Consider the following 57,671-nt stretch of genomic DNA (forward strand, 5'->3'; position numbering starts at 1 on the left):
GAATTTCCCTTGCTGTATCGCCACAGCAACTTTGCTCGACAACCACCCGACGCGGGTGATCGTTCCGGTTGCGCCAGGATTCGGCAAGGCGGTCAAGGTGGCGGTCTCGCTGGATTTCGCGGTGCGATTGGAAGTCGAGCAACCCGAGCCGGCGTTGATCGAGGAGATGGCGGCGGTGCTGGAGTTCTATCTACATCAGTCCACGGTCGCTCAACCCATCGAATACTTTCATGGTTCCCTGCAAGGTTTTTCCATGATGAGCCAGTGCCGTTATGGGTGTTGCAGGACGACGATCCGCAGTATCTGCGCTACGTCACCGACGAAGGTGTCGAACGACCGTCCAGGCGGCTGGTGGATCTGAACGCCAATATGGCGTTCGATGCCGGGTTGGAGGCATGGATCGCGCAAGTGTTGGCGGCGGGTGAAGAATGCCAGGGCTGCGAGTTTCTGAAAAACTGCGGCGGCTACTTCAAATGGCCGCGGCGCGATTACGACTGCGTTGGAGTGAAGCGCCTGTTTGGCTATCTGCGGGATGCCGCCGCCGAACTGCGCCGCGATCTGGATGTGGGATCGACTTGACGAACCTTCCCGCCGGTGTTTTGCCGGCGGGAGGGGTTTTCCGGCGACCCGGCGGTCGCCTGGTTTAGTCGTTGCGGTACTGTCTCTGGTTATTGTTTTCGGCCATAAATGTTGCCGACCACGGCACCCGCCGCGCCGCCGATGATCGCCCCGGTCCCGGCACTGCCGCCGGTTAAGGAGCCCATGATCGCACCGCCCGCCGCGCCGATGGCCGCGCCGCTCAAGGTGCCCTGCTGGGTTGGTGTCATGTCGGTGCAGCCGACGCTAAGGGCGAGGGCTGGCATCGCAATTAGAAAGCTGATCTTTTTCATGGCTTGATTCCTCATTTTGCTTTGGACTGGTCGACCTTGGGCTTGACCATCTGGAACCAGATCACTTCGATGATGGGTTCCTGCTGCTTGTCGGGGTTGGCCTTGTAGTAGGCATCCACAGTTTCCACAATCTGCGGCACGGTCATGCCATCCAATGCCTTGACCAAGTGGGGGACGGTGGTGCGATGCTTGGGGTTCGGACCGGTCAACTGGTATTCGATCATCGCCAAGTTCAGGATGCCAAGCACATAAGCCCGCCTTTCGGTTTCGGTGGCGCTCGACCAGCGCTCGCCGGTGGGAATCAGCCATTCCTCCTTCTGTGATGCAGCTGACTTGACGACGGCTGATTTGGGTTGGGCGGCTTGAACGACGGGTCCGCCGATGAGGGTCAAGGCCAGGCCCGCGGACAACAGGGTAGCTTTGGCGAGATGAAATCTGGGCATAAAAATTTCCTTCAATGAGCGCGTGGAGAAGGGGTGCCGGTACTCCCGCGAAGCGGGTTGAAATCAAGCACCAGTATAAACCTCTGGAGATATAAAGAGAGCTTCAGGCGGACTTTTCTGGGGAGCGGCGTGCTTGCCAGCGGTTGTACAGCCAGTTCCAGATCAAGTAAACAATGATAATTCCAACAGCCGCATAAACCAGGATTGGTATGAGATTTTGAACCATGATCATGACGGTCGAGCTGCTACCCAGGAAGATCGCGACGACACAGAGTCGCCAATCGGAATAGATGCCGGCCAGAAAGGTGGTCAACGTGACGTTGAGCATCAGCAGGAAACTGGCCTGACGATCGTCGAAGCTACTCATGAAGCCTTGGGTCGTCGCCATGAAAACCACTTGCATAAGCAGTAACAACGTCCCCCAGTGCAGGATTTGCCGGGCGATCAGCAGGACGCGGGCTTTGGCGGTCGGTTCGACGTTGTTCCATTGGGTGGCGATGCAGATCAGACCAAAGACCGGGATCAGGTAATGCCAGTACCAACGGCTACTTTGCGCATCGGTTTGCGTATAGGCCGCGCCGATCCAGGACAGTAGAATCATCAGATAAAAGCCGATGTCCCTGGGGCGAAAGATCTGCCGCAGCAGGCTGCGTTGGGTGGGGACAGGTTCGGTCGGGCTCAGTTCGAGTTCGGACATGACGGTTTCCTTGCCTGGGTTCGATTTTCTAGAGGGTTACGGATCAATATTAGCGCATGCCCCGGCGATGAAACGCTCGGTGGCAGCCAGCACGGTTTCCCGTGCCTGATGGTGGGGGATGTGACCGCAACCGGGTAGCCACAACAGCTCCGTCGGGCCGGTGATCCCGGCGGCGATGGCGTCCACTTGGGCGCGGGTGCCGTACTCATCATCCTCGCCCTGGACGACCAGCACTGGGCAGACGATCCGGGGCAGTTCGGCTTCCATGTTCCAATCGCGATAGTCGGGTCGCAGCCAGGTGTCGCACCAGCCCCGAAACATGGCGTCGGTATTGTCGCCGTGGTAGCGCCGCAGTCCTTCCCGCAAATTCCCTTGTTGGTAAGCGTCTCGGGCACGTCGGATACCGACCAGGCATTTTTCATCGACGAAAACATGCGCCGCTTCGCTGATCGCGGCGCGCACCCGTTGGGGATAGGCGGCGGCGAACAACAGGGCGATGGAGCCGCCATCGCTGTGGCCGAACAGGATCGGCGGTTCGGCGACGCCGCAGGTTTCCAGTACTTCGGGCAGCGTGTCCCACGCCTCCCGTTGTAAATAGTCGTCGGGACGCGGCCCGACCAGCGGCTCGGAGCGGCCGTAACCCCAACGCTCGTAGACCAGTCCCGGCAAGCTGGTTTGGGCACACAATTGTTCGGGGAACCCCCTCCATTGCCCGATGCTGCCCAGCCCCTCGTGCAGAAAAACCAGGGTGGGGCCGGCGGCGGCGCGTGGGGGGAGCAGATGCTCGGCGTGCAGCCGGTGGCCAGCGGCCTCTAGAGCATGATGATGGCGGCGGACGAGTTCGGTCATGGGGAATTCAGGCGATGTTTTGTTCCTGGAAGATCGCCAGCAGGATGTCCAGCCGCTGCCGGGGTTCGTTCATCTCCAGCAGGGTGTGACGGACGTGCGGCGGTAGGGGCAGGATTTCCGCCAGGCGGTTACCGACCCAGGCGGCATTCTCCCAATCCGGCGTCAGGAACCGGCGATAGGGCGCCAGTTCCTCGCGGTCCAACAGATCGCGGAGGACACGGACCAGAGGTTCGTGGCTGGGCAAAGTCGATTGCGCCGGATCGTCCGGCAGCCACCGCACCTGAGCGATCAGCAGTTGATCGGGCCGCGCATGGTGGTCGACCACGCGCAGTCGTTGTGTGCCCAGACAGGTGATGCCGAGCAGGCCATCGTCCAATTGATCGAAATCCACGATGCGCGCCAGGGTGCCGACCGGATGGATGCGGGTCGGCGGGCTGCCCGTTTCGCGCCCCTCGTGGATCGTGACCACGCCGAAACCGCTGTCGGTGCGTAGACAAGTGCTGATCAGATCCAGATAGCGGGTTTCGAAGATCCGCAGAGGCAAGATCCCGCCGGGAAACAGCACGGTGTTCAGTGGAAACAGGGGGAGTTCCTGGGTGGCTGTCATGATCGCTCAGCTCGGTTCCAACGGTTCGCCCCAGCGTGGCAGCAGCGCGTGGGGAATGTCCAGTTGATCGAGGATTCTGGCCACGATGAAGTCCACCAGTTCCGCCGCCGTGGTCGGCCGGTAGTAAAAACCGGGGTTGGTCGGCAGGATGACCGCGCCGGCGCGGGCCAGCCGCAGCATGTTTTCCAGGTGGATGACGGACAGCGGCGTTTCCCGTAGCGCCAGAATCAGCTTGCGCCCTTCCTTGAGCGCGACGTCGGCCGCGCGTTCCAGCAGGTTGTCGCTGTTGCCGTTGGCGATGGCGGCCAATGTGCCGGTGGTGCAGGGGCAAACCACCATCGCTCGCGCCCGTGCCGAGCCGCTGGCCGGCGGCGCGGTCCATTCCTCCTGGCCGAATACCCGTAGTTGCTCGGGATCGCAGCGGTACCGTTCGACCAGTACCCGCCGGATGTCGCGCGGCCGACCGGGCAGGCGCAGCTCGGTTTCCATGTGGATCACGATCTGCGCCGCTTTCGATATCAACAGTTGCACCGGGTGGCCGGCATCCAGCAGGCATTGCAGCAAGCGCAGCCCATAATCGGCGCCGGACGCGCCGGTCATGCCAAGGATGATGGGGTGGTCAGGCATCGGCGTCCGCGCGTAGCTTTCGCAGCAGCCGCTCGTGAATGCCGCCAAAACCGCCGTTGCTCATGATCAGCACCTGTGTACCCGGTTGGGTCCGAGCGCGTATAGCGGTCAGTGTATCGTCGAGCGAATGGCAGACTTGCCCGCGCGGGCCGAGCGCCGTCGCGACCGCGCCGAGATCCCAGCCGAGATCGGGTGCTTGATACAGCACCACCGCGTCGGCCAGCGCTAGGGCGGGCGCCAGGCTATCCTTGAACACGCCCAGCTTCATGGTGTTGGAGCGTGGCTCCAGCACGGCGACGATTGGCTGGTCACCGACCCGAGCGCGCAGCCCGGCCAGCGTGGTCGCAATCGCGGTGGGGTGGTGGGCGAAATCGTCGTAGACCGTCACGCTGTTAACTGTGCCGCGTGCTTCCAGCCGTCGCTTGATGCCCTGAAAATCCGCCAGCGCGGCGAGCGCCGTCGTCGTCGCTACGCCGACATGACGGGCGGCGGCGAGGGCGGCGAGGGCGTTGTGGACGTTGTGCAGCCCCAGTTGCGGCCATTCCGCCCGGCCTTGCGGTGATCCTTGGTGGTACACCTCGAAAGCGCTGCCGTCGGGAGCAATCGCCCGCGCTTCCCAATCGCCGGTCCCGAAACGCTCCACCGGGGTCCAGCAGCCCATCGTCAATACCTCGGCCAGATTCGGGTCTTGTCCGTTGGCGACGATCAGACCGCGGCCTGGCACGGTTCGTAGCAGGTGATGGAACTGGCGCTGAATCGCCGCCAGATCGGGGAAGATGTCGGCGTGATCGAATTCCAGGTTGTTCAGAATCAGGGTGCGTGGTCGGTAGTGGACGAACTTGGAGCGTTTATCGAAAAAACGCCGTGTCGTACTCATCGGCTTCCACCACGAAAAACGGTGTGCGGCCCAATCGCGCCGACACGCCGAAATTGCTTGGAATGCCGCCGATCAGAAAGCCAGGTTCCAGACCAGCGCGCTCCAGAATCCAGGCCAGCAAACTGCTGGTGGAGGTTTTGCCATGGGTGCCGGCCACCGCCAGTACGTGACGCCCGCGCAGCACATGATCCGCCAGCCAGGCTGGGCCGGAGGTGTAGGGCAGGTCGCGATCGAGCAGTTCCTCGACGATCGGCCGGCCCCGGCTCATCACGTTGCCGACCACCACCATGTCCGGCTGGAATTCGGCGAGCTGATCGGGATCGTAGCCTTCCCGCAGGGCGATACCGGCCTCGGCCAGTTGGGTGCTCATCGGCGGATAGACGCCGGCGTCGCAACCGGACACGGTATGCCCCGCCGCGCGGGCCAGCAGGGCGACGCCGGCCATGAACGTACCGCAAATACCGAGGATATGAATATGCATGCGGGAATCTCCCCATCCGACCCGGTTACGGGTGCAAGACGGTGCAGGGTTGGAGCGTCTCAGCCGATCCAGCCGGTGAGCGTCCAGGATAAAAAGGTATAGCCCAGGGCGTAGAGCGCACCGATCCAGACCGGGGTGTTGAATGCATGGCGCAGAATGTGGGCCATGACGGCGATGCTCCAGACCATCAACGCCAGCATCAGCAGCGAGGGAAACTGGCTGTCGCCTTGCGGTCCCTGGCGCACGATCCAGAGCATGGGCGGCAACGCCAACAGGCCCATCAGGGTGCCGGAACCGGTCAGGGCGGTCAGGGTTTGTTCGAAGCGGCCGGGATGCCGGTGCAGGATCAGCATCAGATACAGCAGGCCGGCCAGTAGCACCATGTCCAGCAGTATTTGTAGGAGCGCCACCTGAACCGGTACGCTCAGGGTCAGCACCAGCAGACCGGATGCGCCATAAGCCAACAAACACATCTTCAGCAGCGCCATGGAGGCCGGTACGTCCCGCGGGCCTTTACGGAACAGGCAAATATCCAGAAACAGATCGAACAGGATGCGCATGGATTCAGTGGCGAACGACGGAGGGAGCGGGGCCGGTGGCCGCGAACAAGCCGGCGATGTCGAGCGGGTCAAAGACGTAGCGGTGGCCGCAAAACTCGCAGTCCACCTGTAGCGTGCGTCCATCGGCCAGCGCCTGGCGGAGTTCGTCCTCGCCCAGTGCGCTCAGCATGCCGGCGGTGCGTTCCCGCGAGCAGTTGCAACGGTAGCGAAAACTCCGCGGGGCGAATAGCCGGATATCCTCTTCATGAAACAACCGTCGCAGCAGGGTGGAAGCATCCAGTCGCAGCAGTTCGGTGGATTGCAGGGTGTCGGCCAGCACATTCAGACGCCGCCAAGCATCCGGTTCGGTGTCGTTGCCGGGTAGTTGCTGCAACAGCAGGCCGGCAGTGGTTTGCTCGTCGGTGGCCAGCCAGATCCGGGTTGGTAATTGCTCCGAATGGGCGAAATAGTGCTCCAGGGTTTCCGTCAGGGTATCGCCGCGCAGTTCGATCACACTTTGATAGGGCTCCTTGCCCGAGTCGGCGTCAAGGGTCAGGACGAGTGTGCCGTCGCCGCACAGCGCGCGCAGCGGCGCCGGTTCCGGGTCGCCGTTCCAGCGGGCCAGTCCGCGCAGGGTACGGTCGGCGGCGACTTGCACCACCAGCAAACGCAGTGGTCCGCGCGCCTGGATTTGCAAGGTCAACAGGCCATCGAATTTGACGGTCGCCGATAGCAGGGCAGCGGCGGCGATAGCCTCGCCCAGCACCTGGCGGATCGCTGCCGGGTAGGCGCGGCGCTCCAGCACCGTCCGCCATGTAGCGTCAAGCCACACGATTTCGCCGCGGATCGGCAGGGTTTCGAAAAGGAAGCGTTGCAGGCAGTCGCGGTCGGACATGTTCGTGGCTGGCATTGCTCGGTGGAAAGTAGGCCAAGGCGCAAAGTACCCGCTTGCCGCGACTTTAACAAGATGCGGGAACGCGCCGCGCTTGTTGCCTGGTCCGGGGAGGCGCCGACCCTCCATATTCAAATCGAATGATATAAATTAATTTTTTGTTGAAATAGCAATATATTGTTTTAATTTGCTTTTTTAAAAAAGCCGTGCGTTAGCTTTTCTTGACAGCGCTAGCTGGACCTTCCTATAGTCTGGTGGCGGAAAGTGGGAAAATGTGGGGCGTGAGGTTGGTTCGATCCCAAGGAGTGCGGCGTTGTTCCGTGGCGTCAATCCGTTATCGCTGGATGGCAAGGGGCGGCTGTCGTTGCCGGTCAAGTACCGCCAGTGCCTGCTGGATGCGGCGGCTGGGCAATTGGTGCTGACCATCGATCGCGACCGTTGCCTGCTGTTGTATCCACTCCCGGTTTGGGAAGAAGTCGAGCGCAAGCTGATCCAGCTTTCCAGTACCAACCAGCGAACCAGAGCCCTCAAGCGATTGTTGTTGGGACATGCCGAGGAATGTTGCCTGGATGCCAGCGGCCGGATTTTGCTTCCGGCACCCCTGCGCGAATTCGCGAACCTGGAGAAGCGAGTGGTGCTGGTGGGGCAGGGGAATAAATTCGAAATCTGGAATGAGCCGTCCTGGTACGCATGGCGCGAGTCGCTGTTGGCCGGCGGCGAAGAGCAGGCCGGCAAGCCGTCGCCCGACCTGGATGCGCTGGCGTTCTAGCGCATGACGAGCACCGCTCCGTTGTCACATCAGCCGGTCTTGTTGACCGAGGTATTGACTGCGTTGCATCTTCATCCGAGCGGTCGTTACGTGGACGCCACGTTTGGCCGGGGCGGGCACGCGGCGGCGCTGCTGGCGGCGCTTGGGCCGGAAGGGCGGGTGCTGGCGCTCGATCGAGACCCGGCGGCGGCGCGCTGCGCGGCCGAGCGTTTCGGCGGCGATGCTCGCTTTAGCTTCGTGCGGGCGGCATTCGGTCGCTTGGCCGAGGTGGTTGCCGAGCGGGGATGGTCTGGCCAGGTTGACGGGATTTTGCTGGATTTGGGGGTATCGTCGCCGCAGTTGGACGATCCGGCCCGCGGTTTCAGCTTCAATCGGGACGGTCCGCTGGATATGCGCATGGACCCGACGGCGGGGATCAGCGCGGCCGAGTGGCTGGATCGGGTCGACGAAGTCGAGCTGGGGCGGGTGCTGGCGGAATACAGCGAGGAGCGTTTTTATCGGCGGGTGGCGCGTGCCGTGGTCGCCGCGCGGCGGCAGGCGCCGGTCGCCACCACCCAGCAATTGGCCGCTATCGTCGCCGCGACCGTTCCCACCCGCGAACTGGGAAAGCATCCCGCCACCCGTACATTCCAAGCCATTCGGATCGCGGTCAACGATGAACTGGGCGAGTTGCGGTCGGTGTTGCCGCAGGCGGTGCGCATGTTGGCGCCCGGTGGTCGGCTGGCGGTCATCAGTTTTCATTCCCTGGAGGATCGGGTGGTCAAGCGGTTTATGCGGGAACAGGCGCGCGGAAGGGAACTGCCGCTGGATCTGCCGGTGGCGGGCGCCCCAATGGGGATGACGCTGCGATTGATCGGGCGGGCGGCGCGGCCCGGTGCCGCGGAGATTGCCGCCAATCTGCGGGCACGCAGCGCGCTGCTGCGGGTGGCGGAGCGATTGGCATGAAAAACCAAGTCCTGCTGGTGGCGTTGTTGACCGTCACCGTGCTCGGCTCCGGGGTGGGCGTGGTTTATACCCAGCACGCCAACCGACAACTTTTCATCGAGCTCCAGAAACTACAGGCGAAGCGAGACGATCTCGAAGTCGAGTGGGAATTGCTGCAACTGGAACAAAGCACGCTGGTCACGGACGCCGTGATCGAGCAGACAGCGCGGCTGCGTTTGAACATGCTGATCCCGGATCCGGGTGAAGTCCTTTACGTTACCCCTCATGAATCCAATGCTCGGTAAGACCTTATCCAGAAATAGGAAAAGACCTGCGGGCGCGATGCAAGCGCTGCGTACCATGACGCGCCGGGGATTGGTGCTGAGCCTGTTGTGCGTGGCAGCGGGAGGCATGGTGGCGCGCGCGGCTTATCTGCAACTGGTGCATACCGATTTCCTGCAGGGGCAGGGCGACGAACGTTTCCTGCGAGTGGTCGAGGTACCGGCGCACCGCGGGATGATCCTCGATCGCAACGGCGAGCCATTGGCGGTCAGCTCACCGGTGGATTCGATCTGGGCGCAGCCGATGGAATTGAAGCAACAGCGCGATCGCTGGCCGGCGCTCGCGTCGCTGCTCGGGCTGACGATGGCGGAGTTGGAGCAAAAACTGGCGGTGCCCGAGAGCCGTCAGTTCGTTTATCTGCGTCGGCATCTGGCCCCGAGCGTGGCCCAGCGGATTCTCCAGCTTGGGGTTCCCGGGGTGTACTCGCGGCGCGAATACCGTCGTTACTATCCGGATGCCGAGGTGACTTCGCACCTGCTGGGTTTTACCGACATCGACGATTTCGGTCAGGAAGGGCTGGAAAAAAGCCTCGATGCTCAGTTGCGCGGCATCCCCGGTAGCAAGCGGGTTATCAAGGATCGATTGGGCCAGATCGTCGAGGACGTGGAAAGTATCCGGGTACCGCAGGCGGGCCAATCCGTGGTGTTGAGCATCGACCGGCGACTGCAATATTTCGCCTACCGCGCGCTCAAGACGGCGGTGCTGGAGAACAAGGCCAGCGCTGGCGCGGCGGTGATCGCTGACGCACTGACCGGCGAGATCCTGGCCATGGTGGATCAGCCGGCGGGCAATCCGAACAATCGCACCGAGCTGAAAAGCGATTTGTTGCGCAACCGGGCGATCACCGATGTTTACGAACCAGGCTCGACTGTGAAGCCCTTCACGATCGCCATGGCGCTGGAAAGCGGTCGTTGGACACCGAACACTCGGGTCAACACCGCGCCGGGTTGGCTCAAGGTGGGCCGCTATCGAGTGCGTGACGTGCACAACTACGGCTTGATCGACGTAACGCATGTGCTCAGCAAGTCCAGCAACGTCGGTACCAGCAAGATCGCGCTGTCCTTGCCGATGGAGAGCTTGTGGCAGGTATACAAGAGTCTCGGCTTCGGAGCGTCGACCGGCGTGGGTCTGGTGGGCGAGCAGATCGGCATGCTGCGGCACTTCAGCAAATGGGGCGGCGAAATCGGCCACGCCAACCATGCCTTCGGATACGGTTTTTCGGTCAACATGTTGCAGTTGGCCCAGGCCTATGTCGTGCTCGCGGCGGATGGCGTTCGACGGCCGTTGACCCTCCTCAAGCGTGAACAGCCACTTGATCCCGCCGACGAGCAGCGCGTGTTGTCGGCGCGGGCGGTGCGGCAAGTACGAGCGATGATGGAAGAAGCCGTGAGCCAGAAGGGAACCGGCTTCAAGGCCAGCGTGCCCGGCTATCGGGTGGCGGGTAAGACCGGCACAGTGCATAAGATCATCCATGGCCGCTATGCCAGCAACCGCTATTTTTCCCTGTTCGCCGGTATGGTGCCGGCTAGCAATCCTCGATTGGTGATGGTGATCATCATCGACGAACCGAAAGGCAAGGCTTATTACGGTGGCACGGTGGCGGCGCCGGTGTTCGGCAAAACCATGGGCGAGGTGCTGCGGATTCTGAACGTGACGCCGGACGACCTGCCCAGCATGAAGATCGCTGGCGTCACTCCGGCGATGGAGAAAAAACCATGAGGGGCGCGGCGTGGCCTACCCTGGGCTCGCTGCTGGCGGGCTTTGCCGAGGTGCCGGCGCATCTGGCGGATCGGTCGGTTACCGGGCTGGCGAGCGACAGTCGCGCGGTTCAGCCTGGCGATCTGTTTTTCGCGGTGCGCGGCGGGCGCCGGCATGGTCTGGAATTCATCGACGCGGTGCGCGCGGCGGGAGCGCTGGCGGTGGTTTGGGAACCACCCCATGCGGGTGTGTTGCCGGTTGGCGAAGCAGCGCCGCCTTTGCTGGCGGTACCGGAATTACGTCAGCGCATGGGGTTGATCGCCAGTCGTTTTCATGACGCGCCGTCCGAGCGGCTGCGGGTGGTTGGCATCACCGGCACCGATGGCAAGACCTCCTGCGCCCATTTCATTGCCCAGGCGTTGAGCGACGTGGAGCATGGACCGTGCGGCATTCTCGGCACCCTGGGCGTCGGCGAATACGGTCGAACCGAACCGTCGCCGCACACCACGCCGGACCCGCTGGCCGTGCAAGGCTGGTTGGCTCAACTGGCCGCCGCCGGCCGGCGTTACGCCGTCATGGAAGTGTCCTCGCACGCCCTGGATCAGGGGCGGGTGAACGGCGTCGAATTCGCGGTCGCGGGGCTGACTCATCTGACCCGCGATCATCTGGATTATCACGGTACGCCGGAAGCCTACGCGGCGGCCAAGCGCCGGTTGTTCCACGACCACCAGCCCGGCCGGGCGGTGCTGAATCTGAACGATGCCTTCGGCCGTGCTCTCGCCGCCGAGCGGCGCGGTTCGACGGAAGTGATCGCTTACGGCCTGGGCGAGCGTCCGGTGCATGCGGATCGGTTCGTTTGGGGAGAGGATTTGGCGTTGACCCCAGCGGGACTGCGACTGCGAATCCGCTCCTCCTGGGGCGACGGCGAGCTATCGGCCGGCTTGCTGGGCCGGTTCAACGCCAGCAATCTGTTGGCCGCCTTGGCGACCCTGCTGGCGCTGGATCTACCTTTGCCCGAGGCACTGGCGCGGCTGACGCGAACCGCGACGGTGCCGGGACGGATGGAACGACTGGCCGGCGGGCCGAGCCGGCCGCTGGCGGTGGTCGATTACGCGCACACGCCCCACGCCTTGGAGCAGGCTTTGCGCGCCCTGCGCGAACACGGTGGCGGGCGCTTATGGTGCGTGTTCGGCTGTGGTGGCGATCGCGATGCCGGCAAACGGCCGCTGATGGGCGCGGCGGCCGAGCGTTGGGCCGACCGGGTCACGATCACCGACGATAATCCGCGCGGCGAGGACCCGCAACGCATCGTGCGCGACATTCAGGCCGGGATGCGTCATCCCGAGATGGCGGCGGTGATCCGCGACCGGCGGACCGCCATCGCCCACACCCTGGCCGAAGCCGCGCCCGGCGACATCGTGCTGATCGCCGGCAAGGGCCATGAGGATGTCCAGATCGTCGGCGCCGAAAAACGACCCTTCAGTGACCGCGACGTGGCGCGCGAGTGCTTGTCGTCAGCCGGTCAGATGGAAACCGCATAGATGAGTGATCCCTTTTCTCCCCTGAGCCTGCGCGAAGCCGCCCGATTGCTGGAGGCTGAAGTGTCGCCTGGCGTCGATGGGGTTTTTGCGACGGTCGGCACCGATAGCCGCCGCCTGCCGGCGGATGCATTGTTCGTGGCGTTGAGCGGACCCAATTTCGACGGTCACGAGTTCATCGCCGCCGCTCGCCAGCAAGGCGCCCGCGCGGCCTTGGTCAGCCGCTGGGTGGCCGATCCGCTGCCGCAGTTGCGAGTGGCCGATACCCGGCTGGCGCTGGGCCGGCTGGCGGCGAGCTGGCGGACGCGTTTCACCGGTCCCCTGATCGCCCTGACCGGTAGCAACGGCAAGACCACGCTCAAGGAAATGCTGGCCGCCATCCTGCGACGGCGTGGATCGACCCTGGCCACCGAGGGCAACCTCAACAACGATATCGGCGTGCCGCTGACCCTGTTGCGCTTGAACGCGGAACACGGCTACGCGGTGATCGAGATGGGCGCCAACCATCATGGCGAGATCGCCTATCTGACCGGATTGGCGCGGCCGGACGTGGCGATCGTCAACAATGCCGGTCCCTGTCATCTGGAAGGGTTTGGCGACGTGGCCGGCGTGGCGCGCGCCAAGGGCGAGATTTTTCAGGGGCTGAGCGCGACCGGGGTGGCCATCGTCAACCGCGACGATCCCCATGCCGACGATTGGATCGGGCTGAATCCAGGTCGACGGATCGTCGATTTCGGTTTGGATCGACCGGCGGCGGTCAGCGCGCGGGTTTTGGATGCGGCCATCAATCGTTTCCACTTGATCGTTCCCGCCGGGGAGACGGAGATTTGCCTGCCGCTACCTGGCCGGCACAACATCCGCAATGCACTGGCGGCGGCGGCTGGCGCGTTGGCGGCTGGCGCGACCCTGGACGATATCCGACAGGGCTTGGAGTCCCTGCATGACGTTGGCGGGCGGCTGCAGCGGCTGCGCGGTCGGCACGGCGGCACGGTGATTCACGACGCCTACAATGCTAATCCTGCCTCGCTGGCGGCGGCGCTGCACACGGTTGGCGCCGGGCCGGGTCGCAAATGGCTGGTGCTGGGCGACATGCGCGAACTGGGGCCGGTGGCCAGTGAACTACACGCACAATCCGGCCAAGAGGCCAGGACCACGGGATTCGAACGGCTGTACGCTTTGGGCGAACACAGCCGGGCGGCGGCGGCGGCGTTTGGGGAGGGTGGCCAGCATTTCACCGACCTGGAAGCGCTGATGGACGCACTGAGCCGCGACCTCAAGCGCAGTGCCGAATCACCGACGATCCTGATCAAGGGCTCGCGCGGCATGCGGATGGAACGAGTGGTGGCGGTTTTGGCCGAGCCCGAGGAAACGGGCGCGAAACCGGAGGGGCAAGGCTGATGCTGGTGCTGCTGGCCGAATGGCTAACCGAATATTTCTACACGGGTTTCAATGTCTTTCAATATCTGACGCTGCGAGGCATTTTGGGTGTTCTGACCGCGCTGCTCATTTCCCTGATCGTGGGTCCAGGCATGATCCGTCGGCTGAGCCGCTATCAGATCGGCCAGCAGATCCGCGAGGATGGTCCGCAGAGCCATTTTTCCAAGGCCGGTACCCCGACCATGGGCGGCGCCTTGATCCTGGTCGCCATCGCCATCGCGACCCTGCTATGGGCCGACCTGCGCAATCGCTACGTCTGGATCGTGCTACTGACGACGCTGGCTTTCGGGGCCATCGGTTGGATGGACGACTACAAGAAACTGATCCTGCGCAACTCCAAGGGCTTGCCGGCGCGGAGCAAATATTTCTGGCAGTCCTGCGTCGGACTGACGGCGGCGCTGCTGCTGTATTTCACCGCCCAGTCGGCCACGGAAACCCAGATCATCGTGCCGTTTTTCAAAAATGTGGCCTTGCACTTGGGCTGGCTGTTCGTGCCGCTGACCTACTTCGTCATCGTCGGTACCAGCAACGCCGTCAATCTGACCGATGGCCTGGATGGGCTGGCGATCGTGCCGACCGCCATGGTGGCCGGCGCCTTGGCGGTGTTCTGTTATGCCTCGGGCAATCGAATCTTCGCCGATTATCTGGGTATTCCGCATGTACCGGGCGTGGGGGGAGATTACGGTGTTCTGCGGCGCGATGGTCGGTGCCGGCCTCGGTTTTCTCTGGTTCAACGCCTACCCGGCCCAAGTCTTCATGGGTGATGTCGGCGCGCTGGCCCTGGGTGCCGCGCTGGGTGTCGTTGCCGTGGCGGTACGCCAGGAACTGGTGCTGTTCGTGATGGGCGGGGTGTTCGTGATGGAAACGGTATCGGTGATTCTGCAGGTGGCCTCGTTCAAGCTGACCGGCCGGCGGATCTTTCGCATGGCGCCGCTGCACCATCATTTCGAACTCAAGGGTTGGCCGGAACCGCGAGTGATCGTTCGTTTCTGGATCATCACCATCATCCTGGTGTTGATCGGTCTGGCAACGCTAAAGATCCGTTAGGAGCAAGGCGCGGATGCTGCGATTGACGGGAACCACGTTGGTGGTCGGATTGGGCAAGAGCGGTTTGTCCACCGTGCGGGCGCTGAAGGCGCTGGGCGCGACGGTCGCCGTAACCGATAGCCGCGTCGATCCGCCGGGATTGCCGGTCTTACGCGAGGCGTTCCCGGATGTGCCGTGCCATCTGGGCGGTTTCGCGCCCGAGGCATTCGCCGGCGCGGCCCGACTGCTGGTCAGCCCGGGTGTGGCGATCGCGACCCCGGTCATCGCGGCGGCAGCGGCGCGAGGTGTGCCGGTCTGGGGTGACATCGAGTTGCTGGCGCGACTGACGCGAGCGCCGATCGCGGCCATCACCGGTTCCAACGGCAAGAGCACGGTGACGACTCTGTTGGGGGCGATGACCGAACGCGCTGGTGTTCGGGCGGCGGTCGGCGGCAATCTCGGTACGCCGGCGTTGGAGCTGTGGCTGCGGGACGAAGCGGGAGCGGAGGAAGATCTTGCACCTGAGCTGTACGTATTGGAACTGTCCAGCTTCCAGTTGGAAACCACCCATAGCCTGAACGCACGGGTGGCGACGGTGTTGAATATCAGCCCCGACCACATGGACCGCTACCCGACCCTGGACGATTACATCGCCGCCAAGCGGCGCGTTTTTTCACGGCGATGGCGTCATGGTGCTGAACGCCGACGATCCGGTGGTTATGGCGATGGCCGAGCCGGGGCGGAACGTGCTGCGGTTTACCCTGGACGAGCCGGACGAGCGCGGATTTGGCCTGTGGCGGGATGGTGGGGAAACCTGGCTGGCGCGGGGTCGGGAACGCTGGATCGCGGCATCGGAATTGCGGATCGGCGGCGATCACAATCTGGCCAACGCGCTGGCGGCGCTGGCCATGGGTTACGCGCTTGGCCTGTGGCGGGAAGCGATGCTGGCAACGCTGCGGGAGTTTCCTGGGTTGGCGCATCGTACCACGCTGGTGCTGGAACAAGCCGGCGTGCGCTGGTTCGACGATTCCAAGGGCACCAATGTCGGCGCGACGGTGGCGGCGGTGCGTGGCTTGTCGGGTCCGGTGGTGTTGATCGCCGGTGGCGATGGCAAGGGTCAGGATTTTGCGCCGTTGCGCGCGGCGCTGACCGACAAGGCGCGGGCGGTGGTGCTGATCGGTCGCGACGCACCGTTGATCGCCGCCGCGCTGGGCGACAGCGTGCCGCTCCACCTGGCGGCCGATATGGATCAGGCCGTGGCGCGGGCGGCGCAACTGACCCAGCCGGGCGATAGCGTTTTGTTGTCGCCAGCCTGCGCCAGCTTCGACATGTTCAGCGGCTACGAAGAGCGCGGCGCGGTCTTCGCGGCGGCGGTGCGGAGGTTGACCGAATGCTAAGCGCCACCGCCGATGGCAAGATCAGGGAAGGGGGCAAGCAACCACGCGCCGGCGAGAGCCGGCCAGCCCTGCCGTTTCCTGATCCCTGGATACTGGTTGCGAGCGTGTTGCTGTTGGCGCTGGGCTTGCTCATGGTGACTTCAGCTTCGATACCGCTGGCCGATTCCAAGATGGGCCAGCCATTCTATTTTCTGATCCGGCAGAGTGCATTCGTCGTGGTCGGGTTGTTGGCGGCCGGCGTGGGTCTTGCAGGTTCCGCTGACGCGCTGGCGCCGAGCGGGTCCGCTGCTCCTGCTGGCGGCGATGGGTTTGCTGGGGTTGGTGCTGGTGCCGGGAGTCGGTCGGGAAGTCAACGGCAGCATGCGCTGGATCGCCGCTGGCCCCGTCAATATCCAGGTCTCGGAAATCGCCAAGCTGTTCGTCTTGATCTATGTCGCCGATTATCTCAAACGCCACGGCGCGGATTTGCGGACAGGCGATCTTCGAACCTCGGTGCTGGCGCTGCTGAGACCGATGGCGGTGCTGGCGGTGTTGGCGGTGCTGCTGTTGCTGGAACCGGACTTCGGCAGCGTGGTGGTGCTGATGGCGACCGCGCTGGGCATGGTGTTCCTGGCCGGCGTCAACCTCTGGCAGTTCGGTACCTTGCAGGTGGGGACCGCGGCGGCCATGGCGGTGCTGATTCTGTCCTCGCCCTACCGCCGCGAGCGCTTGTTCAGCTTCGTCAATCCTTGGGAAGATCCTTTCGGTGGTGGCTTCCAATTGGTGCAATCGCTGATCGCCATCGGCCGCGGCGAGCTGTTCGGCGTCGGCCTGGGAGGGAGCGTGCAGAAGCTGTTCTATCTGCCGGAGGCCCATACCGATTTCCTGTTCGCGGTGTTGGCCGAGGAGTTGGGGTTGGCCGGCATCCTGACGGTGCTGGCGTTGTTCATGATCCTGGTCTGGCGCGCTTTCGTGATCGCGCGGCGGGCCGAGCGGCTGGATATGCCGTTTTCAGCCTATCTGGCCTACGGTATCGGGCTGTGGTTCGGCATTCAAGCCTTGTTCAACATGGGGGTGAATATGGGCGTGTTGCCGACCAAGGGACTGACCCTGCCGCTGATGAGTTATGGTGGCAGCAGCGTGGTGGTGATGTGCATGGCGCTGGCGCTGTTGCTGCGAATCGATATAGAGATCCGAGCCATGAGGATACGCAAGGAATGAATGGCGCGCGGCCAGTGCTGATCATGGCCGGCGGGACCGGCGGGCATGTGTTTCCGGCCCTGGCGGTGGCCGAGCGGCTGCGTGCGCGCGGTGTGCCGGTGGCCTGGATGGGAACCCGGCAAGGTCTGGAGGCAGTGCTGGTGCCCAAGGCCGGCATTCCGATCGAATGGATCGGCGTGGCCGGTTTGCGCGGCAAGGGCGTGCGTCGTCTGCTGGCGCTGCCGTTCATGCTCGGGCGTGCCTTGTGGCAGGCCGGTGCCATCCTGCGGCGGTTGCGGCCACCGGTGGTGTTAGGCATGGGCGGCTTCGCCAGCGGACCGGGCGGTCTGGCGGCGCGGGCGTTGGGTATTCCGCTGGTGGTGCACGAGCAAAACGCCGTCGCCGGCTTGACCAACACTTGGCTGGCGCGTCTCGCCAATCAGGTGTTGGAGGCGTTTCCAGGCACGTTTCCGCCGGCGCGGCACGCCATGAGCGTCGGCAATCCGGTCCGGGAAGCCATCGCCGCCCTGCCGCCGCCGACCGAGCGCTTCGCCGGGCGCGTCGGTCCGTCGCGATTACTGGTGCTGGGCGGCAGCCAAGGGGCATTGGCGCTGAATCGATTGGTGCCGCAAGCCTTGGCGTTATGGGACGGTGCGGAGCGGCCGGAAGTCTGGCATCAGGCCGGCGGCCAGTTGCACGAGGCGGCGGTGGGAGCCTACCAGGAAGCTGGAGTGGCGGTGCGGCTGACCCCGTTCATCGAGGACATGGCCACTGCCTACGGTTGGGCCGATTTGGTATTGTGCCGCGCCGGGGCGCTGACCGTGGCCGAATTGGCGGCGGTTGGCATCGGCGCGATCCTGGTGCCGTTTCCCTTTGCGGTGGACGACCATCAGACCGCCAACGCCCGGTTTCTGGAACAAGGTGGCGCGGCGCAAGTGGTCCAGCAGGCGGAACTGAGCGCCGAGCGTCTGGCGGTATTGCTGCGCGAGTTACTCGATGATCGCCAGCGCCTGTTGGCCATGGCCGAGGCGGCGCGGCGCTTGGCCAAGACGGAAGCCGCCGAGCAGGTGGCGCAAGTCTGCCTGGAGCGGACACGCTCCTGAAAAATACAACGAGAGTCGAAGACATGGAAAACCCGGCATTGATGACCATTCCCGAAGCGTGGCGCGACATGCGCCGGATCCGCCATGTCCATTTCGTGGGCATCGGTGGGGCCGGTATGAGCGGTATCGCCGAGGTGCTGTTGAATCTGGGTTATGACGTGTCCGGTTCCGACCTGCGCGCCAGCACGGTCACCGCACGCTTGGAACGCTTGGGCGCGACTGTGCATCTGGGTCATGCCGCCGCGCACATCACGGGTTGCGACGCGGTGGTGATTTCCAGTGCGGTGGCCGAGGATAACCCGGAGGTAATGGCGGCGCGGGCGGCGCGCATTCCCGTGGTGCCGCGTGCCGAGATGCTGGCTGAACTGATGCGTTTCCGCTACGGCATCGCCGTGGCCGGGACCCACGGCAAGACCACCACCACCAGCCTGATCACCAGTCTGCTGGCCGAGGGTGGGTTGGACCCGACCTTCGTGATCGGTGGGCGGCTGAACAGCGCCGGGGCTAACGCTCGACTCGGCGCTGGACGCTACCTGGTGGCCGAGGCTGACGAGAGCGACGCTTCGTTCCTGTTCTTGCAGCCGATGCTGGCGGTGGTGACCAATATCGACGCCGATCACTTGGCGACCTACGGCGGCGATTTCGAGCGGCTGTGCGAAGCCTTCGTCGAGTTCCTGCAGCACCTGCCGTTTTACGGGTTGGCGGTGTTGTGCACCGACGATCCGCAGGTGCGCTCGATCCTGCCGCGCTTGAGCCGACCGGCCCTGACCTACGGTACCGGCGAGGATTGCGACGCCCGCGCCAGCGATATCGTGCAGGAAGGGTTGCGCACCCGCTTCCTGGCGCACCTGCCCGGTTTGAGCGCGCCGCTGCCGGTCACTTTGAACCTGCCTGGCCGGCATAGCGTATTGAACGCGCTGGCGGCGATCGCGGTGGCGCGCGAGCTGGGGGTGGCGGAAACCGCCATCCGTCGCGCGCTACTGAATTTCCAGGGCATTGGTCGGCGTTTCCAGCAGCACGGCGAACTGGCCTTGCCCGGTGGCGGGCATGCGACGCTGATGGACGATTACGGTCATCATCCGAGGGAGATTCAAGCGGTGCTGGAAGCGGTGCGCGGTGCTTGGCCGCAACGGCGGCTGGTGCTGGCCTTCCAGCCGCATCGCTTCAGCCGCACCCGCGATCTGTTCGACGATTTCGCCCAGGTGTTGTCCGGGGTAGATACGCTGATTCTGTTGGACGTGTATCCCGCCGGTGAGAAACCGGTCGCTGGCGCCGATGGCCGCAGCCTGAGCCGGGCGATCCGGGTACGCGGCAAAGTCGATCCGGTCTTCGTCGAGCAAACCGCCGATTTGCCGGCGGTGCTGCCCGGCCTGTTGGGCGACGGCGACCTGCTGCTGATGATGGGGGCCGGCGATATCGGCGCCATGGCGGCGCAACTGGGTCGCGACGGCCTACCGGTTTAAGGTCAAGGTTCAGCGGTCGGTACCGATCACCAATCACGAACCATTTCGAAGTGGAGGGCGCGGATGCAACGGATACGACAACGAACGGCGAGCGGTCCGACGGAGTTCGGTAAGGTCGCGGTGTTGATGGGCGGCTGGTCGGCGGAACGGGCCGTGTCGCTCAGGAGCGGTCAGGCGGTGTTGACGGCGCTGCTGGCGCGCGGCGTGGACGCTCACGGTATCGATGCCGACCGCCAGATCTTGCGGGTGTTGTCCGGCGGCGGTTTCGACCGGGTTTTTATCGTCCTGCACGGGCGCGGTGGCGAGGATGGCGTCATTCAGGGGGCGTTGGAAATTTTGGGCCTACCCTATACCGGCAGCGGCGTGCTGGCCTCGGCGCTGGGGATGGACAAGCTGCGCACCAAGCAGGTCTGGCGGGGCGCGGGCCTGCCGACGCCGCCCTGGCGGTTGGCCGAGAGCGCGGCGGAACTGGCGGATGCCGCGCGGGAACTGGGTTTGCCGTTGGCGGTGAAGCCGGCTCGCGAGGGTTCCAGCATCGGGATCAGCCGGGTCGAGGCCCCGGAGCAGTTCCAGGCCGCTTGGGAACAGGCCGCCGCCTGCGATTCGCCGGTGCTGGTGGAGCCGTGGATTCAAGGCCAGGAGTATACCGGCGCGCTGCTGGGCGGGGCGGCGTTGCCGCTGATCCGGTTGGAGACGCCCCGCACCTTCTACGACTACGAAGCCAAGTACCACGCCAACGACACCCGCTATCTCTGTCCCTGCGGCCTCCCCGAATCGCGGGAAGCGGAATTGCAAGCCTTGGTGCGGCAGGCTTTCGCCGCGGTGGACGGTGCCGGCTGGGGCCGGGTCGATTTGATGGTGGATGCCGAGGGTCAACCCTGGTTGTTGGAAGTCAACACCGTGCCCGGCATGACCGATCACAGCCTGGTGCCCATGGCGGCGCGGGTGGCTGGATTCGGTTTCGAGGATTTGGTCTGGCAGATTTTGGAGACCAGTCTGGCGCGGCCGGACTGAGCGGGGGGCGGAATGCGGTTCGGATATCGCCAGCGCCGGCGGGGGGCGACGGCGCGCAGGCAGCACGACACCCCGGGTTCCTCGGGGGCATGGAAAGCGGTTTGGCGGTTGCCGCTGCGCTGGTTGGGCGTGGCGCTGGCGCTGGCGGCGGTGGGTTTCGGCGCGCGGTTCGCGAACGAGAAATTGCGTGAACCCGGCGCGTTTCCGCTACGCCAGGTCCGCATTGAGGGCGAGCTGCGCAACCTGGCCGAAGAGGATTTGCAACCCGTCGTGCGCGGCTATCTGGGCCAGAACTTTTTCAACGCCGATCTGGATGCCTTGCACGCGGCGTTGGCGACCAATCCCTGGGTCGAGGAAATTGCGGTGCGGCGCGGCTGGCCCGACACCATCGAAATCGAACTACGCGAGCGCATCGCCTTCGGGTATTGGGGTGAGCGGGAAATGGTGGACGTGAATGGTCACCGATTCCAGCCGACGGAACTTCGTCAACCGGGTCCTTGGCCGCGGCTGGCCGGGCCGGACGGGCATGAAAAGGACTTGATCGGGACATACCAGCAGGTACATGCCCTGCTCGACCCGGTCGGACTGAAGCTGGTGAAGCTGGTGCAGGACGAACGGCGGGCTTGGTGGTTGACCTTCGACTCCGGCCTGGAGGTGTATGTGGGGCGCGAGCAATTCGAGCGGCGATTGCAGCGGCTGGCGCGGGTCTATCCGCGTCTACTGGCCGCCCAGGCCGAGCGGATCGCGGTGGTGGATTTGCGTTATGTCAATGGCTTTGCCGTGCGCTGGAAGACCGGATCGCCGAATCCGACGGCGGGCTAGATCTATTGTGGGAGAGGACCAGGATATGTCCAGGAAAGAAGACAAGAATTTGATTGTCGGGCTCGATATCGGCACCTCGAAAGTGGTGGTCATCGTCGGCGAAGTCGGCCTGGATGGGGCCATCGAGGTGGTCGGCATCGGCATGCATCCCTCGCGGGGCCTGAAGAAAGGCGTGGTCGTCAACATCGAGTCGACCGTTCGATCGATCCAGCATGCGGTGGATGAAGCCGAGCGAATGGCGGGTTGCCAGATTCATTCGGTCTATACCGGCATTTCCGGTAGTCACATCCGTGGGCTCAACTCGCACGGCGTGACCGCCATCAAGAACCGGGAGGCCACGCCGGAAGATGTCGAGCGGGTGATGGAGGCGGCGCGGGTGGTGGCGATTCCTGCCGACCAGAAGATCCTGCACATCCTGCCACAGGAGTTCATCATCGACGGCCAAGAAGGCATTCAGGACCCGGTCGGGATGTCTGGGGTGCGGTTGGAGGCGCGGGTGCATATCGTCACCGGCGCGGTCAGCGCTGCCCAGAATATCGTCAAGTGCGTGCAGCGCTGCGGCTTGGAGGTGGACGATGTCATCCTGCAGCAGATGGCTTCCAGCCGGGCGGTACTGAACCCGGACGAAAAGGAACTGGGGGTCTGCCTGATCGATATCGGCGGTGGTACCACCGACCTGGCGGTGTTCACCCACGGCGCGATCAGCCACACCAGCGTGATTCCGATCGCCGGCGATCAGGTTACCAACGATATCGCCGTCGCGTTCCGCACGCCGACCCAGTCGGCCGAGGAGATCAAGCTCGGACATGCCTGCTGCCTCAAGCAATTGACGCGACCCGAGCAGCAGATCGATGTGGCCAGTGTCGGCGACCGGGCGGCGCGGACCCTATCGCGCCGTGCCCTTGCCGAAGTGGTCGAGCCGCGTTACGAGGAGTTTTTCGAGCTGGCGCGGGAAGAACTGCAACGCAGCGGTTTCGAGAATCTGATCGCCGCCGGCGTGGTGCTGAGCGGCGGCAGTTCCAAGATGGAAGCGTCGTGGAACTCGCCGAGGAAGTCTTTCACATGCCGGTACGCCTGGGCCTGCCGCATGACGTGACCGGTCTGGAGGATGTGCTTTGCAACCCTATTTACTCCACGGCGGTGGGGTTGTTGTTATTCGGTAATGAGAACCGCCGGCTGACCCGTCTGGGTCCGACATCGCGAGTGGGCCACAATGGGTTGTGGACCCGCATGAAAAATTGGTTTCAGGGAAATTTCTAAGTTGTTTGGTCATTGCTTGCTGGGTCGAAAACCATTGATCGAGGAGATGCCGTTATGTTCGAACTGATGGAAACCAAGTCGGAAAGCGCCGTCATTAAAGTGATTGGGGTAGGCGGTGGCGGCAGCAATGCCGTGCATCACATGCTGAGCGCCAACATCGAGGGGGTGGATTTCATCTGTGCCAATACCGACGCGCAGGCGCTCAAGACCTGCTCGGTGCCGGTGACTTTGCAGATGGGCGTCAATATCACCAAAGGCTTGGGTGCGGGCGCCAACCCGGAGGTCGGCCGGCAGGCCGCGCAGGAAGATTGCGAACGGATTAAAGAGGTGCTGCAGGGGGCCGATATGGTGTTCATCACTGCCGGCATGGGCGGTGGTACCGGCACCGGGGCCGCGCCGGTGGTGGCGCAACTGGCCCGGGAGATGGGTGTGTTGACGGTGGCGGTGGTGACCAAGCCCTTTCCCTTCGAAGGCAAGAAACGCATGGAAGTGGCCATGCGCGGGATCCGCGAACTGAGCGAGAGCGTGGACTCGCTCATTACCATCCCCAACGAAAAGCTGCTAACGGTTCTGGGCAAGAGCGCCAGCCTGCTCGATGCGTTCAAGGCGGCCAACGATGTCTTGTTGGGCGCGGTGCAGGGCATCGCCGAACTGATCACCCGGCCGGGCATGATCAACGTGGATTTTGCCGACGTACGCACCGTCATGTCCGAGATGGGCATGGCCATGATGGGTACCGGTCGGGCGGTCGGCGACGGCCGCGCCCGCGAAGCGGCCGAGGCGGCAATCGCCAGCCCCTTGCTGGAGAACGTCAATCTGGCCGGCGCCAAGGGCCTGCTGGTCAATATCACCTCGGGCATGGATGTGACCATCGGCGAGTTCGACGAGGTTGGCAACACCATCAAGGAGTTGGCGTCCGAGGATGCCAACGTGGTGGTCGGTATGGCGGTCGATCCAGAGATGCATAACGAACTACGGGTCACCATTGTCGCCACCGGTATCGGCCAGGGCATTCCGGCCAAGCAGGCCGGCAGCTCCCGCGAGCCACGAGAATCGGCGATTCCACCCTTCAAGCTCGTGCAGCGCATGGGGGGATGGCGGCGACCCGCTTTCTTCTCGTCACGATCGGTCCGGTAGCCGACAGAAAGCGGTCGGTGACGGTCTGAGCGAGGGCGGGCGGATCGACTCCGATCATCTGGATTATCTGGACATTCCCGCATTTTTGCGCCGGCAAGCCGATTGAGTGGAGCGCGGGTTTGTGGCCCCAAGTGCCGGATCGCCACCCAGTAGCAGCCTATTTGGTGGCGGTTTTGGCCGAACTAGTCGATCTGAGTGCTGGAGCGCGGCCTTTCGCAACTTAACAACAAGGCTAGTTGCGATTTGGAAACAAAAGTTGCAGGATCGCTACGAGTTGCGGTATCTTTACCGCAATGCATGTTGACGGTGATGGCCGATGGTGTCGATGGACCCATCGGCGGAGCATTGGATGCGCGATCCGCGCCCACTCCGACCGTCATGCCATGCTCCAGTTCAATCGATGTGTTGGGGGACCTAACGTGATTAGGCAGCGAACCTTGAAGAATGTCATTCGGGCGACCGGCGTCGGTCTGCATACCGGCGATAAGGTCTATTTGACGTTGCGGCCCGCAGCCCCCGATGCTGGCATTGTGTTTCGGCGGGTCGACCTGCCCGAACCGATTGAAATCAAGGCCTGCCCGCAAAATGTCGGTGACACCCAACTATCCACTTCGCTGGTCAGGGGCAAAGCCCGTATTGCCACGGTCGAGCATCTGCTGTCGGCGTTCGCGGGTTTGGGCATCGACAATGCCTATGTGGATGTCAGCGCCGCCGAGGTGCCAATCATGGACGGCAGCGCCGGCCCCTTCGTGTTCCTGATCCAGTCGGCGGGCATCCAGGAGCAGAATGCGCCCAAGCGTTTCATCCGCATCAAGAGGCCGGTGGTGATCGAGGAAGGCGACAAATGGGCGCGCTTCGATCCTTTCGACGGCTTCAAGGTCGAGTTCACCATCGCTTTCGACCACCCGCTGTTCAAGGGTCGCAACCAGCACGCCGTGGTGGATTTCTCCACCACCTCTTTCGTGAAGGAAGTCAGCCGGGCCCGCACCTTCGGGTTCATGCGCGATCTGGAGTACCTGCGCGAGCGGCGGTTGGCGCTGGGCGGCACGCTGGATAACGCCATCGTGGTGGACGATTACCGTATCCTCAACGAAGACGGCCTTCGCTACGAGGATGAGTTCGTCAAGCACAAGATTCTGGACGCCATCGGCGACTTGTATCTGTTGGGCCGCAGTCTGATTGGCGCCTTTACCGGTTACAAATCTGGGCACGCGCTGAACAATCGCTTGTTGCGCACGTTGCTGGCCGACAGCGCCGCCTGGGAAGAGGTTACCTTCAGCGACGAGCGGCAGTCGCCGATTTGCTACCTGCAGCCGGCGCAAGTGACCCGCTGATTTTCGCCCGATTTTCCGCCGATTCCCCTCATCCGTTTCCCCGCTGCGGCTTTCCGGCTTGATCCCGGAAGGCCGCGCTTGCATTTTTGGTGGACCTGTCAGCCGAGCAAATCCACCGCCGCTGGGGTATCATTCGACCCTCTTTTGGCATTGAGCGACGTAGTAAGGGCGCCCGATCGATGAACATTCTGAAAAGCATTTTTGGTAGTCGTAACGACCGTGTGATCCGCCGCATGCGCAAAGAGGTGGAACGCATCAACGCCTTGGAATCGGGCATCGCGGCGTTGAGCGACGCGGACTTGCGCGCCAAGACCGACGAATTCAAGAACCGTTTGGCTCAGGGCGAAAAACTCGATGCGTTGCTGCCGGAGGCCTTCGCGGTGGTGCGCGAGGCCAGCCGGCGCACTTTGGACATGCGGCATTTCGACGTACAGTTGATCGGCGGCATGGTGCTGCACGAGGGTAAGATTGCCGAAATGCGCACCGGCGAGGGCAAGACCCTGGTCGCGACCCTGCCGGTGTACCTGAACGCCCTGACCGGCAAGGGCGTGCATGTGGTCACGGTCAACGACTACCTGGCTCGTCGCGACGCCGACTGGATGGGGCAGATTTACCGCTTTCTGGGCATGAGCGTCGATGTCGTCGTCGCCGGCATGAGCCCGGAGGAGAAACGTATCGCCTACGGCGCCGATATCACTTACGGCACCAATAACGAATACGGCTTCGATTATCTGCGCGACAACATGGCCTTCGGGTTGGAGCAGAAGGTGCAACGGGATCTGCACTACGCGTTGGTGGACGAAGTGGACTCGATCCTGATCGACGAGGCGCGCACGCCGCTGATCATCTCCGGTCCGGCCGAGGAAAGCTCCGAACTGTACCGTCGGGTCAACGAGATCGTGCCGCGCCTGACCCGCCAGAAGGAAGAAGAGGGTCCGGGTCACTACTGGGTGGACGAAAAAGCCAAGCAGGTCTACTTGACCGAGGACGGCCACCAGCGGGTCGAGGATCTACTGCTGGAGGCGGGGCTGCTGCACGGCGGCGAGAGCTTGTACGATGCCGCCAACCTTGGGGTATTCCACCACATGAACGCCTGTCTGCGCGCGCACGCCCTGTTTCATCGGGACGTCGAATACATCGTGCGCGGCGGCGAAGTCATCATCGTCGATGAATTCACCGGTCGTACCATGCCCGGACGGCGTTGGTCGGACGGCCTGCACCAGGCCATCGAGGCCAAGGAAGGGGTGCCGATTCAGGCCGAAAATCAGACCTTGGCCTCGATCACCTTTCAGAATTACTTCCGCCTGTACCAGAAGCTGGCCGGCATGACCGGCACCGCCGATACCGAAGCCTTCGAATTCCAGCAGATTTACGGCTTGGAAGTCATCGTGGTGCCCACCCATCTGCGGATGGTGCGCAAGGACATGGGCGATTTGGTGTTCCTGACCCCTCAAGAGAAGTTCGAGGCGGTGTTGGAAGACATCCGCGATTGCCGCAAGCGTGGCCAGCCGGCCTTGGTCGGCACCACCTCCATCGAAGTTTCGGAACTGCTGGCCACGCTGCTGGACAAGGAAAAGATTCCCCATCAGGTCCTGAATGCCAAGCAGCACGAGCGGGAAGCGGAAATCATCGTTCAGGCCGGCCAGCCGGGCACGGTGACGATCGCGACCAACATGGCCGGCCGCGGCACCGACATCGTGCTGGGCGGTAATCTGCAGGCGGAGCTGAAGGCGCTGGGTCTGGACGCCGACGCGGCAGCTCGCGAGGAGGTCCGCAATGCCTGGCGGCAACGGCACGAACAAGTGGTGGCCGCCGGCGGCTTGCACGTGATCGGTACCGAACGCCACGAATCGCGGCGTATCGACAACCAGTTGCGCGGCCGCTCCGGTCGTCAGGGCGACCCTGGTTCCAGCCGTTTCTACCTGTCGCTGGAAGACAATCTGCTGCGCATTTTCGCTTCCGACCGGGTGGCGGGGTTGATGCAAAAGCTGGGTATGGAAAAGAACGAGGCCATCGAACATCCTTGGGTGACCAAGGCCATTGAAAACGCCCAGCGCAAGGTCGAGGCCCACAACTTTGACATCCGCAAGAACCTGCTGGAATTCGACGACGTCGCCAACGACCAACGCAAGGTCATGTACGGCTGGCGCAACGAGTTGATGGCGGCGGAGGACGTGTCGGCCACGTTGAAGGACATGAGCGCCGAAGCGCTTGAGCAGACGATCAACCAGCACATCCCGCCGCAAAGTTTGGAAGAACAGTGGGATGTGGCCGGGTTGGAACAGACGCTGGAGAAGGAATTCGGACTGCAACTGCCGATCGGCGCCTGGCTGGAGGCCGATCACGAGCTGCACGAAGAACCGCTGCGCGCGCGGATTCACGCCGAACTGGAACGGGTGTATGCCGATAAGGAGGCCCTGGTCGGCGCGCCTTGGATGCGGCAATTCGAGAAAGCGGTGTTGTTGCAGGTGCTGGACGCCCACTGGCGCGAGCATCTGGCGGCGATGGACTACCTGCGCCAAGGTATCCACCTGCGCGGCTACGCCCAGAAGAACCCCAAGCAGGAGTACAAGCGCGAAGCCTTCGAGATGTTCCAGGCGTTGGTACAGCGCATCCATCACGAGGCGGTCGGTTTCCTGGCGCGAGCCCAGTTTCAGGCCGAACCGGAGCCGATCCCCGAACCGCGCCGACCGGCGCCGTCCGCCATGCGGTTCGAGCACGCCGAAGCGTCGGCGCTGGCGGCGGGAGAGGCCGAGGAAGACGATTCCGGCATCGAAATCCGCCGGCGGCAACAAGAGGATACTGCGGCGCATACCCCATTCGTGCGCGAAGGCCGTAAAGTAGGGCGCAACGAGCCCTGTCCCTGCGGTTCGGGTAAGAAGTACAAACACTGCCACGGTCAGTTGGATTGAGAGGGAAGGTACGATGGAACCGCTGACCGTCGCCGGCGTCCGGTTGGGAACCGCCCGCGCCGGCATCAAATATCCCGATCGCCGCGATTTGGTGGTGGTCGAATTGGCGGCGGAGACTCAGGCCGCCGCCGTGTTTACCCGCAACGCCTTTTGCGCCGCCCCGGTCACGGTGGCGCGGACGCATCTGGCCGCCGCCAGCCCGCGCTACCTGGTGATTAACACCGGCAACGCCAACGCCGGCACCGGCCGGCAGGGGCTGGCCGACGCCGAGGCCAGTTGCCGAAGCCTGGCGGAGCGGACCGGCTGCCGTTCGGAAGAAGTGCTGCCGTTTTCCACCGGGGTGATCGGCGAGTCGCTGCCGTTGTTTCGGTTGGTCACCGGCCTGCCGGAGGCGCTGGCGACGCTGCGGCCCGACGGTTGGGCGGAAGCCGCCGCCGGCATCATGACCACCGACACCCGACCGAAGTGGGCGTCGCGGCGCCTGACACTGGCCGGGCGGGAGGTGACGATCACCGGTATCGCCAAGGGCGCCGGCATGATCCGGCCGGATATGGCCACGATGCTGGCTTTCGTCGCCACCGATGCCGCCGTGGATCCAGCACTGTTGCGGGAGATCCTGCACGAAGCGGTTGCCGATTCCTTCAATGCCATCACCGTGGACGGCGATACCTCGACCAACGATGCCTGCCTGTTGCTGGCCACCGGCCGGTCCGGGGCGAACGTTCCGGCCACGGGTGGCGACCGCGCCCGTTTCGCCACGGCGGTGGGCGAGGTATGCGTCGATCTGGCGCAGGCCATCGTCCGCGACGGCGAGGGTGCCACCAAATTCATCACCGTGCGGGTCGAGGGTGGCCGGGACGTGGCCGAGTGCCGACAGGTTGCCTACACGATCGCCCACTCGCCACTGGTCAAAACCGCCTTCTTCGCCTCCGATCCCAATTGGGGTCGTATCCTGGCGGCAGTGGGACGATCCGGCCTGGATGCGCTCGACCTGGAGCGGGTAACCATCCATCTCGACGAGGTTTGCATCGTCCGCGACGGTGGTCGCGCCCCGGATTACACCGAGGAACAGGGGCAGCGCGTCATGGCTCGGCCCGAGATCGCCATTCGGGTCGAACTCGGACGAGGTGGGGCGGCGGCGCGAATCTGGACCACCGATCTGTCCTTCGACTATGTGCGCATCAACGCTGAGTATCGGACGTGAGCGACCCCGGAGAGCGCGGTTTCGTGCATGTGGCGGTGGGCATTGTCGCCGGAGCCGATGGGGCGGTGCTGATCACCCGCCGGCCCGACCACGTCCATCAAGGTGGATTGTGGGAGTTTCCCGGCGGTAAGGTGGAGCACGGCGAATCGGTCATCGCCGCGCTGGGCCGCGAACTGCACGAGGAATTGGGTATCGCGGTGCGAGCCGCCGAGCCGCTGCTTCAGACCGGGCACGCCTATCCCGACGATCGACGCGTATTGCTGGATGTCTGGCGGGTGACGGATTTCGAGGGTGAACCGCACGGTCGGGAAGGGCAGCCCTTGGTTTGGGCATCGCCCGGCGAGATGGAGCGATACACATTCCCGGCCGCCGATGCGCCGATTATCGCCGCGTTGCTCGGCGAGGTTGGCAAAGCTGACTGAGCCGTGGACCGCCGATGGTATGTCGAAGCCAGGTTCAAATGGCGCAGCAGACCAGTTCGAAGGCGACATTGGCCGAGCTTTGGACGGCGCGGCGGTTGGGATCGGGCTGTTCGAGAAAGTGAATCGAGAAGCGATGCCGGCCGCCGCTGATTTCCGGGAACAGGGCGTTGCCGGCTGGCAGCAGGACTCGGACGAGCTGATGGGGTGCGCCGCTGTCGAGGCCGCGCTGGAAAAAACCCTGCACGGCGATTTCCGGCCTGGGCGAAGCGCTCTCGCGAATCAGCCGAAGAAGTAGCGTGGTGGCCTGTTGCAAGGGCAGTAGAGGGGCCAGCCATTCCCGTAGATGGTCGGCGCGGATCAAGGCATCCTGCTGTAGCCAGTGATAAAACGCCGGGAGATCGAACCGGCAGGTGCCACCGGGAACCTGGTTCCGCTTGTGGATGGCGCTGAGGAAGTCGGTTTGCCGCACCGACTCCAGCGCCAGACTGTCCAGACCATGAACTTGCCCGATGACCGAATCGATTTCCGCCAGCACGCTGTCTAGGGTGGCGGCGTGTACGCCGGGGACTTGCCGCAGGCGATTCAGAGTGGTGCCGTGCCGTTCCAGTTCCTTGAGCAAGTCTCCTTTGAATTCGTTCCGTCCGGTCAGCGCCAGCAGGTCGAACAAACCCTGCAGTGCGGCGCGGCTGTCCCAGCTTGAGTGCCCGGCGACCGCGTGGGTTACCTGCTGAAACAGGAATTCCAGGCGCAGCAACGAACGGACGCGTTCGTTCAGAGGGTGTTCGTAGCAAACGACTTGGTACAAGAGCGACCTCGCAGGCACGGCAATGGTCTATGCGGCCCAGGCGCGAAAACACGAATACGCCGGTTTTAACCAGGGTCGTCGGTCTTAATCTGGTGGGTGGCCAGTGCCGAATAGCGTCGATGCAGGGCGGCGACTTGGCGGTCCAGCGCCATAAAGTCACCATCGTTTTCCAGAATATCGTCCGCCAGAGCGAGCCGCGCATCGCGCCGGGCCTGGGCGGCCAGAATGGCCCGCGCTTGAACGGCGTCGATCCGGTCGCGTGCCATGACTCGGCGGATTTGCTCGGCTTCAGGCGCGTCCACCACCAACACCCGATCCAGCAGAGCGGTCATTCCGGTCTCCGCCAGCAGCGGGATGACCACTAGGCAATAGGAGATGGCGGTCAGGGCGGCGACGCGTTCCCGCGTCACGGCGCGGATGCGGGGATGCAGGATGGCTTCAAGCCGTCGTCGTCCGGCGGGATCGGCGAAAACCCGCTCGCGCAGGCGCGCGCGATGCAGTCGGCCGTCGTCGTCGAGGCAGTTCGATCCAAATTCGGTCACGATATCGACCAGCGCGGGTTGGCCGGGCTCGACCAGCTCACGGGCGATCAGGTCGGTATCGATGACCGGTACGCCGTGCTGCGCAAAACGGTCACTGACCGCCGTCTTGCCGCTGCCGATGCCGCCCGTTAGCCCGACAACCAGCATCAAAAGCCCAGCCAATGTAGATAGGCGTGGTTGATCGTTTCTCCCCACAGTAACACGATCCAGCCTGCGGCGGCCAGAAAAGGGCCGAAGGGCAACGGCGCGCTACGCGCTCGGCCTCGCAGCAGGATCAGCGCCACTCCGCAAATCGCACCCACCAGCGAGGACAACAGCACGATAGCGACTAGGTGTTGCCAACCGGTCCAGGCGCCGAGCGCCGCCAGAAGCTTGAAATCGCCATGGCCCATGCCTTCCTTGCCGGTCAGCAGCCGGAAACCCTGATAGACCAGCCAAAGCGACAGATAGCCGGCCATGGCGCCGATCACGGCACTGTGCAGATCGGTTCCCAGCCCGAACAATGCCGCCAGCAATCCCAGCCACAGCAGCGGCAGGGTCAGATCGTCGGGCAATAACTGGTGGTGGAGATCGATGACGCTGGCCGCCAGCAGGGTCCAGGTGAACAGCAACACCGCCAACACCGGCCAGCCGAAGCCGAACTTCCAGGCCACGACACCGGCCAGTAGCCCGCTCGCCGCTTCCACCAGCGGATACTGGGCGCCGATCGCAACGCCGCAGTGGGCGCAGCGACCGCGCTGCCAGATGTAGCTCAACAGCGGGATATTCTCCGTGGCGCCGATCAGGTGATGGCAGTGCGGACACTGCGAGCGCGGTCCCCACAGGCTCAGCCGAGGTGTGTCGTCCGGGGTTGCTTGGTCAAGCAGTTCCGCGCATTGCGCCCGCCACTCCCGCTGCATCATGAGCGGTAAGCGGTAAATGACCACGTTGAGAAAGCTGCCGATCATCAGACCGAACAGCGCGGTCAGGATGACAAACAGCGCGGGCGAACCGGCCAGCAGCTCCAGCAGGGCCATTGTGGGGCGCCTCGTCAGACCGCCGCAGCCAGCTTGAAGATCGGCAGATACATGGCTATCACCAGCGTGCCAACCACGCCGGCCAAGAAAGCCATCAGCAGCGGTTCGATCATGGTGGTCAGGGTATCGACCTTCTGATCGACCTCCGCTTCGTAGAAATCGGCGACCTTGGCCAGCATGTCGCCCAGCGAACCGGCTTCCTCGCCGATGGCCACCATCTGGACCACCATGTCGGGAAACAGACTGCTCTGGCGCATGGCGAAATTGAGTTGTTGGCCGATGGAAACCGCGTCGCGCATCTCCAGTACCGCTTTTTCGTAGACGTAGTTGCCGGTGGCGCCGGCCACGCTGAGCATGGCGTCCACCAATGGCACGCCACCACTGAACAAGGTGGACAGGGTGCGGGCGAAGCGGGCATTGGCCGAGGTGGCGACCAAGTCGCCGATCAGCGGCATTTGCAGCACCATGCGGTCCAGCCATTGGTAGAAGGTGCGCGAGCGCTTGCGCGCTTCCAGAAAGCCGACCACGGCCACTACTGGTGTCCCTAGGATGAGGTACCAGTATTCTTGAAATACGTTGGAAACTTCGATGACGAATCGAGTCAAGGCGGGTAATTCCGCGCCGAAACCCTTGAACAGATCTTCGAAGGTTGGAATGACGAAGATCAGCAGAATGGCGGTGACGACAAAGGCGAACACCAGGACGATCGCTGGATAGGTGAGCGCTTTCTTGACCTTGGCCTTCAGCGCCTCGGATTTTTCCAGATAGGTCGCGATCTTGTCGAGCAGCACCTCAAGCACCCCGGCTTCCTCGCCGGCATGCACCAGGCTGCAGTACAGATCGTTGAAGTACAGATGATGCTTGGCGAATGCCTTGGAAAGCGCGGTGCCGCTTTCCACATTGGCCTTGATGTCCAGGATGAGTTCCTTGACTTTGGTCTTTCTGCTGCTGTGTCCGACCATGTCCAGTGCCTGTACCACGGCGATGCCGGAGCCCAGCATGGTGCACAGTTGGCGAGTGAACAGCATGATGTCCTTGGGAACGATATTGTCGCCAACAGTGAACAGCGGTTTGGCCTTTTTCTTGACGCTGAGGGGAATGATTCCCTGCCGGCGCAGTTCGGCCTTGATCAGGTTCTGGTGGACACCCCGCAGCTCACCCTTGACCCGGACGCCGCGTTTATCGGTGCCTTCCCATTTGAAAGTCAGCTCTTCATCTTTTTTCTTGGCTTTCGCCAGCGTTGGTTGTTTGGCCACACCGTTATTCCGTCGTTACTCGGTTGATTTCTTCGAGGCTGGTCAGTCCGACGCGGACTTTGTTGAGCCCCGATCGGCGCAAGTCGTTGATGCCTTCCCGGCGTGCCTGTTCGGCGATCTGCAGGGCGTTGCCGCTCTCCATGATGATCCTGCCGGTTTCCTCGGAAATTGGCATCACCTCGTAAATTCCGACCCGGCCCTTGTAACCGTGATTGCACTGATCGCAACCGGCGGCTTTGTAGATCGTCAGCTCGTTCAGTTCGTTCTCACGAAAGCCCTGATTGATCAGCTCCTCGGGTGGAATCTTGATTGCTTCCTTGCAATGCGGGCACAGCCGGCGCGCCAGTCGCTGGGCAATGATCAGGGTCACGCTGGAGGCGATGTTGTAGGGCGCGACACCCATGTTCATGAGTCGGGTGAGGGTTTGCGGCGCGCTGTTGGTATGGAGGGTCGAAAGCACCATGTGGCCGGTTTGCGCGGCCTTGATGGCGATTTCGGCGGTTTCCAGGTCGCGGATTTCACCCACCATGATGATGTCTGGGTCCTGTCGCAGGAAGGCGCGTAGAGCATTGGCGAAAGTCATGCCGACCTTGGGATTGACATTGACCTGATTGATGCCAGCCAGGTTGATTTCCACCGGGTCCTCGGCGGTGGAGATGTTGACTTCGGGAGTGTTCAGGATGTTGAGCCCGGTGTACAGCGACACGGTCTTGCCGCTACCGGTGGGGCCCGTGACCAGCACCATCCCCTGTGGTTTGTGGATGGCTTTGAGAAACAATTCTTTTTGGTGTTCCTCGTAGCCCAGCGCCTCGATGCCCATCTGGGCGCTGGAGGGATCGAGCAGACGCAACACCACCTTTTCGCCCCAGAGAGTGGGCATGGTGTTGACGCGGAAATCAATGGCCCGTTGTTTGGTCAGATACAGTTTGAGCCGTCCGTCCTGCGGTACCCGGCGCTCGGCGATGTCGAGCTGAGCCATGATCTTCAGGCGCGCGGCCAAGCGTGGCGCCATGGAGACCGGCGGTTTGTAGAGTTCGTCCAGGATACCGTCCTGGCGCAGGCGCACCCGGTAGGTTTTTTCGTAGGGTTCGAAGTGGATGTCGGAAGCGCCGCGGTTGATGGCTTGAATAATGACTTGGTTGACAAACCGCACCACCGGTGCGTCGTCGGCATCGGCCTGAGTCAGCGTTTCTACCTTGGCGGAATCGCTTTCGCTGCTGTAGTCGAGATCGCCGATTTCCTGATCGACCATGGATGCCGCCGATGTCTCGACGGCGGCATCCAGCAGCTTGACCAGATGCAGCCCACTCACGACCACGGGTTCGACGTCCAGCCGGGTTTGGAATTTGATGTCTTCCAGCACTCGCTGGTTGGTGGGATCGCTCAGACCCACGAACAGTCGCCGGCCTCGCTTGTGCAGCGGCAGGGCGTGGTGTTGGCGAAGCAGTTTTTCATCGACCAACTGTACGACGGTTTTATCGATCTCCAGCGCTTCGATATCGAACAGCGGTAGGTTGAAACTGCGTGCGGCAACGCGGGCGATATCCTTGTCGCGGGCCAGTTTGTTGTCGATCAAGTAGGCGACGAACGGGGTATTTTGCTTGCGTGCCTGCTCGAAAGCCTTCAGCGCGTCGGCCTCGTCGAGCAGATGATGCATGACGAGTTGTCTGGCCAGCCCGATCAGCTGGCCGCTGGGTTGGGTGACGGCATTTTGGGGAATGCTAACCATGGCTTGATCTTATTTCCTCCAGCGATTCAGCAGTGCTGATCGCTTGACAACCCAACTTTAGACCATGCGTGGAACCTTGGAAAGAGATGCAAGGAGTCAATGGTCTTTTGCGAAATACAGGTTACATCGACATGCGTCGGCAGAGGTCGTTCCCCTGATTGTCGGTTGCGGGTGGATACGTGTGCTTGGCGATGTGCCGCGCTTGCGAGTCATTGAGATGTCTTATGTTTGTCATATTCAGGCAATCTTTTTGGATTATCATCTTGATTTCAATGGAGTTAGGGGGTTGCGTGATGAAAATGAAACTGCTCACGGTGGCGGTGCTGTCCGCCCTGGGTCTAACTGCTTGCGGTAATGATGACAACGATACGCCAACGCCGTCATCGACGTCCGTGGTGAAGTCGGTCGAGTTCACCGGAACCGCCGCGCCCACGACCGATGAGGAGTTCGCCACGACGTACACCACGTCGGTTGCCAAGGTGACTTATGAGGACGGTCAGGTGAAGGAGACTCCTCTAAGTTACAATGTATTATTCAGTGTTAGCGATAAAGTGGCCGAAGTGAACGGTAGCCTGTCTCCAGCCGGTCAACTTTACAATTACAAGATGGAACCGCTGCTCGATCCGATGGGTAATCCGGTGGTGGCCGAAACCCCGGATGCCAATAGCTTGCTCAATATCGATGGCAAGCCGTTTCTGGTCACACATTACGAATATGACTGGATTTTGAGCGATGGTTCGGTCGCTTATACGACACCGGGTTGGTACACCCGCATGCCGATGTCGATGACCCTAAGCGAGATCACCCAAGCCAGCGACGGCAAGTTGACCGCGACCAAGGTCAGGCCCATCGATTTTTCCGGGGTCAATGGTCTCTGGATTCCCTGCGCGGGTTCGCAGACGCCTTGGAACACCCATCTGGGTTCGGAGGAAGACTACGATCTGATTTACAATCCACTCGATTCCGCCGACTACGAAACAACCGCCGCTGGTCTCAAGGCATTGACTGACCTTTACTTTGGCGGAACGCAGCAGGCCACTCCCTATCATTACGGCATCATTCCCGAAGTGACGATCAAGTCCGACGGTACCACCAGCGTGGTTAAGCATCATGCCATGGGACGTGGAACCTGGGAGTTGTCGCGTTTGATGCCGGATGGGCGTACCGCCTACATGGGCGACGACGGCGCCTACGGGCTCATGGCGATGTTCGTGGCCGATCAATACGGCGATCTATCCACCGGTACCTTGTATTCCGCCAAATGGCATCAAGTCAGCGATCAGGATGGTGGTCGCGCAACGCTCACCTGGAATCGACTCGGTCATGCCACCGACGCCGAAATTGATCCGATGGCCGACAGCCTGACCTTCGCCGATATCTTCGATGCGGTCGAGCCGGTCGATGGGCAGTGCGCGGCGGGTTACACGCGGGTGCGGGCGGGTTCCTCCGCCGACGAATGTCTCAGCCTCAAGCCGGGCATGGAAAAGGCCGCCGCCTTTCTGGAAACCCGCCGCTACACGGCCCTGCTCGGCGGTACCACCGAATTTACCAAGATGGAAGGTGTGACGGTCAATGCCAAGGACAAGAAATTGTACATGGCCATGTCGAGTGTCAGGGACAGCATGACCTCCGATTCGACCGAACCGGTGGATGACATCCGTTTGCCGAAGAACAGTGCCGGCGCGACGTATACCTTAACCCTGGAATCCGGTGTCAAGGATAGCGCGGGGAACGCCATCGATTCCGAGTGGGTGGCCACCACCATGTACGTGGAACCGGCCTTGCTCGGCAAACCGATTGCCACCGACGAGGTTGGCAATACCGCCGATATCGACTCCATTGCCAACACCGATAACCTGTTCTTTTCCGAAAAGATGCGCACGCTATTCATCGGCGAAGATTCGGGGATGCACATCTCGAATTTCCTCTGGGCCTATAATGTGGATACTCAGAAGTTGACCCGCATCCTGAGCTTGACGGCGGGTGCCGAGTCCACTGGTTTGCAAGTGGTGGATAATCTGAACGGTCATGCCTACGTCATGAGCAATGCTCAGCACTACGGTGATTTCCCGAGCAGCATCAACGCCGACCTCAAGACGCGACTCACGCCGATGATCGACAAGTTTTATGCGCCGGTGGGCTATATCGGAGGGCTTCCGGGACTGTGATCATCGTCCATTGATTTGAACCAATTAAGCTGGCGACTGCCCGGGTCGCTAGCTTTTTTGCTTTTTTGCGAGGAGAGTCCCGCATGAGTCACCGGCCACATTTTTTCGAATCCGGTAGCGATCGTTCTGGTGCTGAGCGCGATGCTGAATGGGTGCAGCGACAGCCAGGGGCAGGCCAACGCTCAAGTAGCCAAAGCATCGACCGTAGCGACTACGATCGGCTATCCACAGGGTGATTTTCGCAGTCCGCTGACCTTTGGCAATCCCTACGCCCACATTCCCGCCCAATGTCATATCGAAACCTCGCGTGGCACGCAGAACGCTTGTCTGTTCTGCCATACCAACGGCGCCTATCGGGCCGGTCTGGGCAACAACTTCCCGCAGGCTGGCGCCGAGCCGCGTCTTGGTGACCTGCAACTCGAATACTCCTTTACCCCCTTCAGTCCCTTCACGCCTTCGCCGAGCCGCAATCCTTGGGAGAATACCCTGACTCCGGAAAAGTTGCGGGAAGCAGTCACGGCGCTAGGCATCGATCCCCAAACCTGGGATATGGAAAGCTACATTCGCCAGGACAATTGGCGGGCGGCTTTCGCGCAACGGCCCGGCGATCCTCGTGACTGGGACGGCGGTGTGGAAACGTCGTTTCGACTGTTTCCGGGTCTGGACCCGGCGGATTTACCTGCCGACGCCGACGGTTTCGTTCGCTCCGACACGGCGAGCCATGGCTTTTTCCAGGACGGCGCGGGACGCTGGATCACTGGCTGGCTGGCGGTGAATTTCATGCCTTACGGCATTTTTACCCCGATGACCGGTTCGGTTTCGGGTATTTACATCCGTTTGCCCAAGTCGTTCATGCAGCGCGAGGACGGCGGTTTCGATCTGGAGGTCTATACCCGGAATCTCGACTTGGTGGAGCGAGCGATTCAGGACCGCCTGCGCGAGGAGGACGGCGAAACCTATCGGGGCGCGGCGCAAGCCATTGCGCTTGAGCGCGGCCTGTATCCGGTCGGCACCGAGTTCGCTCATCCCCTGCATTACGTGGACGTGGTGGCGGACGGTCGTGACCTCACGGTTAGTCCCTATCCCGGCACCCGCGCCCGTCGGGTCAAGGAAGTCCGCTATATGTACAAGTGGAAGGCATTCCATCCCAGCCAATTCCGTCCCGGCGTCAAGGAAGAGGGTGCGCCGGTATACGGTAATGACGAACAGGGTTGGGTGGACAATGGGGTGGGCTGGTATCTGGCTGGCTACATCGAAGATCAGAGCGGTGCGTTGCGCCCGCAAAATCGCGAAGAATTGACCCAGTGCATTGGTTGCCATAGCGGCATCGTCGCCACCGAGTTTCCGCAATTCACCTCCGGGACCGGCAACACCGTGGACTCCACCTGGGCGTTACCGCGCAAGTTCCCCGGCGAACTGGGATGGCGGGAGATGGACTATCTACGCTATTTCGCCCAAGCGGACGCGTCGCCGGACCAGACGCCCGGCATCGCCCAATTAGGCGATCCGCTGAACCGAGGACTGAACAAGGGCGAGTTCCGTCATTTTCTGGACAATGTGGTGGGCGTCAGTCTGTATGGGGACATGCCCGCCGCCATCGAGCGCTTTCTCGCCGCCGCCATCCAGCCCGCCAAGGGTTATGCCAGTGCGTGGCCGGCGCTCGATACCAGCAGCGTCTCGGCTTTTCAAGACAGTCAGGCGGAGCGGCAGCGCTTGCTGCGCGAGTTCACCGCGCGGGGTGGCTATCTGACCGCCGACGGCGCGATTCGCGGCGAACTGCTTTATCCGCCTCGGGGAGACGCCTTGGCCGCCGCGCGCCGCTACCGGCAAGTGGTGGTGACCCAGCGCTATGACAAGGGCAAGGATGTCTTCCCGGAAACGCCGGTGACCTACCGTTATTTCCGGGAAGAAGCGGAAGGTTTCGCGCATCAAGATGGGCAACCCTATGGAGTTGGGGAAGTCATCACGGATCGGCCGGTGGATCTGAGCGATCCCGCCTTGATTAGCTATGGGGTCGGCATCGCCGAAACGCTGAATGATCCCGAACGATCGTTCGAAGCCGGTGGCACCTATTTCCCGGATTATCTGCCTTTGCTGGCGGAACCCTTACACTTCGAGGGCGACTGAAACGGTGGGGGTCGATGGGATTGAAAACCACCCGCCATCCGGCGGGTTTTTCTTGGGTCACTTGAACGCTTGGGCCACGCAGGGTGACAGATGTGGCGCTTTCAGCAGTGCCTCTCGATCGATGGTCACGCTTTTCCATTTAGGGTGGCCGCTACCGCGCAGCCCGTCCAGGTTGTCGTACACCATTTTGGCGAAGCGGCCGATGGCTCGGCAGCGCTCCTCGTCCGGACCCTTGTCGCTGGTAAACAGCACGGTTCCGACCGCCAGGGTGGCGACCTCCTGGTCCTGCCAGCCGTAGGTGCCGGCTGGGATGGTGGTCGCCCGATAGAAGGACTGAAAAATATCGTGTTTAGCCGCCTTGTCTGGAATCGTCACGGAGACCAGATGCGGTTGCTCGCCGGTTTCGAACGGGCGGACGAACAGCCGGGCCGGCGCGCCGACCACATAGATCATCGCATCCACCTGCCCCTGGCGCAGGGCATCGAGGGCGGCAACCGCGTCCAGTTCCAGTTGCTCGGCCGGCTTGATCTGGAAGAGTTCGAGCAGGATCGAGGCGGTACCGTAGGTGCCGCTGACCACATCGCCCATTGCCACTTTTTTGCCGTTCAGATCGGAGAACTGTTTGATTTCTGGCGACTTGGCCAGCACATGTACTTCCTCTTGGTACAAGGGCAGCACCAGTTGCATCGAGTTGACGACGTTCTGTAATTCCTCGGCATCCGCGTCGTCGCCGACGGCGGCCTGCATCGCGATCAGGCTCAGCGTATCGAACTGGCTCAGGCCGAGCTGGATCGATGGGTATTCATAAACCTTGAAGATATTTTCCAGCGAGCCGGCCGAGGGAATCACGTCGAGATCGATTTGGTGGCGACCGGCGAGCTGCTTCAGGTCCCGACCGATCTGGTAGTAAGTGCCGGCCTCGCGCCCGGTCATCAGGCTCAGTTCGGCGGCGGGCGATGGTGGTGATTCCTGTGCTCGCGCCGGACCGGCCAGCGGGAAGAGGCACAGACAGAGACTGAGCGCGAACAATCTTTTCATGAGAAAACTCCAAATGGGGTCGGGGGGGCGGGGATCAGTTGAGTGTGAATTCGGCGCGGCAGCCGTGATCCACCCAGATACCGCGACGGTCGTAGCCCCAGGTGTCGTTGTAACGGCAGGCGCTCCTGCTCAGTTGGCGGTAAAGCTGTACGCCGTTGCGGGTATCGGCCCGGCAGTGTTGGTAATCACCGTCGGATTCGCAGCGGAGAGTTTGATAAGAGTGGTCGGGGTCATCCTGGTTGCCGCGCTCCGCGAGCACCGCTCCGAGAATACCCAGCGCAATCGCCCCGCCGACGATTGCCGCCGTATTGTTCTTGTCTCTCTGGTTGCCGTCGCCGCCGCTGCTGCCGGTATACAGTTGAAAGTCGCCTCGGCAGCCGCGATCCACCCAGATACCGCGGCGGTCGTAGCCCCAGGTGTCGTTGTAACGGCAGGCGCTCCTGCTCAGTTGGCGGGAAAGCTGCACGCCGTCCCGGGTGTCGGCGCGGCAGTGTCGGTAATTACCATCGGATTCACAGCGGACGGTGGCGCCGTGACCACCCCGGCGATGATCCCGTTCGTCGTCATCGCGGCGATCGTCGTTGTAGCGCCCGCCACTGTACGGTTGGGCATCGCCGGGTGTGGGGCCGGCCAGCGCGAGCAGGAAGGTCGCGATCAGTAGGGTCGGCCAAGCTCGTCGACAATGCGGCGTGTCGGTGCGATGGGTGGCTGGTTTGAGAACCATGCTGTTCATAAAAAAAACACTCTGTCTGCTGATGTGCAATTAATTATAGTCTTGCCTCCTGTTCGTGCTGGGTCTGGGACGCCGGTGACCGCCGCCGATCGACCGAGCGGAAATGGCTGGAGCTTCAATCGATAGGGTGTAATTGCGCCCGACGTGAGGGCGTGGGGGCGTGAGGGTGCAAAGAGCGACGTGGCGCCTATTGCGGTCATGGCGGCAAACCGGGTAGCGTTACGCTACTTGCGAAATCTTGTTAACGACAATGCCCGTCGTGCCTGCGGCGGGAGCCACAGGGGGCTCTCATGGAACTTGCATGCCTGGACCTGGAAGGGGTCCTGGTTCCGGAAATCTGGATCAACGTTGCCGAGCGTACCGGCATCGAGGCGTTGCGACTGACTACTCGCGACATTCCCGACTACGACCAGTTGATGCGGCGGCGGTTGGGGCTACTGGATCAGCACGGTTTGAAGCTATCCGATATTCAGCGGGTGATCGCCGACATGGGGCCGGTGGAGGGCGCACACGAGTTCCTGGACTGGCTGCGAAAGCGGTTTCAGGTGGTGATTCTGTCGGATACCTTCTACGAATTCGCCGTACCCTTGATGCGGCAACTGGGTTGGCCGACCTTATTTTGCCACCGGTTGGAGGTGGTCGACGACCGGGTCGTCAACTATGTGCTGCGGCAGGTCGACGGTAAGCGGCGGGCGGTGCGGGCCTTCCACGCGCTCGACTTCCGGGTGATCGCCGCCGGCGATTCCTACAACGATACCGCGATGCTGGCGGAGGCCGAGACCGGCATCTTGTTCCGGCCACCGCAAAACGTGATCGACGAGTTCCCACAATTCCCGGTGGCGCGGACCTTCGAGGAACTACGCGAACAGTTCCGTAAAGCCAGCGTGCGTTCGCTGTAATTGCCGGCCTCGCCCGCTCGCCGGGCGAAGATGCGCCCCCAACAGCAGTTTGTCGTGCGCCGCCGTTGCGCCCGTGGATAGGGCTACCATTCGCAACCCTATCCGCAATACCGGTCCTTACGCTTCGACCACCGGAATCTTGCCGATCCGCGCCTGCCATTCCTTCGGTCCGGTCTTGTGGACGCTGGAGCCCTTGGAATCGACCGCCACCGTCACCGGCATATCCTTGACATCGAACTCGTAAATCGCCTCCATGCCAAGATCCTCGAAGGCGAGAACCTTGGCGGCCTTGATGGCCTTGGACACCAGGTAAGCCGCGCCGCCGACCGCCATCAAATACACCGCCCGGTTATCCTTGATCGCGTCGATGGCGATCTGACCGCGTTCGGACTTGCCGATCATGCCCAGCAAGCCGGTTTGCTCCAGCATCTGGCGAGTGAACTTGTCCATGCGGGTCGCGGTGGTGGGGCCGGCGGGACCGACCACCTCGTCGCGCACCGGATCGACCGGGCCGACGTAGTAAATGAAGCGGTTGGTGAAATCCACCGGCAACTTCTGACCCGCGCTTAGCATGTCGGTCATTCGCTTGTGGGCGGCGTCGCGGCCGGTCAGCATCTTACCGTTGAGCAGCAGCACCTCACCGGTCTTCCAGGTCAATACTTCTTCGCGGGTGACCGTGGCCAGATCCACCCGGCGGGCGTTGGCCGGCGCGTAGGTCAGCTTCGGCCAATCCTCCAGACTCGGCGGTTCCAGCTTGGCCGGGCCGCTGCCGTCAAGATGGAAATGCGCGTGGCGGGTCGCGGCGCAGTTCGGGATCATCGCGATGGGCAGGTTGGCGGCGTGGGTCGGATAATCCAGCACCTTCACATCGAGCACGGTGGTCAGTCCGCCCAAACCCTGCGCGCCGATGCCGAGCGCATTGACCTTCTCGTACAACTCGATGCGCAATTCCTCGGCACGATTTTTGGGGCCGCGAGCGATCAACTCCTGAATATCGACCGGCGCCATCAGCGATTCCTTGGCCAGCATGAACGCTTTTTCCGGCGTGCCGCCGATGCCGACACCGAGAATGCCGGGCGGGCACCAGCCCGCGCCCATCTGCGGCACGGTTTTCAACACCCAATCCACCAGATCGTCGGACGGATTGAGCATCGCGAACTTGGATTTGGCCTCGGAACCGCCGCCCTTGGCCGCGCAAATCACTTCGACATGGTGGCCGGGGACGATTTCGTAATGGACCACGGCCGGAGTGTTGTCCTTGGAATTCTGACGCTTGCCGGCCGGATCGCGCAGCACCGAGGCGCGCAGCTTGTTATCAGGATCAAGGTAAGCCCGGCGCACGCCCTCATCGACCATCTCCTGCACCGATAGCGTGGCATCCCAATGCACGTCCATGCCGACCTTGAGGAACACCAGCGCGATGCCGGTATCCTGGCAGATTGGGCGGTGGCCCTCGGCGCACATCCGCGAGTTGATCAGAATCTGGGCGATGGCGTCCTTGGCGGCCGGGCTTTCCTCGCGCTCGTAGGCTTGCGCCAGCGCCTTGATGTAATCGACCGGATGGTAGTAGCTGATGTACTGGAAGGCGTCGGCGATGCTCTGGATAAAATCTTCTTGGCGAATGGTGGTCATGGTATCTCCAACGGACGAGGAATCAGGCGCGGGCCGCGCCGGGATAGAGTGTGATGTAGTGGGCAGCGGTTATTTTAACAGCATTCCCCAAGAACGAACCGGTCATCCCTGTTGTATCCAAACAGGATCGACGCCGATTCAGGAACCATTCATGCGCTAGGCCTGCATCATTCGCCACAACAAATCATCGAGAGTGACTCCTTAATTTCTGGCCGCCATGAATCGATTTTTGGAAATCGACGCCCTGCGAGGATTGTTGTTGGTGCTCATGGTGATCAACCATACGCCCAGCCCGCTCCGGAATCTGACCAACCAGCCGTTGGGGTTCGTCTCGGCCGCCGAAGCCTTCGTCTTCGTCTCGGCTTGCCTGTGCGGTCTCGCATTCGGTCGCCGGCTGCACGACGGCGGGCTGCCGGAGGTGCGCCGGCTGGCACGGCGTCGCGCCCGCCAGATCTATACCGGCCACGTACTGACCCTGCTGTTTTGCTTCGTGATCGTCGGCCAGCAGCTCGGTTACCTGAGCCCGTTCTACAACATGCTTCATCCCTATCTGGAGCAACCGACCAATGCGGCGGTTTCGGCGCTGCTGCTGCTCTACCAGCCACCGCTGCTGGACATCCTGCCGATGTATCTCCTGTTCCTGTTGCTGACCCCCTTTGTTCTCAACATGCTGGTTCGCGCCGGGTTCCGTCCGGTCCTGTTCGCCAGCCTGCTGCTGTGGCTGGTCGCGCAATCCGGTCTGAAGGAATGGTTGGTCGGCGCGCTCGCCGACGGTTGGCTGGTGATCGCTCCGGGCGCCTTCGACCTGCTGGCCTGGCAACTGCTCTGGGTGAGTGGTCTGTTCCTGGGTTACCGTCTCCAGCGACAGCGCCCGAAACGCGCGGTTCTGGTTCTACCCAGCATGCCGTGGCCGGTACTGGTGAGCGTGGCTCTGATTTTCTTCTGTTGGCGGTGGTCGTGGATTCCGATCCCCGTCAATCATGGCGATCCTGGCTGGTTACTGGATAAATGGCGATTGGGACCACTGCGCCTGTTGAATTTCTTCGCCTTGTTGTACTTGGCGTTGTGGCTGGGACCTATCTCGCCAAGGCGCTCGGGAACCTGAAACCACTGATCCTGATCGGTCGTAACACTTTGCCGCTGTTCTGTCTGCATGTCTGTTTCACCGCGCTGGCGATCGGCGTCATTGAGCTGTACGCGCTTCCCGACGGCTGGTGCTACTCGATCCTGACTCTGCAACTGGCCTTGATCCTGGGCTCCTCGCTGATACTGGACAAATTCTCCAATAACCCGCCTAGCGACCAAGTCCCCGCACCGTCGGTACGCAGCTGATTCCCTACCGTTCCCGCTAGTCCAGAGACTTTCTGCTTCATTGCGGCGCACGCCTTCATTCGCTTTGCTCTATTTTAGGGCAGGCCGTGGCTGGTTTGCCCCATTCGACGACGCTCGTTATACTCGCAACGATTTTGTATTACGCTTAACCTTGGCTTATTTGGTTTTTATGGTCATGAAATAGCTGGCTTTTGGAATCGGCGCCGGCTCGATTCCAAAATTTTCGTCAACCGCGCTAGGTTGGCTGCCAGTGGCACGTCATTTGTCTTTCTTCTTCCAAATCCCTTCCCGCAAGTGAACCAACTCATGCAGCAGACGCGCAACGCCGCCGGTCTGTACCGGCCTGAATTCGAACGAGACAGTTGCGGTTTCGGACTGATCGCCCAAATGGACAACCGGCCGAGCCACTGGCTGGTCCAGACTTCCATCGACGCCTTGGCGCGACTCACCCATCGTGGAGCGATTGCCGCCGACGGTAAATCCGGCGATGGCTGCGGTCTGCTGATGCGCAAGCCGGACGCGTTCCTGCGCCAAGCCGCCGCCGGGGCCGGCATCAAGCTGGGCGAGCATTATGGTGTCGGCATGGTGTTCCTCAATCGCGACCCGGCCATGGCCGAAGCCGCCCGCGCCGAGCTGCAAGCGGAACTGGAACGGCAGGGACTCGCGGTTGCCGGTTGGCGGGCGGTGCCGGTCAACCCGGACGCCTGCGGCGAGGAATCGCGCGAGTCCCTGCCGGACATCGTCCAGATTTTCGTCAACTCGCCGGCCGGGATGCTGCCGGAGGTGTTCGAACGCCATCTGTTCGTCGCCCGCCGCCGCGCCAGCCAGCGCATCCAGGCCCGCGATCCGGTCTACTACGCGCCGTCGCTGTCGAGTCGGCTGATCAGCTACAAGGGGTTGGTGATGCCAGCCAACCTGCCGGTGTTCTATCCCGACCTCGGCGACGAGCGGCTGGAATCCTCGATCTGTCTGTTCCATCAGCGCTTCTCCACCAATACCCTGCCACAGTGGCGACTGGCGCAGCCGTTCCGCTATCTGGCCCATAACGGCGAAATCAACACCATCGGCGGCAACCGCAACTGGGCCGAGGCGCGCAGCTACACCTTTTCCTCGCGACTGCTGCCCGACATGGCCGAAATCCGGCCGCTGGTCAACATGACCGGTTCGGACTCCAGCTCGCTGGACAACATGCTGGAAGTGTTGGTGATGGGCGGCATGGATTTGTTTCGCGCCATGCGCCTGCTGATCCCGCCGGCTTGGCAGAACGTCGAGCACATGGACCCGGATTTGCGCGCCTTCTACGAGTACAACTCGATGCACCTGGAGCCGTGGGACGGTCCGGCCGGCATCGTGCTGACCGATGGCCGTTACGCCGGTTGCGTGCTGGATCGCAACGGCCTGCGTCCGGCCCGCTACGTCATCACCGAGGATCGCCACATCACCATCGCCTCGGAAATCGGCGTGTACGATTACGCGCCCGAGCAGGTGGTGGCCAAGGGGCGGATGAAGCCCGGCGAAATGCTGGCGGTCGACGTCGAAACCGGCCGGCTGCTCACGCCCGCCGACATCGACAACGATCTCAAAAGCCGTCACCCCTATCGGCACTGGTTGCGCGGCAACGTCCAGCGGTTGCGTTCCCTGTATCGGGAAGAGCCGGAAGGAGAATTGCTGGCACCGGATAGCCTCGACACCTATCAGAAACTGTTCGGCGTGACCTTCGAGGAGCGTGACCAGGTGCTGCGAGTGTTGGCCGAGGCCGGCCAGGAAGCGGTCGGTTCGATGGGTGACGACACTCCGTTCGCGGTACTGTCCGCGCGGCCGCGCTCGGTGTACGACTACTTCCGCCAGCAGTTCGCCCAAGTCACCAATCCGCCGATCGATCCACTGCGCGAGGCGGTGGTGATGTCGCTGGAAACCTGTCTGGGCGCCGAGTGCAATCTGTTCGAAGAAAACCCGAGCTACGCGCCGCGCCTGACCGCCAACTCGCCGGTGTTGACCGAGGGCCGCTATCGGGCGCTGCTGGCCAATCCCGACGGCCGCTATCCGCATCGCATCGTCGACCTGAACTACCCGGTCGACGAAGGGCTGCAAGTCGCCATCGAGCGGATCTGCGCCGAAGCGGTGGCGGCGGCGCGCGAAGGGGTAGTGTTGTTGGTGTTGTCCGACTGTCCCATTGCCCAAGATCGGCTGCCGATCCACGCTCTGTTGGCTACCGGCGCGGTGCATCACCGGCTGGTGCGCGACGGTCTGCGCTGCGACATCAACCTCGTGGTCCATACCGCCACCGCCCGCGACCCGCATCACATCGCGGCCCTGCTCGGCTACGGCGCCACTCTGGTCCATCCCTACCTGGCCTACGACCTGCTGCGCGATCTCCTGCGTAGCGGCGAGATCGTCAACCGCGATTATCCGACCCTGGTGGAGAACTACCGCAAGGGCATTAGCAAGGGCCTGTACAAGATCATCTCCAAGATGGGGATTTCCACCATCAACAGCTATCGCGGCGCGCAATTGTTCGAGATCGTCGGCCTGGGCGACGAGGTGGTGGATCTGTGTTTCAAGGACACCACCAGCCGCATTCAAGGCGCGGGCTTTGGCGATCTGGAAGCGGATCAGGCCGAGCTGGCGCGTCGCGCCTGGAAACGCCGATTGCCGATCGAGCCCGGTGGCCTGCTCAAGTACATGCACGGCGGTGAGTACCACGCCTACAACCCGGACGTGGTGCAAACCCTGCAACAGGCGGTGGCCAGCGGCGACTACGCCGATTACCGGACCTTCGCCCAACTGGTGAACGAGCGGCCGGTCGCCACCTTGCGCGACCTGCTGCGGCTGAAGCCGGCGACCCAGCCGATTCCGCTGGACGAAGTGGAGTCGATTGAGACCATTCTGCCGCGTTTTGATTCCGCCGGCATGTCGCTGGGGGCGCTGTCGCCGGAGGCGCACGAAACCCTGGCCGAGGCCATGAATCGGCTGGGCGGTCGTTCCAATTCCGGCGAGGGCGGCGAAGACCCGGCCCGCTACGGTACGGTCAAGATGTCGAAGATCAAGCAGGTCGCCTCCGGCCGCTTCGGCGTCACTCCCGCCTACCTGGTCAACGCTGAAGTGCTGCAAATCAAGGTCGCCCAGGGGGCCAAGCCCGGCGAAGGCGGCCAGTTGCCCGGCGACAAGGTCGATGCCACCATCGCCCGGTTGCGCTTCTCCCGACCCGGCGTGGCGCTGATCTCGCCGCCGCCGCACCACGACATCTACTCGATCGAGGATCTGGCGCAACTGATCTTCGACCTCAAGCAGGTCAATCCTCAAGCACTGGTTTCGGTCAAGCTGGTGGCCGAGGCGGGAGTCGGTACCATCGCCGCTGGGGTGGCTAAGGCCTACGCCGACCTGATCACCATTTCCGGCTACGACGGCGGCACCGGCGCCTCGCCATTGACCTCGGTCAAATACGCCGGCAGCCCTTGGGAACTGGGTCTGAGCGAGACCCATCAGACCCTGCGCCGCAACAACCTGCGCGACAAGGTACGGCTACAGACCGACGGCGGGCTGAAAACCGGCCTGGACGTGGTTAAGGCCGCCATTCTCGGCGCCGAGAGCTTCGGCTTCGGTACCGGCCCGATGGTGGCGCTGGGCTGCAAGTACCTGCGGATCTGCCACCTCAACAACTGCGCCACCGGTGTGGCGACCCAGAACAAGGTATTGCGCCTCAACCACTATCGGGGCACCGCTGACAAGGTGGCGAACTACTTCAAGTTCATCGCTCGGGAAGTGCGAGAGTTGATGGCCAGCTTGGGCGTGCGCCGCTTCGAGGAGCTGATCGGCCGTACCGAACTGCTGGAGAGCCTGCCCGGCGCCACCGACAAGCATCGCGGCCTGGATCTGGCCCCGATCCTGTCCGACGCCGGCTTGGCGGCGGATCGGCCACGGTTTTGCCTCGAACCGCGCAACGTTCCCTTCGACCGGGGCGAACTGGCCGAACGGATGGTGCGCGATTGCCTGCCGGCCATTACCGCCAAAGCCGGTGGCGAGTTCAGCTATGCGCTCAAGAACATCCACCGTTCCATCGGCGCGCGGCTGTCCGGCGAAATTGCCCGCCGCCACGGCGACCTGGGCATGGAGAGCGCACCGATCAAGTTGCGGCTGACCGGCACCGCCGGCCAGAGCTTCGGAGTGTGGAACGCGGGGGGCTTGCATCTCTATCTGGAAGGCGACGCCAACGACTACGTCGGCAAGGGCATGGCCGGCGGCAAGCTGGTGATCCATCCGCCCGCAAACAGCCGTTTCGATGGCCATCGTACTCCGATCATCGGCAACACCTGTCTGTACGGTGCCACCGGCGGCACCCTGTACGCCGCCGGGACCGCCGGCGAGCGCTTCGCGGTGCGCAATTCCGGGGTGCTGGCGGTGGTGGAAGGGGTCGGCGATCATGGCTGCGAGTACATGACTGGCGGCGTGGTGGTGGTGCTGGGCGAGACCGGCGTTAACTTCGGCGCCGGCATGACCGGGGGTTTCGCCTTCGTGTTGGACGAGCACAACGCCTTCGTGGACCGCTACAACCACGAACTGATCGACATCCACCGCATCGCCACCGAGAACATGGAGCCGCAGCGCAATTACCTGCTGGCGCTGATCGAGGATTACGTCGCCGAGACCGGCAGCGTCTGGGGTCAGGCCATTCTCGACGACTTCCGTTACTACGCCAGCCGCACCTGGCTGGTGAAGCCGAAAGCCGCCGAGTTGGAATCCTTGCTGGAAACGTTGCGTGAGGCGGCATAAGACCCGCGCGGACGCCGCCTGAACCCAAGCCGTGGGGGTGCCCGCCCAAGCGGATCCCCACGGGCAAGTTCTCTCATTACCCCTCTTTGTCGTTGGATGCACCGATGTCGAAAGCCAAGCCCTTGCTGTTTGTCGATGTGCCCCGTCAGGACCCGAACAAAAAACCGGCCCGCGAGCGGGTGGTCGAGTTTGGGGAAATCTACGGGCAGTTCAATCCCCAGTCCGCCGCGACCCAGGCCGGACGCTGCCTGCATTGCGGCAACCCCTACTGCGAATGGAAGTGCCCGGTCCACAATTACATTCCCAACTGGTTGCAATTGATCGCCGAAGGCAATCTGTTCGAAGCCGCCGAAATGTCCCACCGCACCAACTCGCTGCCCGAGGTTTGTGGACGGGTCTGCCCGCAAGATCGGTTGTGCGAGGGCGATTGCACCCTGAATGACGGTTTTGGAGCGGTCACCATCGGTGCGGTCGAGAAATACATCACCGACGAGGCGCTCAAGGCTGGCTGGCGGCCCGATCTGTCCGCCGTGACACCCACCGGCAAGCGGGTTGCCATCGTCGGCGCCGGTCCGGCCGGACTGGGCTGTGCCGATATCCTGGCGCGCAACGGCGTCAAGCCGGTGGTATTCGATCGCTACTCGCAGATCGGCGGATTGCTGACCTTTGGGATTCCGCCGTTCAAGCTGGAGAAGGAGGTGATACAGACCCGGCGCGAGATCATGGAGGGCATGGGCGTCGAGTTCCGCCTTGGGGTCGAAATCGGCCGAGATCTCGCTTTCCAGCAACTACTGGATCAGTACGACGCCGTGTTTCTCGGCATGGGCACCTACACTTTCATGAAGGGCGGCTTTCCCGGCGAGGGCTTGTCGGGCGTGCACGACGCCTTGCCCTATCTGATTTCCAACGTCAACCGACTGTTGGGGCTGGAGCGAGACCCGCACGAGTTCGTCGATATGCAGAACCAGCGAGTGGTGGTGCTGGGCGGTGGCGATACGGCGATGGACTGCAATCGCACAGCCATCCGGCAAGGTGCGGCCAGTGTCACCTGCGCCTATCGCCGCGACGAGGCCAACATGCCCGGCTCGCGCCGCGAAGTCGCCAACGCCAAGGAGGAGGGGGTACGGTTTCTGTGGAACCGGCAGCCGATCGAGATCGTCGGCGACGAACGGGTGGAGGGCGTCAAGGTCTGCGCCACCCGGCTCGGCGCGGCCGACGCCCGTGGCCGCCGCACTCCGGAAGTCGTGCCGGGTTCGGAGGAGATCATCCCGGCCGACCGGGTGATCATCGCCTTCGGTTTCCAGCCCAGTCCAGCTCCCTGGTTCGCCGACTTCGGCATTGCCGTGGACGATCGCGGCCGGGTTCGTGCCACGCCGGTTAGCGCGCGCAAGTTTCAGACCGCCAACCCCAAGGTATTTGCCGGCGGCGACATGGTGCGCGGCTCCGATCTGGTAGTGACCGCCATCTTCGAAGGTCGGGAAGCGGCGGAGGGGATTCTGGATTACCTGGAGGTTTGAGATCGGCGGGCGTCGGCGGGGGACGATCCCAGGGTATGGCGGCTTTCAGCCTCCAACCGGGCTATTTTATCCACAAACAGATCCAGTCTCGCCCGCCATCCCGGAGTTTCCGCCATGCCTGACCACTCGACCGCCTTTCCGCCCGACTTCCTTTGGGGTGCCGCCACTTCGGCCTATCAGATCGAAGGCTCGCCGCTGGCCGACGGCGCCGGACCGAGCATCTGGCACGAATTCGCCCACACGCCCGGCCGAACCCGCGATGGCGACACCGGCGACCTGGCCTGCGATCACTATCGCCGCTACCGGGACGACGTGGCGCTGATGGGTGGACTGGGACTGAACGCCTACCGCTTCAGCGTGTCCTGGAGTCGGGTGGTGCCGGAGGGACGCGGCCGGGTCAATCCTCAGGGATTGGATTTCTACCAAAGACTGGTGGATGCGTTGCTGGAGCAGGGTATCCAGCCGATGCTGACCCTGTACCACTGGGACTTGCCGGCGACGCTGGACCGGCGGGGCGGTTGGCTCAATCCCGACAGCGCCGGCTGGTTCGCCGATTACGCGCAAGTTCTGTTCCGGGCGTTGGATGACCGGGTCCGGCTGTGGGTGACCCTGAACGAACCCTGGGTGGTGGTGGATGGCGGTTACCTGCACGGCGTACTCGCGCCCGGTCTGCGCAACCCGTTCGCCGCCCCGCACGCCGCCCATAACCTGCTGCGGGCGCATGCCGCCGCCACGCAAGCCTATCGGGCTGTCGGTCGGCACCGGATCGGCCTGGTGGTCAACCTGGAACCGAAATATCCGGCGACGGAAACCGCCGAGGACCTGGCGGCGACCATGCGGGCCGACGCCTACTGGAACCGCCAGTATCTCGATCCGGTGTTTCTGGGGAGCTACCCGCCGGAACTGGCCGAAATTTTCGGTACCGCCTGGCCGGCGTTCGCCGCCGCCGATCTCGACGCTCTACGCCAGCCGCCGGATTTTCTCGGCATCAACTACTACAGCCGGCAGGTGGTGCGGCACGACCCTCGCGATTGGCCGCTGGCCGCCGCCCGAGTCCGGCAGGCGCGGCAGACCCACACTGGTCTGGACTGGGAAGTCTATCCGCAAGGTCTGACCGACATCCTGCAATGGGTTGCCGGTCGCTATGGGCCGTTGCCGCTCTACATCACCGAAAACGGCGCGGCTTTCTACGATCCGCCCCAGGCCGACGGCGCGGTGGACGACCCCCTGCGCCGACGCTATCTGCATGACCATCTGCGCGCGGCGCGGGTGGCCTTGGCCACCGGCGTCGATCTGCGCGGCTACTTCGCCTGGTCGCTGCTGGACAATTTCGAATGGGCGCATGGTTATTCGCAGCGCTTCGGCCTGATCCACGTCGACTATGCCACCCAGCGGCGCACCGTCAAAGCCAGTGGAAAGTGGTACGCGGAGATCGTTCGCGGTCGCGGCGCGATGCTGTGCGCCAGCGAGACCGGGGAGATCTGAGCGGCCGGCGGACCTTCGCCGCCGCGAGTCGTGTCATCCGCTGTCTTGCAAGCCAGCCGGTCCGTGTCAAAATGTGCGAAAACCGCATGACACGGGAATCCTCGATGAAGAACTCAACAGCCGACGAACTGCACGCACAGGCAGATCAGCAGCGGCGGGAAGTTGTCGAACTCGGCTTGCACGACGCCGAAGACCTCGTGTACGGCATCATGCCGTTGCTGGTGCGGGCCTTGGACCTGGACCCCAACCACCTGCCGTCCCTGGATCTGTTGAGCGACCTGCTGATGGAAATCGACGCCTGCGAGGAAGCGATCGAACTGGTCGAAAAACTGTTGACTCTGGCGCCGGATAACGCCGATGGCCGAAAAAAGCTGGCGGCGCTGGTCAGCGGCGAGGAAAACCGCCGCCGCTTGGTGCGCGCCTATCTGCATCAGAAGCGGTTACAACTGACCCGGAACCCCGCCCACCGCTGAAACGGCGCGAGGAGGCCCCCATGGCGGCGAAACGCATCGACGAACTGTTCGGCCAAGCGCTCGACAAATTCCGCAACGCGCGGGCCAAGTCATTCCCGGTGTCGGCGATTGTTCGGAGAGGCCCGCCCTCCGCTTCAGCCCATCGCCAGTCGCCGTCCGCCTTCGTACAGCCACAACAGTGCATAAGCTATCAGTAATCCGCCCAAACCGCGCATCAGCACAACATAGCCTCGGCTACGCAGCGCGTGGCGCAAGCGATTCAGCAGCAGCGCCAGCGCCGCCTTGGCGCCAACCAGCGGCAGGTAAAACGCGGCTATGAAAGCGGCGGCTGCGAGCGGTTCCAGCCGCCACGCCGCCAGCACGGTGGGCGCGCCCACCGCCAGCCAGAACAGGTAGGGGTTGGGGTTGAGGAAATTGGCGATCACGCCACGCCGCAGCGCGTTGCCCGATGCAACCGGCGGCAACGCCGCGCCACGAAATCGCAGGCTTTCCAGACTCAGCCAGGCCAGATACAGTCCGCCGCCCAGATGCAACAGCGCCAGCGGCAGATCCTGGCCGGTCAGCGGTCGCAGCGCCAGCAGGGCGGCCAACACGATCGGTGGATCGGTCAGCAGTGGCGCCAGTGCCACCGCCACCCCGGCGCGGACGCCATGGCGCAAGGTCTCGCTGGCCACCAGTGCCAGTAGCGGTCCCGGTGCCAGCCCACCGCTCAGACCCAGCAGCAAACCGGCCGCCGCGAAGCCGAGGATCGTGCTCACGACGAAGCCGGCCGTCCCGGTCGGGTCGCCATCAATTCCGCCCGCAGTCTCAGGTAGCTGTCCAGTCGGCGCGGGACGATCTCGCCGCGCGCCAGCGCCGCCGCCAACGCGCAGCCGGGCTCCCCCTGATGCCGGCAGTCGGAAAACCGGCAGCGGCCGAGATGCGGCGTTAGTTCCGGGAAGCCTCGGTCCAGCGCATCCGGGATGATTTCGCCCAATTCGAAACTGCGCACGCCCGGCGTGTCGATCAGATCGCCACCGCCCGGCAGGTGATAGAGCGTGCTGGTGGTGGTGGTGTGGGCACCATGGCCGGTAGCCTGGGAGATGGCCTGGATGCGGATCTCGCGTTCCGGTAGCAGTGCCTGGACCAGCGACGACTTGCCGACCCCCGACTGACCGACCAGCAGACTGACGCGCCCGCCCAGCCAGGCGCGCAATTCGTCCAGCCCTTGCTCGGCGCGGTTGCTGGCCAGCAGCAGCGGGTAACCAATTTGCCGGTAGGGTTCCAGCCGTTCCAATAACGCCGCTCGCGCCGCCGCATCCAGCAGATCCACCTTATTCAGCACCAGCAACCCTTGGACGCCGATCGCGGCGATCGCCACCAGATAGCGATCGAGCAAATACTCGCTGGGTTCCGGCTCTGGGGCCAGCACCACCGCCACTTCGTCGAGGTTGGCGGCCACCGGCCGCAGTTGGCCTCGGTAATCGGGGCGGGTCAGCAGCGACCGGCGCTCGATCAGCGCCACCACCACTCCCACCCCTTCTTCCGCGCCGGACGGCTGCCAAACCACCCGGTCGCCGCAGGCCAGCCGGCCCAGGTTTTGTCGCACCGCACAACGGTACAAGTCGCCTTCGTCATCCTCGATGATCAGGGCCACGCCATAATTGGCGATCACCAGGCCGGTCCGTTCCGGGCCGAGTCCGACCTCATCCGGTGCCGGCGTCGGCCCGCCGGCGCGCTCGCGGCGGTGATCTTGTTGGCGTTGGATGCGTGCCCGCTGGCGTTGGGTCAGTCGCCGGTTGGTCATGACGCCCCGCCGTGGGTCGGCTGGCGTCGAACCGTCGCCGGAATCCGGTTAAACTGACCATCCCCTTCCTTCCCCTCATATCCCAAAGACACCATGTCCCCCGACAACTTGATCTGGATCGACCTGGAAATGACCGGCCTGGACACCCAGACCGACCGCATCATCGAAATCGCGACCGTCGTTACCGACAGCCAACTGAACGTGCTCGCCGAAGGGCCGGTGCTGGCCATCCACCAGAGCGACGCGACCCTGGCGGCGATGGACGATTGGAACCGGAAGCAGCACGGCGGGTCCGGTCTGGCGGCTCGGGTGCGCGCCAGCGGTTTGGACGAGCGCGAGGCCGAAACGCGCACCCTGGCTTTTCTCAGTCAGTACGTCCCTCCAGGCAAATCGCCGATGTGCGGTAACAGCATCTGTCAGGACCGACGCTTTCTGGCGCGCTGCATGCCAGATTTGGAAGGCTATTTCCACTATCGCAACCTGGACGTCAGCACGCTCAAGGAGTTGGCCCGCCGCTGGTATCCCGAGCGGATCAAGGGCTTCAACAAGAGCTCGACCCATTTGGCGCTGCAAGACATTCACGACTCCATCGAGGAACTGCGTTTCTATCGCGAGCGCTTGTTCCCGCCGACGGCCGGCAATCCCTGACGATTGTTCCGGCCGCACCATCCCCGCCGTGGCGCCATGCCTCAGCGCTCGACCGGCAGGCTGGGATCGTTACCCCATTCCGACCAGGCGCCGGGATAGCCGCGCACTCGCGGATAGCCCAGATGGCGCAACACCCAGTAGGTATGCGCCGAGCGGTGGTGAGTCTGACAGTAGACGATCACCTCCTTGTCGGGCGTAACGCCGCGCGTCGCCAGCAATTCCCGCAGCGTCGAATCGGGTAGCAGGCGCAATTGCCGTTGCGGATCCATGGCATCGATCCAGTTCAGGTTGACCGCGCCGGGGATATGGCCGCCGCGAGCGGCGCGTTGGTCCAGGCCGGCGAATTCGGTCGGGGTGCGGGTATCGAGCAGGGCCAGGTCGGCGTGTCCGAGCCGCTCCAGGATGTAGGCTTTGTCAGCCACTGCCGCCGGGTTGGCGAAACGGGCCGAATAGGCGCCGCGCGACGGGTGACGGACCCGCGCCTCCAGCGGCCCGCCGCTGGCATCCCAGGCACGGCGGCCGCCGTTCAGCAGCGAAACCGACTCGTGGCCGAGCACCGCCAGCGTCCACAGCAAGCGCCCGGCGCGGCCGTTGCCTTCGTCGTCGTAGGCGACCACATGTCGTTCCGGGGTCAGGCCGAGCCGCGAACACACTTCGCCCAGCCACGCTTCGTCCGGCAGCAGGCCCATCGCCGGCGGTTCGACCCGGATCAGATCGGCATAGTCGAGATGGATCGCGCCGGGGATGTGGCCGGCGGCGTAACTGGCCGGATTGGACAGATCCACGATGAGGATCCTGGGGTCGGTCAGGTACGGTTGAAGCTGCTCCGGTTCGAGCAGCAGCGGCGGATTCGGGGCGGCGGTCATGCGGGCTCCTGCAAGGGTTCGATGCCATGATGGTTATGCTTTTGACCCGCGCGAACGGCGCAAGGTAAGCGGCGATGACAAATCATTTCCCATCATCACAAGTTGCCGCCCCACACGCAACGGTATCCGGTCCAAGCGCAAGGCGGCGAGTGGCCAGCGATCCTTTCACCCCCTGACCCGAGCGTCCATCGCGCAATGCAGGATAAAACGCCGTCCGCTCAAACCGGCTCGGTTTCCGGTATGAACGCCTGCAACAGATCGTTCAGAAACCGCAGCCCCAGCTCGCTCGCTTGCAGGCGTTCGGGATCGTTTTCCAACAATCCCCGAGCCCGTGCCTGGCTCCAGCCTGGTTCCAGCGCCGCCAGCGGCAGACCGGCGCGCTCGCCGAACAGCGCCGCCGGCACCCCTTCGACCAGACGCAAGGCATTCATCAGAAACTCCAGCGGCAGCTCGGCCTCGCGCACCGGCGCATCGCCGCCGACGCCGGCCGGCGTTCCGGCTCGCGCCAGATAGTCGCGCGGGTGTTTGACTTTCCATAGACGCTGAATTTGCCCGGCGGCGGGATCGCTCAGCTTGCCGTGCGCGCCGGCGCCGATGCCGAGATAGTCGCCGAACTCCCAGTAATTCAGGTTATGTCGGCAGCGTCGGTCCGCGCGGGCGTAGGCCGATACTTCGTAGCGCGGGTACCCGTGCCGGGCCAGTTCCTCCTGAGCACGTTCCTGGATGACGTCGATGGTCTCATCATCCGGCAAGAGCGGCGGCGACCGGTAAAATCGGGTATTGGGTTCGAGAGTCAGTTGGTAATAGGAAAGATGCGCCGGTTGCAGCGCCAGCGCACAGGCGATGTCGGTCAGCGCTTGTTCGACCGTCTGACCCGGCAAGCCGAACATCAGATCCAGATTGAAATTGTCCAGTCCGGCGGCATGGGCGGCCTCGGCGGCGGCGATCGCCGCGCGGCGGTCGTGA

At 63.1% G+C, this 57,671-nt stretch carries 47 protein-coding genes and 5 pseudogenes (1 of these 52 running past the window's edge); 31 read left to right on the top strand and 21 right to left on the bottom strand.

Going from position 1 to position 57,671, the window contains the following annotated elements:
• A partial coding sequence (locus tag E4P82_RS03960) for a hypothetical protein (protein ID WP_169247682.1) occupies positions 1 to 361 on the top strand: 361 nt, incomplete at its 5' end.
• A gap of 8 nt (positions 362 to 369) precedes the next feature.
• Positions 370 to 579, top strand: a complete 210-nt coding sequence (locus E4P82_RS03965; RefSeq protein ID WP_169247683.1) for a hypothetical protein — start codon at positions 370 to 372, stop codon at positions 577 to 579.
• A gap of 89 nt (positions 580 to 668) precedes the next feature.
• Here E4P82_RS03965 and E4P82_RS03970 read toward each other — a convergent pair whose 3' ends face one another.
• From E4P82_RS03970 to hslO, 9 genes and pseudogenes are all read right to left on the bottom strand, one after another.
• Positions 669 to 890 (bottom strand): glycine zipper domain-containing protein, encoded by a 222-nt coding sequence (locus E4P82_RS03970; RefSeq protein WP_169247684.1) that lies wholly within the window; start codon positions 888 to 890, stop codon positions 669 to 671.
• A gap of 11 nt (positions 891 to 901) precedes the next feature.
• Positions 902 to 1,333: a hypothetical protein gene (locus E4P82_RS03975; protein WP_169247685.1), complete on the bottom strand. Its 432-nt coding sequence runs from the start codon at positions 1,331 to 1,333 to the stop codon at positions 902 to 904.
• 103 nt (positions 1,334 to 1,436) lie between these two features.
• Positions 1,437 to 2,030 (bottom strand): hypothetical protein, encoded by a 594-nt coding sequence (locus E4P82_RS03980; protein WP_169247686.1) that lies wholly within the window; start codon positions 2,028 to 2,030, stop codon positions 1,437 to 1,439.
• Positions 2,031 to 2,066: 36 nt separating this feature from the next.
• Positions 2,067 to 2,879, bottom strand: a complete 813-nt coding sequence (locus tag E4P82_RS03985; RefSeq protein ID WP_169247687.1) for an alpha/beta fold hydrolase — start codon at positions 2,877 to 2,879, stop codon at positions 2,067 to 2,069.
• 7 nt (positions 2,880 to 2,886) lie between these two features.
• Entirely contained in the window at positions 2,887 to 3,486 is a 600-nt protein-coding gene (locus E4P82_RS03990; protein ID WP_169247688.1) for an LON peptidase substrate-binding domain-containing protein, read from the bottom strand.
• Positions 3,487 to 3,492: 6 nt separating this feature from the next.
• Positions 3,493 to 4,113 (bottom strand): flavin prenyltransferase UbiX, encoded by a 621-nt coding sequence (locus E4P82_RS03995; RefSeq protein WP_169247689.1) that lies wholly within the window; start codon positions 4,111 to 4,113, stop codon positions 3,493 to 3,495.
• Positions 4,106 to 5,471, bottom strand: a pseudogene (gene mpl, locus E4P82_RS04000) (UDP-N-acetylmuramate:L-alanyl-gamma-D-glutamyl-meso-diaminopimelate ligase). Before mpl ends, E4P82_RS03995 begins: the two are co-directional and overlap by 8 nt.
• A gap of 59 nt (positions 5,472 to 5,530) precedes the next feature.
• Positions 5,531 to 6,031 carry a hypothetical protein gene (locus E4P82_RS04005; RefSeq protein WP_169247690.1) on the bottom strand — a complete coding sequence of 167 codons (501 nt, stop codon included), beginning with the start codon at positions 6,029 to 6,031 and terminating at the stop codon, positions 5,531 to 5,533.
• A 4-nt stretch (positions 6,032 to 6,035) separates the two neighbouring features.
• Positions 6,036 to 6,905 (bottom strand): Hsp33 family molecular chaperone HslO, encoded by an 870-nt coding sequence (gene hslO, locus E4P82_RS04010; RefSeq protein ID WP_169247691.1) that lies wholly within the window; start codon positions 6,903 to 6,905, stop codon positions 6,036 to 6,038.
• 310 nt (positions 6,906 to 7,215) lie between these two features.
• On the opposite strand from hslO, the gene mraZ reads away from it, so the two are divergent.
• The 19 genes and pseudogenes from mraZ to E4P82_RS04105 form a co-directional block, all read left to right on the top strand.
• On the top strand, positions 7,216 to 7,671 hold the full coding sequence (gene mraZ / locus E4P82_RS04015; protein ID WP_169247692.1) for a division/cell wall cluster transcriptional repressor MraZ: 456 nt from the start codon (positions 7,216 to 7,218) through the stop codon (positions 7,669 to 7,671).
• A 3-nt stretch (positions 7,672 to 7,674) separates the two neighbouring features.
• A complete protein-coding gene (gene rsmH, locus E4P82_RS04020) occupies positions 7,675 to 8,616 on the top strand; it encodes a 16S rRNA (cytosine(1402)-N(4))-methyltransferase RsmH (protein ID WP_169247693.1) in 942 nt (313 codons plus the stop codon).
• Positions 8,613 to 8,900: a cell division protein FtsL gene (gene ftsL / locus E4P82_RS04025; protein ID WP_169247694.1), complete on the top strand. Its 288-nt coding sequence runs from the start codon at positions 8,613 to 8,615 to the stop codon at positions 8,898 to 8,900. The genes rsmH and ftsL overlap by 4 nt, the downstream gene beginning before the upstream one ends.
• Before the next feature lie 37 nt (positions 8,901 to 8,937).
• Positions 8,938 to 10,656, top strand: coding sequence for a peptidoglycan D,D-transpeptidase FtsI family protein (locus tag E4P82_RS04030; RefSeq protein WP_169247695.1), 1,719 nt, complete (start codon positions 8,938 to 8,940; stop codon positions 10,654 to 10,656).
• On the top strand, positions 10,653 to 12,176 hold the full coding sequence (locus tag E4P82_RS04035; protein WP_169247696.1) for a UDP-N-acetylmuramoyl-L-alanyl-D-glutamate--2,6-diaminopimelate ligase: 1,524 nt from the start codon (positions 10,653 to 10,655) through the stop codon (positions 12,174 to 12,176). Before E4P82_RS04030 ends, E4P82_RS04035 begins: the two co-directional genes overlap by 4 nt.
• Positions 12,177 to 13,571, top strand: a complete 1,395-nt coding sequence (locus E4P82_RS04040) for a UDP-N-acetylmuramoyl-tripeptide--D-alanyl-D-alanine ligase (RefSeq protein ID WP_169247697.1) — start codon at positions 12,177 to 12,179, stop codon at positions 13,569 to 13,571. It begins immediately after the preceding gene.
• Positions 13,571 to 14,657, top strand: a pseudogene (gene mraY, locus E4P82_RS04045) (phospho-N-acetylmuramoyl-pentapeptide-transferase). Before E4P82_RS04040 ends, mraY begins: the two are co-directional and overlap by 1 nt.
• Before the next feature lie 13 nt (positions 14,658 to 14,670).
• Positions 14,671 to 16,033, top strand: a pseudogene (gene murD, locus E4P82_RS04050) (UDP-N-acetylmuramoyl-L-alanine--D-glutamate ligase).
• Between the two features lie 246 nt (positions 16,034 to 16,279).
• Positions 16,280 to 17,233, top strand: coding sequence for a putative lipid II flippase FtsW (ftsW, locus tag E4P82_RS04055; RefSeq protein WP_246327356.1), 954 nt, complete (start codon positions 16,280 to 16,282; stop codon positions 17,231 to 17,233).
• Positions 17,230 to 18,315, top strand: a complete 1,086-nt coding sequence (gene murG, locus E4P82_RS04060; protein WP_169247698.1) for an undecaprenyldiphospho-muramoylpentapeptide beta-N-acetylglucosaminyltransferase — start codon at positions 17,230 to 17,232, stop codon at positions 18,313 to 18,315. The genes ftsW and murG overlap by 4 nt, the downstream gene beginning before the upstream one ends.
• Before the next feature lie 41 nt (positions 18,316 to 18,356).
• Positions 18,357 to 19,778, top strand: coding sequence for a UDP-N-acetylmuramate--L-alanine ligase (gene murC, locus E4P82_RS04065; protein ID WP_420887062.1), 1,422 nt, complete (start codon positions 18,357 to 18,359; stop codon positions 19,776 to 19,778).
• Positions 19,779 to 19,841: 63 nt separating this feature from the next.
• On the top strand, positions 19,842 to 20,792 hold the full coding sequence (locus E4P82_RS04070; RefSeq protein ID WP_169247700.1) for a D-alanine--D-alanine ligase: 951 nt from the start codon (positions 19,842 to 19,844) through the stop codon (positions 20,790 to 20,792).
• 12 nt (positions 20,793 to 20,804) lie between these two features.
• Positions 20,805 to 21,614, top strand: coding sequence for a cell division protein FtsQ/DivIB (locus E4P82_RS04075; RefSeq protein WP_169247701.1), 810 nt, complete (start codon positions 20,805 to 20,807; stop codon positions 21,612 to 21,614).
• A gap of 25 nt (positions 21,615 to 21,639) precedes the next feature.
• A pseudogene (gene ftsA / locus E4P82_RS04080) lies at positions 21,640 to 22,874 on the top strand (cell division protein FtsA).
• Between the two features lie 54 nt (positions 22,875 to 22,928).
• Positions 22,929 to 24,011: a cell division protein FtsZ gene (gene ftsZ / locus E4P82_RS04085; protein WP_169247702.1), complete on the top strand. Its 1,083-nt coding sequence runs from the start codon at positions 22,929 to 22,931 to the stop codon at positions 24,009 to 24,011.
• A 419-nt stretch (positions 24,012 to 24,430) separates the two neighbouring features.
• The gene (gene lpxC, locus E4P82_RS04090) at positions 24,431 to 25,345 is read left to right on the top strand and encodes a UDP-3-O-acyl-N-acetylglucosamine deacetylase (protein WP_169247703.1); all 915 of its coding nucleotides are present in this window, start codon (positions 24,431 to 24,433) and stop codon (positions 25,343 to 25,345) included.
• 179 nt (positions 25,346 to 25,524) lie between these two features.
• Positions 25,525 to 28,257, top strand: coding sequence for a preprotein translocase subunit SecA (secA, locus tag E4P82_RS04095; protein WP_169247704.1), 2,733 nt, complete (start codon positions 25,525 to 25,527; stop codon positions 28,255 to 28,257).
• Positions 28,258 to 28,270: 13 nt separating this feature from the next.
• Positions 28,271 to 29,461, top strand: coding sequence for a bifunctional glutamate N-acetyltransferase/amino-acid acetyltransferase ArgJ (gene argJ, locus E4P82_RS04100; RefSeq protein ID WP_169247705.1), 1,191 nt, complete (start codon positions 28,271 to 28,273; stop codon positions 29,459 to 29,461).
• 23 nt (positions 29,462 to 29,484) lie between these two features.
• A pseudogene (locus E4P82_RS04105) lies at positions 29,485 to 29,853 on the top strand (NUDIX domain-containing protein); the annotation flags it as partial.
• 64 nt (positions 29,854 to 29,917) lie between these two features.
• On the opposite strand, the gene zapD reads toward E4P82_RS04105, so the two are convergent.
• The 5 genes from zapD to pilB form a co-directional block, all read right to left on the bottom strand.
• The gene (zapD, locus tag E4P82_RS04110; protein ID WP_169247706.1) at positions 29,918 to 30,688 is read right to left on the bottom strand and encodes a cell division protein ZapD; all 771 of its coding nucleotides are present in this window, start codon (positions 30,686 to 30,688) and stop codon (positions 29,918 to 29,920) included.
• 65 nt (positions 30,689 to 30,753) lie between these two features.
• Positions 30,754 to 31,377, bottom strand: a complete 624-nt coding sequence (coaE, locus tag E4P82_RS04115; protein WP_211203021.1) for a dephospho-CoA kinase — start codon at positions 31,375 to 31,377, stop codon at positions 30,754 to 30,756.
• Positions 31,377 to 32,246: a prepilin peptidase gene (locus tag E4P82_RS04120; RefSeq protein WP_169247708.1), complete on the bottom strand. Its 870-nt coding sequence runs from the start codon at positions 32,244 to 32,246 to the stop codon at positions 31,377 to 31,379. Before E4P82_RS04120 ends, coaE begins: the two co-directional genes overlap by 1 nt.
• Positions 32,247 to 32,260: 14 nt before the next feature.
• Entirely contained in the window at positions 32,261 to 33,502 is a 1,242-nt protein-coding gene (locus tag E4P82_RS04125; protein ID WP_312914098.1) for a type II secretion system F family protein, read from the bottom strand.
• A gap of 4 nt (positions 33,503 to 33,506) precedes the next feature.
• Entirely contained in the window at positions 33,507 to 35,231 is a 1,725-nt protein-coding gene (gene pilB / locus E4P82_RS04130) for a type IV-A pilus assembly ATPase PilB (RefSeq protein WP_169247709.1), read from the bottom strand.
• Between the two features lie 293 nt (positions 35,232 to 35,524).
• Here pilB and E4P82_RS04135 point away from each other — a divergent pair, with 293 nt between their 5' ends.
• Both E4P82_RS04135 and E4P82_RS04140 read left to right on the top strand, forming a co-directional pair.
• Positions 35,525 to 37,399, top strand: a complete 1,875-nt coding sequence (locus E4P82_RS04135) for a PhoX family protein (RefSeq protein WP_246327357.1) — start codon at positions 35,525 to 35,527, stop codon at positions 37,397 to 37,399.
• 141 nt (positions 37,400 to 37,540) lie between these two features.
• A complete protein-coding gene (locus E4P82_RS04140) occupies positions 37,541 to 39,526 on the top strand; it encodes a hypothetical protein (RefSeq protein WP_169247710.1) in 1,986 nt (661 codons plus the stop codon).
• A 57-nt stretch (positions 39,527 to 39,583) separates the two neighbouring features.
• Here the strand turns inward: E4P82_RS04140 and E4P82_RS04145 are convergent, their stop codons facing one another.
• Both E4P82_RS04145 and E4P82_RS04150 read right to left on the bottom strand, forming a co-directional pair.
• Positions 39,584 to 40,564, bottom strand: coding sequence for a TAXI family TRAP transporter solute-binding subunit (locus tag E4P82_RS04145; protein ID WP_169247711.1), 981 nt, complete (start codon positions 40,562 to 40,564; stop codon positions 39,584 to 39,586).
• A 34-nt stretch (positions 40,565 to 40,598) separates the two neighbouring features.
• Positions 40,599 to 41,297: a DUF3011 domain-containing protein gene (locus tag E4P82_RS04150; protein WP_169247712.1), complete on the bottom strand. Its 699-nt coding sequence runs from the start codon at positions 41,295 to 41,297 to the stop codon at positions 40,599 to 40,601.
• A 290-nt stretch (positions 41,298 to 41,587) separates the two neighbouring features.
• Here E4P82_RS04150 and thrH point away from each other — a divergent pair, with 290 nt between their 5' ends.
• Positions 41,588 to 42,196 (top strand): bifunctional phosphoserine phosphatase/homoserine phosphotransferase ThrH, encoded by a 609-nt coding sequence (gene thrH / locus E4P82_RS04155; protein ID WP_169247713.1) that lies wholly within the window; start codon positions 41,588 to 41,590, stop codon positions 42,194 to 42,196.
• 117 nt (positions 42,197 to 42,313) lie between these two features.
• On the opposite strand, the gene E4P82_RS04160 is transcribed toward thrH, so the two are convergent.
• Complete coding sequence (locus E4P82_RS04160) at positions 42,314 to 43,828, bottom strand: fumarate hydratase (RefSeq protein WP_169247714.1); 1,515 nt, start codon at positions 43,826 to 43,828, stop codon at positions 42,314 to 42,316.
• 217 nt (positions 43,829 to 44,045) lie between these two features.
• Here E4P82_RS04160 and opgC point away from each other — a divergent pair, with 217 nt between their 5' ends.
• From opgC to E4P82_RS04190, 6 genes are all read left to right on the top strand, one after another.
• The gene (gene opgC / locus E4P82_RS04165) at positions 44,046 to 44,933 is read left to right on the top strand and encodes an OpgC domain-containing protein (RefSeq protein WP_169247715.1); all 888 of its coding nucleotides are present in this window, start codon (positions 44,046 to 44,048) and stop codon (positions 44,931 to 44,933) included.
• The gene (locus tag E4P82_RS23380; RefSeq protein WP_169247716.1) at positions 44,894 to 45,160 is read left to right on the top strand and encodes a hypothetical protein; all 267 of its coding nucleotides are present in this window, start codon (positions 44,894 to 44,896) and stop codon (positions 45,158 to 45,160) included. Before opgC ends, E4P82_RS23380 begins: the two co-directional genes overlap by 40 nt.
• Positions 45,161 to 45,466: 306 nt before the next feature.
• On the top strand, positions 45,467 to 49,930 hold the full coding sequence (gltB, locus tag E4P82_RS04175) for a glutamate synthase large subunit (RefSeq protein WP_169247717.1): 4,464 nt from the start codon (positions 45,467 to 45,469) through the stop codon (positions 49,928 to 49,930).
• A 104-nt stretch (positions 49,931 to 50,034) separates the two neighbouring features.
• Complete coding sequence (locus E4P82_RS04180; RefSeq protein WP_169247718.1) at positions 50,035 to 51,447, top strand: FAD-dependent oxidoreductase; 1,413 nt, start codon at positions 50,035 to 50,037, stop codon at positions 51,445 to 51,447.
• A 114-nt stretch (positions 51,448 to 51,561) separates the two neighbouring features.
• On the top strand, positions 51,562 to 52,932 hold the full coding sequence (locus tag E4P82_RS04185; RefSeq protein WP_169247719.1) for a GH1 family beta-glucosidase: 1,371 nt from the start codon (positions 51,562 to 51,564) through the stop codon (positions 52,930 to 52,932).
• A 104-nt stretch (positions 52,933 to 53,036) separates the two neighbouring features.
• The gene (locus tag E4P82_RS04190) at positions 53,037 to 53,405 is read left to right on the top strand and encodes a hypothetical protein (RefSeq protein WP_169247720.1); all 369 of its coding nucleotides are present in this window, start codon (positions 53,037 to 53,039) and stop codon (positions 53,403 to 53,405) included.
• A gap of 134 nt (positions 53,406 to 53,539) precedes the next feature.
• Here the strand turns inward: E4P82_RS04190 and E4P82_RS04195 are convergent, their stop codons facing one another.
• Both E4P82_RS04195 and rsgA read right to left on the bottom strand, forming a co-directional pair.
• Positions 53,540 to 54,163: a LysE family transporter gene (locus E4P82_RS04195; protein ID WP_312914104.1), complete on the bottom strand. Its 624-nt coding sequence runs from the start codon at positions 54,161 to 54,163 to the stop codon at positions 53,540 to 53,542.
• Complete coding sequence (rsgA, locus tag E4P82_RS04200) at positions 54,160 to 55,191, bottom strand: small ribosomal subunit biogenesis GTPase RsgA (RefSeq protein WP_169247721.1); 1,032 nt, start codon at positions 55,189 to 55,191, stop codon at positions 54,160 to 54,162. Before rsgA ends, E4P82_RS04195 begins: the two co-directional genes overlap by 4 nt.
• A gap of 93 nt (positions 55,192 to 55,284) precedes the next feature.
• Between rsgA and orn the strand changes: the two genes are divergently transcribed.
• Positions 55,285 to 55,839 (top strand): oligoribonuclease, encoded by a 555-nt coding sequence (gene orn, locus E4P82_RS04205; protein WP_169247722.1) that lies wholly within the window; start codon positions 55,285 to 55,287, stop codon positions 55,837 to 55,839.
• A 41-nt stretch (positions 55,840 to 55,880) separates the two neighbouring features.
• Here the strand turns inward: orn and E4P82_RS04210 are convergent, their stop codons facing one another.
• Positions 55,881 to 56,705 carry a sulfurtransferase gene (locus E4P82_RS04210; RefSeq protein ID WP_169247723.1) on the bottom strand — a complete coding sequence of 275 codons (825 nt, stop codon included), beginning with the start codon at positions 56,703 to 56,705 and terminating at the stop codon, positions 55,881 to 55,883.
• Positions 56,706 to 56,923: 218 nt separating this feature from the next.
• Positions 56,924 to 57,671 carry the 3' portion of a radical SAM family heme chaperone HemW gene (gene hemW / locus E4P82_RS04215; RefSeq protein WP_169247724.1) on the bottom strand. It continues 425 nt past the right edge of the window, so 748 of the gene's 1,173 nt are visible here — the last part of the coding sequence; its start codon lies beyond the right edge, outside the window; the stop codon is at positions 56,924 to 56,926.

The organism is Candidatus Competibacter phosphatis, from assembly GCF_012939995.1.
In the GTDB taxonomy this organism is placed as follows: domain Bacteria; phylum Pseudomonadota; class Gammaproteobacteria; order Competibacterales; family Competibacteraceae; genus Competibacter; species Competibacter phosphatis.

Excerpts from the sequence above, each read along its gene's own strand:
- E4P82_RS03965 (WP_169247683.1), top strand. The coding sequence starts at position 370 with ATGGCGTTCGATGCCGGGTTGGAGGCATGGATCGCGCAAGTGTTGGCG.
- E4P82_RS03970 (WP_169247684.1), bottom strand. The coding sequence starts at position 890 with ATGAAAAAGATCAGCTTTCTAATTGCGATGCCAGCCCTCGCCCTTAGC.
- E4P82_RS03975 (WP_169247685.1), bottom strand. The coding sequence starts at position 1,333 with ATGCCCAGATTTCATCTCGCCAAAGCTACCCTGTTGTCCGCGGGCCTG.
- E4P82_RS03980 (WP_169247686.1), bottom strand. The coding sequence starts at position 2,030 with ATGTCCGAACTCGAACTGAGCCCGACCGAACCTGTCCCCACCCAACGC.
- E4P82_RS03985 (WP_169247687.1), bottom strand. The coding sequence starts at position 2,879 with ATGACCGAACTCGTCCGCCGCCATCATCATGCTCTAGAGGCCGCTGGC.
- E4P82_RS03990 (WP_169247688.1), bottom strand. The coding sequence starts at position 3,486 with ATGACAGCCACCCAGGAACTCCCCCTGTTTCCACTGAACACCGTGCTG.
- E4P82_RS03995 (WP_169247689.1), bottom strand. The coding sequence starts at position 4,113 with ATGCCTGACCACCCCATCATCCTTGGCATGACCGGCGCGTCCGGCGCC.
- E4P82_RS04005 (WP_169247690.1), bottom strand. The coding sequence starts at position 6,031 with ATGCGCATCCTGTTCGATCTGTTTCTGGATATTTGCCTGTTCCGTAAA.
- hslO (WP_169247691.1), bottom strand. The coding sequence starts at position 6,905 with ATGTCCGACCGCGACTGCCTGCAACGCTTCCTTTTCGAAACCCTGCCG.
- rsmH (WP_169247693.1), top strand. The coding sequence starts at position 7,675 with ATGACGAGCACCGCTCCGTTGTCACATCAGCCGGTCTTGTTGACCGAG.
- ftsL (WP_169247694.1), top strand. The coding sequence starts at position 8,613 with ATGAAAAACCAAGTCCTGCTGGTGGCGTTGTTGACCGTCACCGTGCTC.
- E4P82_RS04030 (WP_169247695.1), top strand. The coding sequence starts at position 8,938 with ATGCAAGCGCTGCGTACCATGACGCGCCGGGGATTGGTGCTGAGCCTG.
- E4P82_RS04035 (WP_169247696.1), top strand. The coding sequence starts at position 10,653 with ATGAGGGGCGCGGCGTGGCCTACCCTGGGCTCGCTGCTGGCGGGCTTT.
- E4P82_RS04040 (WP_169247697.1), top strand. The coding sequence starts at position 12,177 with ATGAGTGATCCCTTTTCTCCCCTGAGCCTGCGCGAAGCCGCCCGATTG.
- murG (WP_169247698.1), top strand. The coding sequence starts at position 17,230 with ATGAATGGCGCGCGGCCAGTGCTGATCATGGCCGGCGGGACCGGCGGG.
- murC (WP_420887062.1), top strand. The coding sequence starts at position 18,357 with ATGACCATTCCCGAAGCGTGGCGCGACATGCGCCGGATCCGCCATGTC.
- E4P82_RS04070 (WP_169247700.1), top strand. The coding sequence starts at position 19,842 with ATGCAACGGATACGACAACGAACGGCGAGCGGTCCGACGGAGTTCGGT.
- E4P82_RS04075 (WP_169247701.1), top strand. The coding sequence starts at position 20,805 with ATGCGGTTCGGATATCGCCAGCGCCGGCGGGGGGCGACGGCGCGCAGG.
- ftsZ (WP_169247702.1), top strand. The coding sequence starts at position 22,929 with ATGTTCGAACTGATGGAAACCAAGTCGGAAAGCGCCGTCATTAAAGTG.
- secA (WP_169247704.1), top strand. The coding sequence starts at position 25,525 with ATGAACATTCTGAAAAGCATTTTTGGTAGTCGTAACGACCGTGTGATC.
- argJ (WP_169247705.1), top strand. The coding sequence starts at position 28,271 with ATGGAACCGCTGACCGTCGCCGGCGTCCGGTTGGGAACCGCCCGCGCC.
- coaE (WP_211203021.1), bottom strand. The coding sequence starts at position 31,377 with ATGCTGGTTGTCGGGCTAACGGGCGGCATCGGCAGCGGCAAGACGGCG.
- E4P82_RS04120 (WP_169247708.1), bottom strand. The coding sequence starts at position 32,246 with ATGGCCCTGCTGGAGCTGCTGGCCGGTTCGCCCGCGCTGTTTGTCATC.
- pilB (WP_169247709.1), bottom strand. The coding sequence starts at position 35,231 with ATGGTTAGCATTCCCCAAAATGCCGTCACCCAACCCAGCGGCCAGCTG.
- E4P82_RS04135 (WP_246327357.1), top strand. The coding sequence starts at position 35,525 with ATGAAAATGAAACTGCTCACGGTGGCGGTGCTGTCCGCCCTGGGTCTA.
- E4P82_RS04140 (WP_169247710.1), top strand. The coding sequence starts at position 37,541 with ATGCTGAATGGGTGCAGCGACAGCCAGGGGCAGGCCAACGCTCAAGTA.
- E4P82_RS04145 (WP_169247711.1), bottom strand. The coding sequence starts at position 40,564 with ATGAAAAGATTGTTCGCGCTCAGTCTCTGTCTGTGCCTCTTCCCGCTG.
- E4P82_RS04150 (WP_169247712.1), bottom strand. The coding sequence starts at position 41,297 with ATGAACAGCATGGTTCTCAAACCAGCCACCCATCGCACCGACACGCCG.
- thrH (WP_169247713.1), top strand. The coding sequence starts at position 41,588 with ATGGAACTTGCATGCCTGGACCTGGAAGGGGTCCTGGTTCCGGAAATC.
- E4P82_RS04160 (WP_169247714.1), bottom strand. The coding sequence starts at position 43,828 with ATGACCACCATTCGCCAAGAAGATTTTATCCAGAGCATCGCCGACGCC.
- opgC (WP_169247715.1), top strand. The coding sequence starts at position 44,046 with ATGAATCGATTTTTGGAAATCGACGCCCTGCGAGGATTGTTGTTGGTG.
- gltB (WP_169247717.1), top strand. The coding sequence starts at position 45,467 with ATGCAGCAGACGCGCAACGCCGCCGGTCTGTACCGGCCTGAATTCGAA.
- E4P82_RS04180 (WP_169247718.1), top strand. The coding sequence starts at position 50,035 with ATGTCGAAAGCCAAGCCCTTGCTGTTTGTCGATGTGCCCCGTCAGGAC.
- E4P82_RS04185 (WP_169247719.1), top strand. The coding sequence starts at position 51,562 with ATGCCTGACCACTCGACCGCCTTTCCGCCCGACTTCCTTTGGGGTGCC.
- E4P82_RS04190 (WP_169247720.1), top strand. The coding sequence starts at position 53,037 with ATGAAGAACTCAACAGCCGACGAACTGCACGCACAGGCAGATCAGCAG.
- rsgA (WP_169247721.1), bottom strand. The coding sequence starts at position 55,191 with ATGACCAACCGGCGACTGACCCAACGCCAGCGGGCACGCATCCAACGC.
- orn (WP_169247722.1), top strand. The coding sequence starts at position 55,285 with ATGTCCCCCGACAACTTGATCTGGATCGACCTGGAAATGACCGGCCTG.
- E4P82_RS04210 (WP_169247723.1), bottom strand. The coding sequence starts at position 56,705 with ATGACCGCCGCCCCGAATCCGCCGCTGCTGCTCGAACCGGAGCAGCTT.